Annotated in this window: 50 protein-coding genes (2 of these 50 cut by a window edge); 29 read left to right on the top strand and 21 right to left on the bottom strand. The window is 43.8% G+C overall.

What is annotated here, in order from left to right; all coding sequences use genetic code 11:
- Window positions 1-637, bottom strand: partial view of a DUF4270 family protein gene (locus ACFS6H_RS00505; RefSeq protein ID WP_386093796.1) — the beginning only. The gene continues 698 nt to the left of window position 1, outside the view; the window shows 637 of its 1,335 coding nt (coding positions 1-637); its start codon is at window positions 635-637; its stop codon lies beyond the left edge, outside the window.
- Window positions 638-960: 323 nt separating this feature from the next.
- Here ACFS6H_RS00505 and ACFS6H_RS00500 point away from each other — a divergent pair, with 323 nt between their 5' ends.
- The 4 genes from ACFS6H_RS00500 to ACFS6H_RS00485 are packed head-to-tail and all read left to right on the top strand — an operon-like array spanning window position 961 to window position 4,347.
- A complete protein-coding gene (locus ACFS6H_RS00500) occupies window positions 961-1,995 on the top strand; it encodes a Kelch repeat-containing protein (RefSeq protein ID WP_386093793.1) in 1,035 nt (344 codons plus the stop codon).
- A gap of 15 nt (window positions 1,996-2,010) precedes the next feature.
- Window positions 2,011-2,352, top strand: a complete 342-nt coding sequence (locus ACFS6H_RS00495) for a DUF4907 domain-containing protein (RefSeq protein WP_386093791.1) — start codon at window positions 2,011-2,013, stop codon at window positions 2,350-2,352.
- 4 nt (window positions 2,353-2,356) lie between these two features.
- Window positions 2,357-3,643, top strand: a complete 1,287-nt coding sequence (locus ACFS6H_RS00490) for a sensor histidine kinase (RefSeq protein ID WP_386093788.1) — start codon at window positions 2,357-2,359, stop codon at window positions 3,641-3,643.
- Complete coding sequence (locus ACFS6H_RS00485) at window positions 3,643-4,347, top strand: LytR/AlgR family response regulator transcription factor (protein WP_386093785.1); 705 nt, start codon at window positions 3,643-3,645, stop codon at window positions 4,345-4,347. The genes ACFS6H_RS00490 and ACFS6H_RS00485 overlap by 1 nt, the downstream gene beginning before the upstream one ends.
- Window positions 4,348-4,351: 4 nt before the next feature.
- On the opposite strand, the gene trmD is transcribed toward ACFS6H_RS00485, so the two are convergent.
- Window positions 4,352-5,029 (bottom strand): tRNA (guanosine(37)-N1)-methyltransferase TrmD, encoded by a 678-nt coding sequence (gene trmD, locus ACFS6H_RS00480; RefSeq protein ID WP_386093782.1) that lies wholly within the window; start codon window positions 5,027-5,029, stop codon window positions 4,352-4,354.
- Between the two features lie 226 nt (window positions 5,030-5,255).
- The gene (locus ACFS6H_RS00475) at window positions 5,256-7,031 is read right to left on the bottom strand and encodes a cbb3-type cytochrome c oxidase subunit I (protein ID WP_386093779.1); all 1,776 of its coding nucleotides are present in this window, start codon (window positions 7,029-7,031) and stop codon (window positions 5,256-5,258) included.
- 417 nt (window positions 7,032-7,448) lie between these two features.
- Here ACFS6H_RS00475 and ACFS6H_RS00470 point away from each other — a divergent pair, with 417 nt between their 5' ends.
- Together ACFS6H_RS00470 and ACFS6H_RS00465 are read left to right on the top strand one after the other, a co-directional pair.
- On the top strand, window positions 7,449-8,999 hold the full coding sequence (locus ACFS6H_RS00470; RefSeq protein WP_386093776.1) for a sensor histidine kinase: 1,551 nt from the start codon (window positions 7,449-7,451) through the stop codon (window positions 8,997-8,999).
- 13 nt (window positions 9,000-9,012) lie between these two features.
- The gene (locus ACFS6H_RS00465) at window positions 9,013-10,068 is read left to right on the top strand and encodes a response regulator (protein WP_386093773.1); all 1,056 of its coding nucleotides are present in this window, start codon (window positions 9,013-9,015) and stop codon (window positions 10,066-10,068) included.
- Here ACFS6H_RS00465 and ACFS6H_RS00460 read toward each other — a convergent pair.
- The 5 genes from ACFS6H_RS00460 to pdxA form a co-directional block, all read right to left on the bottom strand.
- On the bottom strand, window positions 10,065-10,442 hold the full coding sequence (locus tag ACFS6H_RS00460) for a hypothetical protein (protein WP_386093770.1): 378 nt from the start codon (window positions 10,440-10,442) through the stop codon (window positions 10,065-10,067). The genes ACFS6H_RS00465 and ACFS6H_RS00460 overlap by 4 nt on opposite strands.
- 96 nt (window positions 10,443-10,538) lie before the next feature.
- Window positions 10,539-11,156 carry a gliding motility lipoprotein GldD gene (gene gldD, locus ACFS6H_RS00455; protein WP_386093767.1) on the bottom strand — a complete coding sequence of 206 codons (618 nt, stop codon included), beginning with the start codon at window positions 11,154-11,156 and terminating at the stop codon, window positions 10,539-10,541.
- 1 nt (window position 11,157) lies between these two features.
- On the bottom strand, window positions 11,158-12,498 hold the full coding sequence (gene gldE / locus ACFS6H_RS00450) for a gliding motility-associated protein GldE (protein ID WP_386093764.1): 1,341 nt from the start codon (window positions 12,496-12,498) through the stop codon (window positions 11,158-11,160).
- 97 nt (window positions 12,499-12,595) lie between these two features.
- The gene (locus ACFS6H_RS00445; protein ID WP_386093761.1) at window positions 12,596-13,024 is read right to left on the bottom strand and encodes a single-stranded DNA-binding protein; all 429 of its coding nucleotides are present in this window, start codon (window positions 13,022-13,024) and stop codon (window positions 12,596-12,598) included.
- Window positions 13,025-13,326: 302 nt separating this feature from the next.
- Window positions 13,327-14,412 (bottom strand): 4-hydroxythreonine-4-phosphate dehydrogenase PdxA, encoded by a 1,086-nt coding sequence (gene pdxA, locus ACFS6H_RS00440; RefSeq protein ID WP_386093758.1) that lies wholly within the window; start codon window positions 14,410-14,412, stop codon window positions 13,327-13,329.
- Window positions 14,413-14,644: 232 nt separating this feature from the next.
- Here pdxA and ACFS6H_RS00435 point away from each other — a divergent pair, with 232 nt between their 5' ends.
- The 6 genes from ACFS6H_RS00435 to ACFS6H_RS00410 all read left to right on the top strand — a co-directional run bounded on the left by ACFS6H_RS00435 (window position 14,645) and on the right by ACFS6H_RS00410 (window position 23,269).
- Complete coding sequence (locus tag ACFS6H_RS00435) at window positions 14,645-17,308, top strand: GEVED domain-containing protein (RefSeq protein ID WP_386093755.1); 2,664 nt, start codon at window positions 14,645-14,647, stop codon at window positions 17,306-17,308.
- A 120-nt stretch (window positions 17,309-17,428) separates the two neighbouring features.
- A complete protein-coding gene (locus ACFS6H_RS00430) occupies window positions 17,429-20,251 on the top strand; it encodes a M14 family zinc carboxypeptidase (RefSeq protein WP_386093752.1) in 2,823 nt (940 codons plus the stop codon).
- A 111-nt stretch (window positions 20,252-20,362) separates the two neighbouring features.
- Complete coding sequence (gene rsmA / locus ACFS6H_RS00425; RefSeq protein ID WP_386093749.1) at window positions 20,363-21,121, top strand: 16S rRNA (adenine(1518)-N(6)/adenine(1519)-N(6))-dimethyltransferase RsmA; 759 nt, start codon at window positions 20,363-20,365, stop codon at window positions 21,119-21,121.
- A 1-nt stretch (window position 21,122) separates the two neighbouring features.
- Window positions 21,123-22,055: an NAD(P)-dependent oxidoreductase gene (locus ACFS6H_RS00420; RefSeq protein WP_386093746.1), complete on the top strand. Its 933-nt coding sequence runs from the start codon at window positions 21,123-21,125 to the stop codon at window positions 22,053-22,055.
- 174 nt (window positions 22,056-22,229) lie between these two features.
- On the top strand, window positions 22,230-22,703 hold the full coding sequence (gene greA, locus ACFS6H_RS00415; protein ID WP_386093743.1) for a transcription elongation factor GreA: 474 nt from the start codon (window positions 22,230-22,232) through the stop codon (window positions 22,701-22,703).
- 176 nt (window positions 22,704-22,879) lie between these two features.
- A complete protein-coding gene (locus tag ACFS6H_RS00410; RefSeq protein WP_386093740.1) occupies window positions 22,880-23,269 on the top strand; it encodes an HIT family protein in 390 nt (129 codons plus the stop codon).
- A gap of 73 nt (window positions 23,270-23,342) precedes the next feature.
- On the opposite strand, the gene leuS is transcribed toward ACFS6H_RS00410, so the two are convergent.
- Window positions 23,343-26,099 carry a leucine--tRNA ligase gene (gene leuS, locus ACFS6H_RS00405; protein WP_386093737.1) on the bottom strand — a complete coding sequence of 919 codons (2,757 nt, stop codon included), beginning with the start codon at window positions 26,097-26,099 and terminating at the stop codon, window positions 23,343-23,345.
- Window positions 26,100-26,609: 510 nt separating this feature from the next.
- Between leuS and ACFS6H_RS00400 the strand changes: the two genes are divergently transcribed.
- From ACFS6H_RS00400 to ACFS6H_RS00360, 9 genes are all read left to right on the top strand, one after another.
- Window positions 26,610-27,482 (top strand): cell division protein FtsX, encoded by an 873-nt coding sequence (locus ACFS6H_RS00400; protein ID WP_386093734.1) that lies wholly within the window; start codon window positions 26,610-26,612, stop codon window positions 27,480-27,482.
- Window positions 27,483-27,572: 90 nt separating this feature from the next.
- A complete protein-coding gene (locus ACFS6H_RS00395) occupies window positions 27,573-27,812 on the top strand; it encodes a DUF3098 domain-containing protein (RefSeq protein ID WP_386093732.1) in 240 nt (79 codons plus the stop codon).
- A gap of 24 nt (window positions 27,813-27,836) precedes the next feature.
- On the top strand, window positions 27,837-28,661 hold the full coding sequence (locus tag ACFS6H_RS00390) for an undecaprenyl-diphosphate phosphatase (protein ID WP_386093729.1): 825 nt from the start codon (window positions 27,837-27,839) through the stop codon (window positions 28,659-28,661).
- A 126-nt stretch (window positions 28,662-28,787) separates the two neighbouring features.
- A complete protein-coding gene (locus ACFS6H_RS00385) occupies window positions 28,788-30,242 on the top strand; it encodes an MFS transporter (protein WP_386093725.1) in 1,455 nt (484 codons plus the stop codon).
- 143 nt (window positions 30,243-30,385) lie between these two features.
- A complete protein-coding gene (locus tag ACFS6H_RS00380) occupies window positions 30,386-31,246 on the top strand; it encodes an MBL fold metallo-hydrolase (protein WP_386093723.1) in 861 nt (286 codons plus the stop codon).
- 208 nt (window positions 31,247-31,454) lie between these two features.
- On the top strand, window positions 31,455-32,468 hold the full coding sequence (locus tag ACFS6H_RS00375; RefSeq protein WP_386093720.1) for a lysylphosphatidylglycerol synthase domain-containing protein: 1,014 nt from the start codon (window positions 31,455-31,457) through the stop codon (window positions 32,466-32,468).
- Window positions 32,455-33,270 carry a DUF3108 domain-containing protein gene (locus ACFS6H_RS00370; protein WP_386093717.1) on the top strand — a complete coding sequence of 272 codons (816 nt, stop codon included), beginning with the start codon at window positions 32,455-32,457 and terminating at the stop codon, window positions 33,268-33,270. Before ACFS6H_RS00375 ends, ACFS6H_RS00370 begins: the two co-directional genes overlap by 14 nt.
- Window positions 33,271-33,439: 169 nt before the next feature.
- Window positions 33,440-34,000 (top strand): crossover junction endodeoxyribonuclease RuvC, encoded by a 561-nt coding sequence (gene ruvC / locus ACFS6H_RS00365; protein ID WP_386093714.1) that lies wholly within the window; start codon window positions 33,440-33,442, stop codon window positions 33,998-34,000.
- Window positions 34,001-34,086: 86 nt separating this feature from the next.
- Window positions 34,087-35,052 (top strand): zinc dependent phospholipase C family protein, encoded by a 966-nt coding sequence (locus ACFS6H_RS00360; RefSeq protein WP_386093712.1) that lies wholly within the window; start codon window positions 34,087-34,089, stop codon window positions 35,050-35,052.
- 49 nt (window positions 35,053-35,101) lie between these two features.
- Here the strand turns inward: ACFS6H_RS00360 and ACFS6H_RS00355 are convergent, their stop codons facing one another.
- From ACFS6H_RS00355 to ACFS6H_RS00340, 4 genes are all read right to left on the bottom strand, one after another.
- Complete coding sequence (locus ACFS6H_RS00355) at window positions 35,102-36,493, bottom strand: DUF5723 family protein (protein ID WP_386093709.1); 1,392 nt, start codon at window positions 36,491-36,493, stop codon at window positions 35,102-35,104.
- A gap of 190 nt (window positions 36,494-36,683) precedes the next feature.
- The gene (locus ACFS6H_RS00350) at window positions 36,684-36,887 is read right to left on the bottom strand and encodes a hypothetical protein (protein WP_386093707.1); all 204 of its coding nucleotides are present in this window, start codon (window positions 36,885-36,887) and stop codon (window positions 36,684-36,686) included.
- A 127-nt stretch (window positions 36,888-37,014) separates the two neighbouring features.
- The gene (gyrB, locus tag ACFS6H_RS00345; RefSeq protein ID WP_386093704.1) at window positions 37,015-38,997 is read right to left on the bottom strand and encodes a DNA topoisomerase (ATP-hydrolyzing) subunit B; all 1,983 of its coding nucleotides are present in this window, start codon (window positions 38,995-38,997) and stop codon (window positions 37,015-37,017) included.
- 582 nt (window positions 38,998-39,579) lie between these two features.
- Complete coding sequence (locus tag ACFS6H_RS00340) at window positions 39,580-40,983, bottom strand: bifunctional UDP-3-O-[3-hydroxymyristoyl] N-acetylglucosamine deacetylase/3-hydroxyacyl-ACP dehydratase (protein ID WP_386093701.1); 1,404 nt, start codon at window positions 40,981-40,983, stop codon at window positions 39,580-39,582.
- Window positions 40,984-41,097: 114 nt separating this feature from the next.
- On the opposite strand from ACFS6H_RS00340, the gene ACFS6H_RS00335 reads away from it, so the two are divergent.
- A complete protein-coding gene (locus ACFS6H_RS00335; RefSeq protein WP_386093698.1) occupies window positions 41,098-42,276 on the top strand; it encodes a DUF1624 domain-containing protein in 1,179 nt (392 codons plus the stop codon).
- Window positions 42,277-42,358: 82 nt separating this feature from the next.
- Complete coding sequence (locus ACFS6H_RS00330) at window positions 42,359-43,423, top strand: hypothetical protein (protein WP_386093695.1); 1,065 nt, start codon at window positions 42,359-42,361, stop codon at window positions 43,421-43,423.
- A gap of 40 nt (window positions 43,424-43,463) precedes the next feature.
- Here the strand turns inward: ACFS6H_RS00330 and lpxD are convergent, their stop codons facing one another.
- The gene (gene lpxD, locus ACFS6H_RS00325; RefSeq protein WP_386093692.1) at window positions 43,464-44,507 is read right to left on the bottom strand and encodes a UDP-3-O-(3-hydroxymyristoyl)glucosamine N-acyltransferase; all 1,044 of its coding nucleotides are present in this window, start codon (window positions 44,505-44,507) and stop codon (window positions 43,464-43,466) included.
- Window positions 44,508-44,552: 45 nt separating this feature from the next.
- Window positions 44,553-45,770 carry an HD domain-containing protein gene (locus ACFS6H_RS00320; protein ID WP_386093689.1) on the bottom strand — a complete coding sequence of 406 codons (1,218 nt, stop codon included), beginning with the start codon at window positions 45,768-45,770 and terminating at the stop codon, window positions 44,553-44,555.
- Between the two features lie 210 nt (window positions 45,771-45,980).
- On the opposite strand from ACFS6H_RS00320, the gene porX reads away from it, so the two are divergent.
- Complete coding sequence (gene porX, locus ACFS6H_RS00315; RefSeq protein WP_386093686.1) at window positions 45,981-47,537, top strand: T9SS response regulator signal transducer PorX; 1,557 nt, start codon at window positions 45,981-45,983, stop codon at window positions 47,535-47,537.
- A gap of 265 nt (window positions 47,538-47,802) precedes the next feature.
- Here porX and ACFS6H_RS00310 read toward each other — a convergent pair whose 3' ends face one another.
- Complete coding sequence (locus ACFS6H_RS00310; protein ID WP_386093683.1) at window positions 47,803-50,268, bottom strand: outer membrane beta-barrel protein; 2,466 nt, start codon at window positions 50,266-50,268, stop codon at window positions 47,803-47,805.
- 210 nt (window positions 50,269-50,478) lie between these two features.
- Between ACFS6H_RS00310 and gcvH the strand changes: the two genes are divergently transcribed.
- Both gcvH and ACFS6H_RS00300 read left to right on the top strand, forming a co-directional pair.
- Window positions 50,479-50,856 (top strand): glycine cleavage system protein GcvH, encoded by a 378-nt coding sequence (gene gcvH / locus ACFS6H_RS00305; protein WP_386093680.1) that lies wholly within the window; start codon window positions 50,479-50,481, stop codon window positions 50,854-50,856.
- Window positions 50,857-51,039: 183 nt separating this feature from the next.
- Entirely contained in the window at window positions 51,040-51,414 is a 375-nt protein-coding gene (locus ACFS6H_RS00300; protein WP_386093677.1) for a VanZ family protein, read from the top strand.
- Window positions 51,415-51,940: 526 nt separating this feature from the next.
- Here ACFS6H_RS00300 and ACFS6H_RS00295 read toward each other — a convergent pair.
- A complete protein-coding gene (locus ACFS6H_RS00295; protein WP_386093675.1) occupies window positions 51,941-52,594 on the bottom strand; it encodes a hypothetical protein in 654 nt (217 codons plus the stop codon).
- A 169-nt stretch (window positions 52,595-52,763) separates the two neighbouring features.
- On the opposite strand from ACFS6H_RS00295, the gene ACFS6H_RS00290 reads away from it, so the two are divergent.
- Together ACFS6H_RS00290 and ACFS6H_RS00285 are read left to right on the top strand one after the other, a co-directional pair.
- Entirely contained in the window at window positions 52,764-54,041 is a 1,278-nt protein-coding gene (locus tag ACFS6H_RS00290; protein ID WP_386093672.1) for a UDP-N-acetylmuramoyl-tripeptide--D-alanyl-D-alanine ligase, read from the top strand.
- Between the two features lie 166 nt (window positions 54,042-54,207).
- Window positions 54,208-54,573, top strand: coding sequence for a DUF983 domain-containing protein (locus ACFS6H_RS00285; protein ID WP_386093669.1), 366 nt, complete (start codon window positions 54,208-54,210; stop codon window positions 54,571-54,573).
- Between the two features lie 5 nt (window positions 54,574-54,578).
- On the opposite strand, the gene ACFS6H_RS00280 is transcribed toward ACFS6H_RS00285, so the two are convergent.
- The 4 genes from ACFS6H_RS00280 to ACFS6H_RS00265 all read right to left on the bottom strand — a co-directional run bounded on the left by ACFS6H_RS00280 (window position 54,579) and on the right by ACFS6H_RS00265 (window position 56,920).
- Complete coding sequence (locus tag ACFS6H_RS00280; protein ID WP_386093666.1) at window positions 54,579-55,382, bottom strand: sulfite exporter TauE/SafE family protein; 804 nt, start codon at window positions 55,380-55,382, stop codon at window positions 54,579-54,581.
- 148 nt (window positions 55,383-55,530) lie between these two features.
- Complete coding sequence (locus tag ACFS6H_RS00275) at window positions 55,531-55,971, bottom strand: OB-fold protein (protein ID WP_386093664.1); 441 nt, start codon at window positions 55,969-55,971, stop codon at window positions 55,531-55,533.
- Window positions 55,895-56,254 (bottom strand): hypothetical protein, encoded by a 360-nt coding sequence (locus tag ACFS6H_RS00270; RefSeq protein WP_386093661.1) that lies wholly within the window; start codon window positions 56,252-56,254, stop codon window positions 55,895-55,897. Before ACFS6H_RS00270 ends, ACFS6H_RS00275 begins: the two co-directional genes overlap by 77 nt.
- A gap of 462 nt (window positions 56,255-56,716) precedes the next feature.
- Window positions 56,717-56,920 (bottom strand): hypothetical protein, encoded by a 204-nt coding sequence (locus ACFS6H_RS00265; protein ID WP_386093658.1) that lies wholly within the window; start codon window positions 56,918-56,920, stop codon window positions 56,717-56,719.
- 250 nt (window positions 56,921-57,170) lie between these two features.
- Here ACFS6H_RS00265 and ACFS6H_RS00260 point away from each other — a divergent pair, with 250 nt between their 5' ends.
- Window positions 57,171-57,671, top strand: the 5' portion of a protein-coding gene (locus ACFS6H_RS00260) for a hypothetical protein (RefSeq protein WP_386093656.1). 297 nt of this gene lie beyond the right edge of the window; 501 of the gene's 798 nt are visible here — the first part of the coding sequence; its start codon is at window positions 57,171-57,173; its stop codon lies off the right edge, out of view.

Below are 57,671 nucleotides of genomic sequence, written 5' to 3'. Positions count from 1 at the left end.
CGGTATTGCCGGTGGTTAAAGTAAGTCCGTAGAAATAATTTAAAAACTCGGTTTCGCTGGTTACTTCGGCAGCTCTTGACCGCAGTTTGTTAAACAGCTCCAGGCCTTTGGCATCATCCAGCTTTATCAGGATGGAATCAAAGATACCGGGATAAATGCGGCCGTTTTTTTCACCCAGTGTGCCGCTCCTGGTGGCAATGGTACTGGTATTGTATAACTTATTATTATAACTATAAGTAATAGGGGTGGCCAACTCCTTTACCTGTATATTAAGGGGTTGGGTAGTGTCTCCATAATAATACCCGTTTAACCTTACGATGAGTGACAGGGAATCAAAAATCGCTGTGGCGGGTATTTCCGCTATACTGCCGGGAACAGTTAACTGGAATGTATTATGGCCGGTAATGGTGCCCAGGTAAGGGTCATCATACTGCCCGAGTAAAAAATTTGTATTACCACTGGTAGGAAACGAATCGGCAAAAACAGTGGCCAGTTTTATTTCCACCGAATCAATATAACTAAGGCGGGTGTACTCATTCTCCGGGGTGGTGCCAAAACTGATATCGTTACGGGTACAGGCAATGGTTACAATGGTTGTTAACCATAAAAAAATACCCGTTGTTTTTCTTTGCATCATAAATAGCTGTTTAAGTATAAGCGATGCAATTTATTGTCACCCTTGCCTCAGGTTTTGTTATAGTATATTAAAAGCCGCTTTTTATCTGCGAAACTATTTTGCAGCACTATAAAAGCTTTTTCCCTGCTAAAATGACCTTATGGTGATTAAAAATACCCGATATAGTTCCTGCCCGAATTGGTCTATACAAACTACTGTTTAGTCTATTTTAAGAATATCTTCCAAAGCCTTGCCTATACTTTTATTGCGTTTAATGCTTACCGGTATGTCAAAAGACTGCTACAAAAACATAAATTTTTAACTATTACATAAAAACTAACGTAATGAAACAGATACATGCGTATTTGATGGGAGCTACAATGATAACGGCATCGGCTATATTCTCGGTGGGTTGTTCCAAGAGTACCGATAGCGATGAAGATCTGATCGGTAATTGGAAAAGAGCAGATGACTTTGAAGGTAATGCAAGGGGCGAAGCCGTTTCTTTTACCATTGGTGATTATGCCTATGTGTCAACAGGCTCTACCATTACCGAGAGGTTTAAAGATCTGTGGGAGTACAACTTAAACAGGCGTTACTGGACACAAATGGCCGAACTGCCCGGCAATGCCCGTAACTCCGCCGTGGCATTTGCCATTGGTACTAAAGGATATGTAGGTACCGGCTATGATGGTGTAAGCCGGTTAAATGATTTCTGGGAGTATGACCAGGTAGCGAATGCCTGGAGCAGGAAAGCCGATTTTGCCGGTACGGCCCGTTATGATGCGGTAGCTTTTTCAGTAGGTGGTAAAGGGTATATTGCCTGCGGGTATGATGGTAACTATTTAAAGGATGTATGGGAGTTTACGCCGGGCGCTTCAGCGGGAGATGCCGGCTCGTGGATCCAAAAAGCCAGTGTGGGTGGCTCCAAACGCAGGGCTGCCCAGGCTTTCGTGGTAAATGGCGTAGCTTATATCTGTTCCGGTAATAACAACGGTGAGCTGCTTACCGATCTGTGGTCCTTTAACCCTACGGCAAATGAATGGACAGAAAAAAATAAAATATACAACTACACTGATGATACATTTGATGATGACTACAGCGGTATAGCCCGGTACAATGGTACCACAGTGGTAATGGGCAATTACGTTTACCTGACTACAGGTTACAGTTCCTCTTTAACCAGTACTACCTGGCGTTACGATCCGGCCAATGACAGGTGGCTGCAGAAGACAGGCTTCGAGGGCGCTGCCCGCGAAGGCGCTGTATCATTTACCTTAAACAACAGGGGCTTTGTATTAACCGGTATTTCCGGCTCCGATGTCAAGGATAATGCCTACGAGTTTTTACCGGATGCGGAACAGGTTGATAACGATTAACAATTGCCGGGACCAATGAACGCAAACAAAAAAAAGAACCTGCTTGTTTTAACCGTATCCTTCATAGTGGCGGTGATCGTATGGTGTATGGTACAGTTATATTACAAGCCCGTTATGCCGGTTGCCTGGAACCGTAAAGTGTACCAGGTAGCCAATGGCTGGGGTTATGATATTTATAAAAAAGGAGAACTGTATATACAGCAAACATTTATACCGGTTAAAACGGGCAGGGAGCCTTTTGCCAGTGAAAAGCAGGCCGCCCGGGCGGCGGACATGGTGGTGGAAAAGTTAAAGAAGGGCCAATTACCGGTACTGAGTAAAGACGAAATAACATTAATTCTTTCTTTTGCGGAATAAATACATGCTGAGTCGTAATAAAATAAATCATTTCTTTTTTACCATATTCGGGTTCAGGCCTGTTAAAAGTAATACCGAACTGCTGGCGGTGGTCGCTTTTCATGTGCTGGCCTGGGTGTTCTTTTTGGGGATCCCGTTATTGTTTTATCCGTCACGGTTCATTGGCGATACTTTCTGGTACAGGGAACTGGCTATCAAAATTTTACCGATTGGCTTTTTTTACCTGAACTATTATTTTTTATTGCCCCGTTTTTTTGAGAAAAGAAAATTGGGCGTTTACTTTTTACTGGTATTATCTGTTGTTATATCCATGGCCGCTACTGATATTGTTATCAGGAAAACCTTGGGGAATAATTTTTTCAGAACTGCTATGGCGGTACGTGGTAACCGGCCGGTTTTATTTTCAGATAACGCCCCGGGCGTTAATATCCGCATAGATAGTACCCCACAATTGATGGATCTGCCTTCTGTAAGGCCCGCCGTGGCTCCTGTAATGTACAGTGATACACGGGCACTGCCAATGCCTGCAGGGCGGAATGGATTTCCGCCGGTAATGGTGCTGGATCATACTTTTATTTTTGGTATGCCCAAGCCTGCGCTGTTAATGTCGCTCAGCAGTACCTTATCCAATTGTTTCTTCATGCTCATTCTCAGTGGTATGTTAAGGCTGGCCTATTCCTTCTTAAAGAGCGAGAACAAGAAAAAGTCATTGGAGAATGCCACACTCAATGCGGAGGTTGACCTGTTAAAGGCGCAGATAAACCCCCATTTCCTGTTCAATACCCTGAATAGTATTTATTCACTGGCGAATGTTAAGTCCGATAAAACCGATGAAGCCATTCTCAAATTATCCGGTTTGCTGCGCTATGCATTGTACGAAACAACCGAAGGTAAGGTGCAACTGCAGCAGGATATAGATTATATCAATAACTATATTGACCTGCAGCGCCTGCGATTGTCCAATAAAGTAAAGGTTGATTATACGGTTACCGGGAATGCTGATAATAAGGTAATAGCTCCTATGTTACTCATAACCTTTATTGAAAACGCATTCAAACATGGCGTTAGTTATATGCAGCAATGCCTTATCAGGATCAATATCCGGATTTTTGATGAAACATTAACGCTTGAAGTAACCAACCCGGTCGTGGAAAATAATAGTTTCGCTTCGGGCGGTATCGGACTGAAAAATGTACAACGAAGACTGGAACTGCTTTACCCTGGTCAGCATCAGCTGCATATCACACATGACGCCCAACAATTTTCTGTCAGCTTAAAAATTTCCATCTAATGGTGAATTGTATTTTAATTGACGATGAGCCCCTGGCATTACAACTGCTGGAAGGGTATATTGCAAAGATCCCTTTCATGAACTTACTGGGTCAGTTCGACTCGCCCATGCAGGCTTTTACCGTACTGGAAAAAGAGCAGGTTGACCTGATCTTCCTGGATATAAAAATGCCCGATATCACCGGTATTGATTTTTACCGTTCCTTAACCAGGAAACCGCAGGTGATATTTACCACGGCTTACAGCGAATATGCCATCAATGGTTTTGAACTAAAGGCCATGGACTATTTATTAAAACCCATTTCTTTTGAAAAATTTATGAATGCCTGTTTACGGGTAAATAGTTTTGTAGAGCTGCAGGCAAAAAAAGAAGCACCCCAGAACGATTTCTTCTTTATCAATGTATCGCACAAGATGCATAAAATATTTATCGATGATATTGTTTACCTCGAAGGGTATAAGGATTATACCAAGCTGCACCTGAAGAGTTCCAATAATCCATTACTGGTATTACACAATCTTAAATACTTTGAAGATATGCTGGACCCGCAGCGTTTTGTACGGGTTCACCGGTCCTATATCATTTCGCTGAACAAGGTAACGGTAGCTTCCCGCAAAGCCGTATCAATTGGGAATGTGGAAGTGCCGGTAAGTGATAACTACCGTGAGCCTTTCATGACCTATATAGCACAATACTTAAGGTGATCTATTAATCCTTCAGTATATCCGGGCGGCGTTCTTTGGTCCGTTGGATGGATTGTTCGTGGCGCCAGTCAGCGATCTTCTTATGGTCACCGCTCATAAGTATATCAGGTACCTTCCAGCCGTTGTAATCAACCGGCCGGGTATACACGGGAGGCGCTAAGAGATCGTCCTGGAAGGAATCAAAAAGGGCAGAGGTTTCATCGTTCAGTACACCTGGTATCAAACGTCCTATCGTATCTACCAATACGGCGGCAGCCAGTTCGCCGCCACTCAGTACGTAATCACCTATCGATATTTCTTTGGTCACATAATGTTCCCTTATCCTGTCATCAATGCCTTTATAATGGCCGCAGATCATTAAAATATTTCCTTTGAGGGAAAGAGTGTTGGCGATCTTCTGGTTTAACCTTTCCCCGTCCGGGGTCAGGTAAATGATCTCGTCATATTTCCTGTCCTTACCCAGCTCTTCAATAGCTTTGGCCAGCGGTTCGCACATGATCACCATACCCGCACCGCCACCATACTGGTAATCGTCTACCATGCCGTACTCATTCACGGCCCATTTACGCAGCTGGTGTACCTGTACTTTCAACAAGCCTTTGTCCTGGGCACGTTTCATGATACTATGCTCAAAAGGGCTTTGCAATAACTCCGGTAATACTGTCAATATATCGATATGCATGGTGCAAAGATAAATGAGAACAGGGGTACCAGTCTCAGTCAATATTTATTTTCTATATGGCGTCTTTCTTGTATTAGCATAAACGAAGGGTTTTGTGGGTAGCAGGATGCGCTCTCTACTATCAACCATTAACTATTAACCATTAACTATTAACCACGAACGGTTGCCATTAAAAAAGACGCCCCTGAAGAATCAGGGGCGGACATTGAAGGGACTCGTCGTACCCTTATCCAGGAAAGGAAGTTTTTTGTGACCTTAGTTTGCGTTGTAAGCCGCTGGCCTGCACACAGAACAGGAGTATTAAAATAAAAACACCTACAGCGGCTAAAAAGCCAAGCAAAAGGCCGGAATCATTTTTAACAGGTGGCGCCGGTTCCTGTACAACCGGCTGAGCGGGCAGTTTGATGGAGCCGTTATCGGAAAATAACATGGCTTGCTCTTCATGGGAACCGGTTCTGCCAATTAAAGGAGGAAGGATGGTGACGGCAATCAATATCCCTGCAATTAGCAGCAAGGGACTTAACCGGTTAAATAAAAAAAATGGTTTTTCAGGATAATAGGATGTTGAAACGGGGATGAAGAGTAAAGATGTTGCGGTTTTCCTGCTGAGCATAGTGCCGGCAAAAACAAGCAGGAACAGGATACCCGCAACCAGTAATATAAGCCCGCCCAATAAGGTAAGTGTATTGGCCTGCAGCCATTCAGTGCGGAAGGATAAGGCATCCGGTTTCAGTGTGTGCTGGCCGGTATAATTATACAGGGGCTGTCCCAGTAAGCCACCCCAGTTAAGCCCAAAAGAAAAAAGCAATATGCCCATCACCCATAAATAAGGGATAGTGACATTTAATTTTGGCCAGCTGATTTTTTTACCGCTCAAATAGCTGTACAGGTATAAGCTCATGCCGCCCATACTTAACATAACCGGTCCGGTAACGGTGATATGAAAACTACCAGTTGTCCAGGTGGTATGATCATTCAATGGAATATGGCTCAGTGCCGAAACAGATCCTGTGGCCAGCAGGGTGAGTGAGCAAAACAGGTAGGCAAACAGGTACCTGCCTTCATCAAAATACGGAAGCCGTTCAGCCCAGCTGAACATATTTCTTTTAGCCCCGTTTTTCCTGCCCGCGTATTCAAGCGAAAGCGTCAGTATAAAAACCGTTATCAAGCCGGTGATAACAATACCGTAATTTAAGATGCCGGGTAAAGAAGGCTGGTTTACCACGGGAATGGATATGATTAACAGGCTGCATAATACCATGCGCCCGGCAAGGCCGGAATATAGTTTTCCGCCTGCAACAACAGGTAAAACAGTCAATAACAGTATATATAGGGGTATTATCCAGCAAAAGGACAGCGCATGATGAAAATATCCCGTTATAGTTGGCAAAACTCCTGTATTCGGTGAAGGCAACAATCCAAGAGAACCTGGCAGCAGGACAAGTAAAATTTCAGCGGTAACCATTAACGAGCAGGCTGTCCATATGATAGCATATACTCCCAGGCCGGAAACAGCTAAAGGTATAACAGTGGCCGGGTTGTTTTTTTTCCATTGCCGGTGTAAACTTAACCAGCCCAGGAGGGAGGTCCATGAGCCAATGATGAATATAACAACCCCGGTGTAAAATAATGGGTGTGGCTCAGGTAATGCTACCGGTTCCGGGCCGGCTACATACCCTGTTGAGAGAAATAACAGCAGGCCGGTCATCATCAATATACAACCTGCCCATGATACCTTTTTATCCGGCTCTTGCCGGTAGTAAAAAGCAATGAGCGCCTGGCCTAAGGCGATAGTGAAAAAACCGGTTAAAGCCAGGGCGTACAACATGCTTTTGCCTGTAAGTGCATATAACGGGTTGGGCAATGATTGCATCTTATCCTGTAAAAAACCGGCCTTGTACATAACCCCGGATAAGCCCTTGTAAACAGCAATAGCCAGCAGCACAACGGGTATGACCAGTTGTAAAAGGACCAGTTGTTTAAAGGATTTACTTACTTGCATATAACGGTATAAGTATACTGTTGTTATCGATTGGCCAGTGGTTTATTATTGTTAATAATTGATGATGAGTTTAAAAACGTACCAGAATAAAAAAGTAGTAAGTACCAGTAACAGGAAAAGCGCAATAGCTCCTTTGGGGGTAAAATTCTCTTCTTTCTTAGCGGGCATCATTGATTTCTTTTTTGTTCGGACAAAACTATTTGCCTCATCCCGGTATAGGAATGAGGTTGGGTGGGCATAAACATGATTATTATCAGTTTCAATATACCGGCGGATATATGGCTGTAAGGATAATGGCTTGTTAACCCGTTACATACGGAATTTGTAGGCTGTCTATATTCCATCTTTAACGGTGCTAAGCCGCGGCTTTATAACAGGTATTAATTACCTTCACCGCTTTAAACCCCTGATAAACGGATGCCACAGATCAGCAGCAGGCAGGCAGCTATATATGCTGTAGCTATACTATTACTCACCTTGCTTTTCAGCTTTGTTTTAAAAACCTACGAGGTAATGGTGGGCGGCCTGCTGATCGCCATCTTTTTCACCACTTTTATCAAGGGCAGAACCAGTACCATCCTGGTAGCTTCATTGGGCATTGCAATCATGACCTTTACTGTACTGTTTTTAAACAAAACCGGTGGGGCTGTTAAGGTCCTGACAGAAAATGTTTTCTCAGTACTGCTCGTAATATTTGCGGTACTCCTTGTTTTTTATTTAAAACAACTGCAACAACACCTGGACTTTGAGCGTATTCACATGACCTCCCTGTTTGAAAATGCAACGGAGGGAATATTTGTAACCAATGCTGCCGGAAATATCATACTGGCTAACCCGGCGGCAGAAAGAATGTTCAATTATAGTAAGGAAGAACTGGAGGGCCGGAATGTGGACATGTTATTGCCGATGCGTAAACAAACCATGCATGCGGGTTTGCGGGCCGACTTTCATAAAAGTCCCTCCAACCGTTCCATGGGGGCGGGGCGAGACCTGCATGCAATGAAGAAAGGTGGTGAGGAATTTCCGGTGGAAGTGAGTTTGAGTTATTACCGCGAAAAAAACGAGACCTATGTCATTGCTTTTATTGTTGATATTACCCTGCGTAAAGTGACCGAACTGAATATCCTGAAACAAAAAGATGAACTGGAACGTATTGGTAAAGAGATCCGCTTGTTGAATACCGAGCTGGAACATAAAGTGGAAGAGCGTACCCTGGTTTTAAAACAGGCCCTGGAACAACTGGAGCAATCGGAAAAGGAATTGCAGGAAGCCCTGGTAAAAGAAAAGGAACTGAGCGAGATGAAAAGCCGCTTTGTATCTATGGCTTCGCATGAATTTAAAACACCCTTGAGTACGGTATTGTCTTCCGCCTCCCTGGCTTCAAAATATACCCAGACCGAAGACCAGGATAAACGCAATAAACACCTGGATAAAATAAAGTCATCCGTAAAACACCTCAATGATATTCTCGAAGACTTCTTATCATTAGGCCGCCTGGATGAGGGGAAGGTGGTTTCCAGCAAAGAGGACTTCTCTTTGCAGCAGTTATTGCAGGAAACGATAGAGGAGATGAACGTGATGATAAAACAAGGGCAGCAGATCATTTTATCTGGGGCGGAGGGTATACAGCTGCATGCGGATAAGCGTTTGCTGAAAAACGTGCTGATCAACCTGCTGAGTAATGCGATCAAGTTTTCGCCGGCAGATAGCCAGGTGAATATACAGGTAACGGCGGAGGGAAATAAATATGCCGTGTCGGTAAGCGATAAGGGTATCGGCATCAGTGAGCACGATCAGCAATACCTCTTCGGTAGTTTTTACCGTGCTGGCAATGCACAAAACATACAGGGTACCGGCCTGGGGCTGCATATTGTGCACCGTTATATGGAGATAATGGGAGGTTCGGTACATTTGCAAAGCCGTTTACATGAAGGCACCACCGTAACAATTATAATACCTAAGAACTAAAAGTTGAAACAGTATGAAATCAATACTGGTTATTGATGATAATGCCGATCTGCGTGATAATACAGCCGAAATTTTAACGCTCGCAGGTTATACAACCTTTGTGGCCGAAGATGGTAAAAAAGGCGTGGACCTGGCTATTAAAGAAAAGCCGGATCTGATCATTTGTGATATTATGATGCCCGTACTGGATGGTTATGGAGTGTTACACCTTATCAGGCGGAATGCCGAAACCTCGCATATTCCGTTCTTATTCCTGACAGCCAAAAGCGAAAGGGCCGATTTCAGGAAGGGAATGGAGATGGGGGCCGATGACTACCTTACCAAACCTTTTGATGATATTGAGTTATTAAACGCCATAGAAGTTCGCCTGAAAAGAGAAGATATCTACCGCTCACGGTATGCACCGAATGGTGAAGGTGTATCGCGTTTTGTAAAAGATGCCAAAGAGAACGGACGTTTTTTATCCTTATCAGAAAAATACAGTTCCGAAACCATCGCCAAAAAACAGGTCATCTACCAGGAGGGCCGTCATCCCCGCTACCTCTACTATATATTAAGCGGTAAAGTAAAATGCAGCAAGATAAACGAGGATGGTAAAGAATATATCACTGATATTTTAGTTACCGGCGACTTTATAGGGTTTACCGCAGTGGTGGAGGAAAAAGCCTATGAGGATACGGCTACGGTGCTGGAAGATGCGGAACTTTTACTGATCCCCCGGGAAGACTTTGTCAGCATGATCAAAGAAGATATGCGGCTGGCTACCAGTTTTATCAGTATGATGTCGCAAAGCATGAAAGAAAAAGAAGAACGGCTGGTTAACCTGGCTTATGGCTCTTTGCGTAAAAGGGTAGCACTGGGACTGGTAGAACTACATAAAAAATACAATACCGGTACTGAGATCAACCCCATTGATATTTCGAGGGATGACCTGGCCCGTTATATAGGTACGGCCACAGAATCACTCATCCGTACCTTAAGCGATTTTAAAAGTGAAGGCCATATCGAGATCAAGCAGGGTAAAGTATATGTATTACATGTAACGGCACTGCAAAATCTAATTGCTTAATTGGTAGAGATCATACGGGTTACTACCGTTTCGTTGGCGGCATTATCGCGGGCCCGCACCTGCACCTGGTAAGTAATGCCGGCATTAGCGGTAAAACTTTCTGCAAGTTTATAACCGGCGCTGTTCGGATACCGGTGAATATCAATTAATAATTTGCCGGTGGTATAGTCCGATATATGTACATGTATCATGTAAATATTCTTATTATCCGTTACGTCGCCGGCAATACTGACCGTGTTCCCGCCCGGCACAACAGCATTATCTGCCGGGGAGCTTAATACGATCACCGGCATTTCTTTATCATCTTCGGCACTGCTCTTCTTACAGCCGGTACTTAATAAAAAAATACTCAATAACAGGAACAGGTATCTCATGTAGTAAAGATACAAAAGCTCAGGAGATGACCGGGAGGAGGATTATTGGTTAATCGTTACAGGTTAATTGGTACGATGAAGGTAAACCTGGACAAATTACCGCCATTTCAGCGTATTGATGAGGTGTTTCAGGTCCTGCTTTAAAAAATTATTTACAATACCCAGGGAGTCCTCGTTCGGAGTAGCATCAAAATATAAGGCGCCGCGTAAAAAATGTTTGGTGCTATCCGTTAAAAAAAACTGGTTGGCAGTGGCCGTATTACCGGCCAGGCTGAAATAAATACCTTCTACACCGTTGGGCGTCGAGATCAGGCTATCAGTAATACCGCTGGATATTTCCGTGTGTTTACGGTAAGCCATTTTAAAACCGTCCTGTATCAGCGAATCAAAATTACTGCCGGTAACAGGCTTATAGCTTACATATATCCGGCTGTTAAACCGGGGAATATCAATATTGATCCACCAATCGCCGGCCTTGGCCTCAAAAAAAGTACTGTCCTTTACAACCGTGGCATAGGTGGGGTATTCAAACGTATAGGGATATCCGGGCTGGTCAAACAGGCGGTAAGTCTTCTCGGGAAAATCTATTTTATAATAACCTTTTTTCTTAAAAGTATAGGGGCTGTTGCAGGCAAGGGCCATTAAATAAACAACTAAACAAACAACGGGTGCCGGCCAGGTTTTAAGGGATATTAACCGGTTTACAGGGGGCATACTAAGCTATTGATCTTTTAATAATTACTTTAACTTGTTTAATACGGTTGGTACTGGTTTCCAGCACCACAAAAATAAAATCGCCAACGGCTATTTCCTCGTTTACTTCGGGAAAAGCGCCTGCTACTTCCAGCACAAGTCCTGCCAGCGATTCACTCTCGCCACGCACCTTATCAAAAGTATGTATGGGTAACTTCATTACCTTACACATATCATGGATCATGGTCTTGCCTTCAAAAATATAGGTGTTGTCATCTACTTTCACGGGGCTGTTTTCCTCGTCATCAAACTCATCACGGATCTCGCCTATCACTTCTTCCATAATATCTTCCATGGTTACAATACCACTGGTGCCGCCAAACTCATCCACCACTACGGCAAAATGAAGTCTTTTATTCTGCAGGTCAATCAAAAGGTCCTCTATCAGTTTGCTCTCCGGTACAAAAAACGGGGTACGTATCACCGGGTGCCAGTCTGCATCATCTGCGGCGTATAAAAAGGGAATAATATCTTTCGTATTCAGTACGCCTACAATATTATCCATACTATCCTTGTACACGGGCAGGCGTGAATAATGGAGCTCTTCAATTCTTTTCAGCAGTTCGGGCAGCGTGGTGTTGTACTCAATACCGTTAATGTCCAGCCTGCTTTTCATGATCTGTTTTACCGATATGGTGCCGAACTTCACAATGCCCTTCATGATATTCTTCTCTTCCTGCGATGCTTCTTCCTCGCTCTTAATATCAATGGCATCGTCCAGTTCCCTGATATTGCTGGCTTCCAGTTTATTGCCTCCCATGCGTTTGCCTACCTGCATGGCAATGCTTACCAGCCAGCGGCTGATGCGGCCTAATAATAAATGAATAATATCCACCACACCTACAGCGCCATAGGCAAAACGCAGGTTGCTCTGGGTGGCCCATACTTTGGGTAGTATCTCGCAGAAAAAAAGGATGACAAAGGAAATGACCAGGACTTTAATTAATACCACTGCAGCGGGGTATAAATGGCTAAAATCAAGGTATTCATTAATAAAAAAATTGGCGATGATAATGATGCAGATATTGGTAAAAGTGCTGGCCAGCAATAAAGAAGCAAACACTTCTTTAGGCTCTTCCAAAAGGGTAATGATCTTCTTGGCGGCATTATGCTGTTTGGTCTTCAGCATATTAATATCCTTATTATTCAGGGAAAACAAAGCCACATCGGCACCTGAAATAACAAAGCTTAACAACAGCAAAACACCCAGTATACTTAATAAAATGGGTGTCTGGGCCTCTATGGCCAGTAAAACAGATAACAACGAGTCAAATGAAAAATTTATAACCGAATGGGTATCCAAGAAAATAGGTTTTGGTACTATAATATTGCGTTTATAACAGCCCGGTAATAGTTATAAAAACAATTCGCCGGCAAAAATAAGCTCTTTCAGGCGCATCCTAAAATTGCAGGTCATCCGGCGGTACATCGGCCGGGGCATCGCTGCCGGTTTCGGGGCCCTGTTCACCCTCTGCATTGCCTGCATTGGGAAAATCGTTGCGTTTGTCCAGCATAATCAGGTTATCACCTACAATCTCGGTGGCAAACTTGCGGTTGCCGTCCTTATCATCCCAGCTGCGGGTACGCAGGCGTCCTTCAATATATACCAGGCTGCTTTTATGCAAATACTTCTGGGCCAGTTCGGCCAGGCCGCGCCACAGTACCACGGTATGCCATTCGGTTTGTGATACCAGCTTACCCGACCGGTCCTTAAAGGTTTCGGTGGTGGCCAAAGGGAACTTGGCTACCGCAATATTTCCTTCCAGTAATTGCACATCCGGATCCTTACCAAGATTGCCAATTAATGTTACTCTGTTTACGCCTCTCATACTATTCAATTTCAAATTAAAGTAAAACCTGTTCCGGCATTCAGGACATCGGGTACTTAAAGTTAAATTCTTTTGATCGGAATAGAAAATTTTTAACCAGCCCGCATATCTTCCTAAACAAGCATCAGGCCAAACAATAAAGATAGTATTATGGCGCCCGGGCGGGCTATCCGCAGTACGCCGCAGCCGCTTTTGGCTTTACACATACCTTCCCTGCCAAAACCGTCTTTGCGGGGTACCTGCTCCTATCCCTGGCGCAAACCCGGGTAAAAACGATGAAAATAATCCGGCGTGATAAAGCCTTATTCCTCTATCTTTTCGTCCTCCATCCTGGCAAACATCTCAGGGTTCAGGCGCTTAATGGGGTTACGGCGCTGTTCGCCGTATTCATTCCTGCGTTTAATAAGGTCAATACATTCAAAAATGGCATTGGTGAAGGAGGCGGCATCTGCCACGCCTTTACCGGCAATATCAAAAGCTACGCCATGGTCGGGCGATGTGCGTATCACCGGCAAGCCTACCGTATAATTAACCCCGTCGCCGGCAGCTAGGGATTTAAACGGTATCAGGCCCTGGTCGTGGTACATGGCCAGTACGGCATCAAACTGGTGATGATGGCCGCGGGCAAAAAATGCATCGGCACTGTATGGACCAACGGCCAGTATACCTTTATTTTTTGCTTCCTTAATAGCCGGTTTAATAATGGTTTCTTCTTCGGTACCAATCAACCCTTCATCACCGGCATGGGGGTTGAGGCCCAAAACCGCAATACGGGGCGTATTAATTAAAAAATCGGTCTTTAAACTTTCGTTCAGTAACAGCAGTTTTTTTACAATGCTCTTCTGGGTAATATGTTTGGCCACTTCGGCAACCGGCACATGTTCGGTTACCAGGGCCACCCTGAACTGCTCGGCATACAGCATCATTACCACATCATCGGCATTAAAGCTGGCTTTTAAAAAAGGAGTATGGCCGGTAAACTTAAAATTATCGTTATAGGTATTCTTCTTATGAATAGGGGCTGTAACCAGCCCGTCAATATGGCCGTCCTTCAAAGCCTGTACAGCGGCCTGTAACGATAAAACGGCATATTTGCCGCCATCATCGGTCAGCTGGCCCGGTGTAACCTGTATATCCTCCTCCCAGCAGTTAAAAATATTTAACTGTTTAGGGTTGATCCTTTCAAACTCTTTAATATGCTGGTAATTCAGGTGCAGCTCCGGGAAAGCCTTTTTGTAAAAATTAAGTACTTTATTTGAGCCAAATACTACCGGGGTGCAATGCTCCAGTATACGGCTGTCGGCAAAAGACTTAATAATTATTTCCAGGCCAATGCCGTTAATATCGCCACAGCTGATCCCAATAACCGGTTTATGTTGACTGTTCATATTGTGTACTTTATAATTTGGTAAAAGTAATCATTTTGTTTTTAGTATGCAGGCGTGGCGATAAGTAAACTTACTATTGCATGTTACGAGTTTTTACTTAAAATCAAAAAAATGATAATATATATGCTTGCAGGGAATCCATTATTGGCATAATCTTACAAATAAAATCAAAATCTAATATCATTACATGATCGGGAAGCCTCCATCACGGTTATGTTAAACCATCTTTTTTATGAAACGCCACCTGACTGCTGTAGTAAAGCTAATGCTTGTTGCATGCTTTTCTATGGTTATTACCACCTATGTAAACGCCCAATGCGGTACGGGTTATACCCGCGCCCAGACCAACTGGGACAACCTCGACTTTTTACCTTCCACCGGTAACCGTTATACAGACTATTACAGCGGTGCGGTTTCGGCTTATAATCAAAATTTTGCACTGGGTACTAATACAGTTAATTTCAACTTTTCCTCTTCTTTTACCCTCGATGGAGAACAGACAGCACATACAGGTGATATTACGGCTAATAGTGTAACCTATGCAGGTGCCGATGTACGCTTTATTCCTACAGCAAATAATAGCAGCTTCACCATCACTTTTGAAAACCTGGTACAGGATGCCCGTTTTGCCCTCTATGATATTGATAACAATGCCTCATACCGGGTAACAGCGGTTAACGGGCTTGGCGTGGCACAAAATATCGACCTGGATTATACCGGTTCACGTCTTACTGTTAGCGGTTCATCAACTTCAAGGGATATAACTGCAAATAGCAGTAAAACAGATAATGCCAACAACCGGGGAACTGTCGTGATCCGTGTGGATGGTCCGGTAAAATCCATTACCATAACGGTATTGGCAATGGGTACCGATGCTCCTGACCGGGAAGTATACTTATCCGATATCTGGGCCTGTGTTACCGGCAGCTTCCCCAATAACTATTATGGTGTGTCCCGACCCTTTACCGGCCAGCCGCAATATGTATTAACGGTGCTTGGAAATACGGTATACCAAACCAACACCGCCAATGGCAATTCCAGGCCCTTATTTACCGATGCCGGGCATACCAATATCAATTCAACAGCTTACGATCCCTATAACCGTATCGTATATTATACCTATAGCTTAATGGCTAATGCCACTGCGGACAGGAACGAACGTGCATTGCGTAAATACGATGTAAAAACAGGGTTGATCAGTGTGGTGGTCAGTGATGTCAGGACTATTGGTATTGCTACTTACGAAGAAGGCGTGATATCAGGGGGTGCTGCTTTTTACAATGGTTCCCTTTACCTGGGTATAGAAGGATATACCGGCACTTCGGGTGGTGGCAGTTATGCGGCCGGCAGGAAATCCTGTGTATGGAAAATCAATTTTGATGCCTCCGGCAATGTGGTAGGCAACGCTTCACAGGTATACGGCGCTCTGGCTGATAATGGCACCAGTTCTTCCAATATACATGACTGGGCCGACTTTGGCATAGTGGATGGTATGCTGTATGACTTTAACGGATCTTCCAGCGGTAGTTATATCCTTCACCACGATCTTATGACGGGCCAGATCCTCAATACTTACGGACCTATTTCCAGTGCCGGCGCATCAGGTTGGATACCTGGCCAGGTATCAGTAGGCTGGGACGGTAAAGTATATCAAACATTTGCTCAGTCAAGCGCTTCTATTGTTCCCTATATAGCAGAGTATAATATGAATGGTACTATTGGTACAAAGTATAATATGACTGCCGCCTCGCCCTTCATCCCGGCTATACCTAGTTTAGGCGATGCTGCCGAAGCCTTTCGTCCTTACATGGACTTTGGTGATGCGCCGCTGTCCTATGAAGGAGCCGACCCGGTATGGGCGCCTGCCGTGCATGATACCGGCACCAGCAGGGGAGCTTTGAAGCTGGGGCCCGATGTAAATGTGGAATGGCTGAAAAGAGGACTTACCACCTATGACGATGATTATGATGACGGCCTGCCTTATGGTGTACCCATTCTGTCACCGGGTAATCCCAACTATGCTTTTGAGGTGAACGTAATGAATAATACCGGCAGCGATGCCACCCTGGTAGCCTGGGTCGATTTTAATAATAATGGTGTATTTGATCCGTCTGAGGGACGTACACTTACCTTCCCTTCTTCACCCACCTTACAGGCGCAATGGATATACTGGTTAGGTATCACCATCCATCCAGGCCTGGTTCCGGGAACCTATACCTACCTGCGTTTAAGGTTAACATCGGCCAGTAACGGCATAACAGTAAACAACCCTACCGGTTATTACAGTAACGGTGAAGTGGAAGATTACCGGGTAGTAGTGGACAATGCTCCTTTACCTACCTACTTACTATCTTTTAATGCAAAAAAACAATCGGGTAATGCGGTGAAACTGGACTGGACGGCCATCGGAGAAAACGACCTGCAGTTTTTCGGGTATACCATTGAAAGAAGCGCTGAAGGTACTAAATGGGAAAGTATAGCCTATGTACCCGGCAAAAAAACAAATAACCAAACGGCTTACGAATTTATCGATCATAGTCCTGCAGGTGGTACCAACCGGTACCGTATCGTTATCGGCCAGTCAAACGGCCGCAACAAAACCAGCGATATAAGAACCGTGGAATTCCCGCAAACAGGTAAATGGCTTACCGTAGCGCCAAACCCCGTGGTTGACAGGATAAAAATAACCTGTGATAATAATACCCAACGTGGATCCATTGACGTACGTATACTTTCTACCGCCGGTGTTACCTTGCTGAAGGAGGTTAAAAAGATCAATGCCGGTAAAAACCAGCTGGAAGTGGCGGTGCCTGCAACCTGGAATAACGGCACCTACTTTGTGCAGGTAACGGATGGGGTGAATACCGAAACACATAAGATCATTATTAAACGATAACAACATATTTAAATAAACACCCGTAACAATGCGGGTAACCAATATCCTTTAACAACTTGTACGGCACTCCGGTAAGTGCTGTACAAATCAATTGCCCTGTATAATCGAAAAACCAAAATTATGAACACGCTCAGGCTGGCTTTATTATGTGTATTACTCAGTACAATTTTATCTGGTGACCTTATGGCTCAAAGAGCCAAAACAAGTACCGTTAAAGTATTTGTTTCCGAAAATGAAATCATCCGCGGGCAGGCAATTGCCATGCTCGAGATCGATCACTTTACTACATCTGCGGACGGCGCTATCATTTCACAGATCGGTCAGCGGGAAATGCAGGTGCTCAGGCAATCCGGTTTAAAATATGAAGTGCTGGTGGATGATGTGGCCGAGGATCTTGTGAAAAAAAATAATGACTATGAACTAAAAAGAGCTTCCGGGCGCCTGGCTTTCGAACAGCCTAAATCAACCATCGATGCCATCATTCCTACTCCTGCTGCCTTCCAGGTTAAAACCGGCTTTGGCGGGTATTACCGTTATGCCGAAATGATAGCAGCGGTGGATGCGCTGGTAGCCGCTTATCCTACGTTGGCCAGTAAAATAAACCTTACACCTACAACTGCCAAACAGACTAGCGGCGGCCGGGACATATGGGCTGTAAAAATATCTGATAACGTAACGGTGGATGAGACCGGTGAGCCCGAGGTTTTGTATATAGGCTTACAGCATGCCCGTGAAGCTATCGGAGGAGCGAGTATGATATTTTTTATGCAGTACCTCTGCGAAAACTATGCAACGGATGCCCGTGTAAAAAACCTGGTCGATAACCGGCAGATCTATATCATACCCTGCATGAACCCGGATGGATGGGAATATAACTATACATTAAATAATAATGGTGGCGGGGACTGGCGTAAGAACAGGAATGGCAACGGGGTAGACCTGAACCGTAACTGGGGGGTGAATTGGGGTAACTGTTCTGCACCAATCCAGGGTAATGCCAGTTCCTGTGGTAGCAGCAATAGTACTTCCGGCACTTATTATGGTACTTCGGCTTTCTCGGAAAAAGAAACGCAGGCCATACGTGACTTCACCTACCAGCGTCGTTTTGTGGCCATGATCGATCAGCATGCATATGGCCCTTACTATTCGCTGCCCTTTGGTCGCCCAAGCATTACTACCAATGTAATGGACCCCTACGATAAGAAATTTTATACCCACGTTTCTTCGGCAATGGGTATTTATAATGGCATGCGTGCCGGTGATAGTTACGAAGCGTTGAAATACGAAGTAGCCGGCGGGGTGAAAGACTGGATGCTGAAGGGTAATATTGGCACCAATGGTAAAACAAAAATATTCGGCATGACCGGTGAAGGCGGTGCCGGTGGTGGTGCCTCCGGTACTATTGCCAGCTTCTGGCCACCGAAAGAACAAATTGTCAATCTTTGTAAAGGCATGGTGTTCCAGAACCTGCAGTTGCTCATTATGTCGGGTACCTTTGCCCGTTTACAGGATAAATCCAATATGGTAGTAAGTACCAAAACAGGCAGTTTTGCTTTTGATGCTGCCCGCTATGGTATAGGTAATGGCGATATTACCGTATCACTGGTGCCTATTCAGAATATTGCTTCGGTGGGTACACCTGTTACTATTGCAGCCGGTACTTTAGCCAATTACGGCGATATGTTTAATGGAAGTGTTACGTACACTTTACCGGCTTCTTTAAGCAGCGGTCAGCAAATAAAATTTGCCTGGAAAGTGGAAAGCCAGGGTGTTACCATACTCGATACCATTGTAAAATATTATCATACTACCCCGGCTTCCATGGTACTTTTTGAAGATGATATGGAAGGTACTTTCTCCAACAACTGGATTAGTGCCTCTACCTATCGTAACGGTTCAAATGTGAATGTGGCCGATGAAAACTGGGCCTATACCACCAACGATAAATTTGCCGGCTCCAGGTCGTTAACCGAATCTCCTGCCGGTAACTACAGGGCCAATACCACACGTATACTGGTGTACAAAGGCCGTTTGGATCTTTCCAATGCCACGGCTGCACATATCAGTTTTTGGGTGAAACACAAGGCCGAAAATTTTCATGATAAATTGCAGGTCCAGGTATCTACCGATAGCGTTACCTGGGTGCCTATTGCCGGTAAATACACTATACAGGAGCCCGGAACCGTTGATGGCAGTACTATAGACGGGCAGCCTGCCCTTACGGGTATCCGGGAAGACTGGACAAAAGAAATGTTCGATCTTACGGATTACCTGGGACAATCACAGTTAAGGGTCCGCCTGGTATTTACCTCCGATAACACGCCTAGCGATACCTTCACCTTTAAGGAAGATGATGGCTTTTATATCGACAATTTTGTAATACTGAAATCTACGGTACCTTTAAGAACATTACCGGTGGAGTTTTTAAGTGTGGCTGCCACTTTATTAGCCAACCAGACGGTAGAAGTGAAATGGGAAGCGATCGTAGATAACAAGCACAGCTACTTTGAAGTGGAGAAATCGGTTGACGGCTTAACCTACACGCCAATCGGTACAGTAAAAAATAATCCTTTTGTTTTCATCGATCCCTCACCGGTAACCGGCATCAATATTTACCGCATCAAACAATACGATATTGACGGTAAATTCAGTTACAGTAAAAACGTATCGGTGAACAAAGCGCCTACCGGCTTTAGGATCAGCACATTCCCTAACCCCGTTCACGATATGCTCAATATCAGGGTTATTACACCGGTGCCGGAAAAGCTCCTGCTGCAGGTAACCGATATCAGCGGTAAAATGGTCTATGTAAAAACCGATGTGGCGGCCAATAATGGTACTATCTCCTTCAATATAAAAGAACTACCGGCCAATATATACGTATTACGCCTGGTAAATAAGGATAATAAAATTGTAGCTACTGAAAAGTTTGTGAAACAATAATGGGCTCATGCCCGGTAGCTGCATTGTTACCTTCACTATTTTAACCGTACCTGTTTAAATTGCAAAAAAGGTCGCTCTGTTGGGCGACCTTTTTCGTACTATCTTTGCCCCATGTACACACTCAAAAAGTCTTTGGGCCAGCACTTTTTAAAGGACGAAAATATCTGCCGTAAGATCATTGATGCTTTGCAGCAAAAAAAGTTCACGCAGCTATTGGAAGTAGGTCCGGGTGGTGGCGCTATTACCAAATACTTAATTCAGTTGCCGGGCATCGATTTTAAGGCGGTAGAACTGGACGAAGAAAAAGTAACTTACCTGCAGGCAACTTATCCTGAGCTGAAAGACAGGATCATCAACCAGAGCTTCCTGGATATTGAGGCACCGTTTACCGGCAGCTTTGCCGTGATCGGTAACTTTCCCTACAATATCAGCACACAGATACTCTTTAAAGTTTTGGACTGGCGGCAGCAGGTACCCTGGCTGGTGGGCATGTTCCAGAAGGAAGTGGCACAAAGGGTAGCGGCGAAAGAAGGTTCAAAAGTTTATGGTGTGATCAGTGTATTGATACAGGCTTTTTATAAAGTGGATTATCTGTTCGATGTAAGTGAGAACAGTTTTAACCCGCCGCCTAAAGTTAAGAGTGGTGTTATCAGTCTTACATTGCGTGATGATGTCCCGGCCATGCTGAGCGAAAAACATTTTTTCACACTGGTAAAAGCAGCGTTTAACCAGCGTCGTAAAACATTGCGCAATGCTACGCGTTCCTTATTTAGCGATACCGCTTTGCAGGATGATATTTTTAATAAACGGGCCGAACAGTTAAGTATAGATGATTTTGCCCGCCTTACCTTTAACATGAAAACCAACTAACTTGAAACAAAAGGTGATTATTACGGGCAATGCACACGAATACTTGTCCACGGCTTTAACAAATGAAGGATACGATGTGGCATACCTGCCGCAGATCACATACGATGAACTGTATGCGCAAATAGTTACACTAACGGGCCTCGTGCTCACTACCCGTATTTTAGTAGATAAACATTTACTGGATGCTGCCACTAACCTGAAATGGATCGGCAGGTTGGGCAGCGGCATGGAAAATATTGATGTAGCCTATGCGGCTACCAAAAATATTGTTTGTGTCAACAGCCCCGAAGGTAACCGTACCGCCGTGGCCGAACAGGCACTGGGTATGTTACTACAACTCATCAACAACCTGGCAAGGGCCACTGCTGAAGTAAAACAGGGTATCTGGTTGCGGGACGAGAACCGAGGTATTGAACTTACCGGTAAAACCGTTGGTATTATAGGCTATGGAAATACGGGAGAAGCTTTGGCAAAACTCCTGCAGCCTTTTGATGTTACTATTCTTGCTTACGATAAATACCGTGCAGGCTTTGGTGGCGGTTATATTAAAGAAGCTAATCTTGAACAGATAGCAAGGTATGCACAGGTCATCAGTTTTCATTTACCATTAACGGCTGAAACAAATCATATGGCCAATGCAAAATTCTTTAACGCGTTGGAGCAAAAGCCATATATCATTAATACTTCCCGCGGTAAGGTAATTGATACAGCAGCCCTGTTACAAGCCCTGGAGTATGAACAGATAGCCGGTGCTGCACTGGATGTGCTGGAAAACGAGAATTTAAAAACCTATACCCCTGCAGAAAATAAACAATTACAACAATTGCTGAGTTATCAGCATGTAATGGTAACCCCGCATATAGCAGGCTATACCCATGAAGCACATTATAAAATGAGTGAAATTTTGTATAAGAAGATCAGGGCCATTCAATAACAGGCGTTTAGCCATGAGTTTGTCATTAATTGGCAAGCTTATGTTAAAACCCAAGATTATTTGGTAAACCCGATTACTTTAGTAACTTTGTATAAATACAAACCAATAGTGCAACGCTTCGGTGAACCACCGAGGCGTTGTTATTTTTTTATTTTTTATTAAAGGAGGTTTTTTATGAGTGGCATACAATATGTTACCAAAGAGACGCTAGAGGTAATGAAAGAGGAGTTACATAAGCTCCGTACCGTAGACAGGCCTGCGGCCAGCCGTGCTATTGCTGAAGCCAGGGAAAAAGGGGATTTAAAGGAAAATGCGGAGTACGATGCAGCCAAAGAGGCCCAGGGTTTGCTGGAAGCTAAAATTGCACAACTGGAAGGTGCGCTTGCCAACGTACGTATCATTGACGAAACGTCTATTGATACCAGTAAAGTATCTATTCTTACCAAGGTGACCATGACCAACCTGAAAACCAAAAAACAGGTGACTTACCAGCTGGTAAGCGAAAACGAAGCCGACCTGAAACTGGGTAAAATATCTGTTAGCTCTCCGATAGGTAAAGGTGTATTGGGTAAACAAGTGGGAGAGACCGCCGAGGTAAATGCACCGGCAGGAGTAATCAAATTCAAGATTGAAGATATTACGATATAATAAACCGCAACAAACGATCAGAGGCCGGTTAATACCGGCCTTTTTTTATATGCGTTATATCGTAGCGGCACCGTTATGGCCTGTTCGGTAACGGTGAAATTGTTGTGCACATACAGTAAAGCTATACGGTGCAGCTAAACAATTTGCCCTAACTTTACCCGCATTAAATATTTTGTATGAGCGTATTTACTAAAATCATTACCGGCGAAATCCCGTCCTATAAAATAACGGAGAATGATAAATTCATTGCATTCCTGGATGTATTTCCATTGCGTGCAGGACATGTACTGGTAGTGCCTAAAATTGAAGTGGATAAACTCTTCGATCTGCCGGCAGATTATTTAGCAGAGATACTGCAGTTTGCCCAACCTATTGCCAGGGCTATTGAGAAATCATTCGACTGCAAACGTTGCGGCATCAGTGTAGTGGGTATTGAAGTGCCACACGCACATGTGCACCTTATACCCATTAACAATGCCAACGACCTGAACTTTACACAGGCTAAAATGAGTTTCAGCGAAACAGAAATGAAAGCTTTTCAGGAAAAGATCATTGGCAATTTATAAAGGAACGATCCTTTGCGGTAAAATATAAAAAAGGCGGTTCATTTGAACCGCCTTTACTTTTTATAGTCATGGTTTATATCACCACGTTGATCATCTTACCTTTTACAAATATTATCTTCTTCGGTGCTTTTCCTTCAAGCCATTTTTGCACTACCTCGTTCTCCAGTACCAGGGCCTCTACATCGGCTTGTGCCGCATCTAAAGCAATCACCATGGTGGTACGTAACTTACCGTTAATGGAGATAGGGTACTCTTTTGAACTTTCCGTAACATACTTTTGTTCAAACACCGGGTAGGGTGCATCTAATACCGAACTGGCATTGCCTAACAGGCTCCACAACTCCGCTGCAATATGCGGTGCATATGGTGCTAATAAAACAAGTATGGGTTCCAGTATCTCACGCTTATGACATTTCAGCTCCGATAATTCATTTACCGCGATCATAAAGCCACTCACACCGGTATTAAAACTAAAACGTTCTGTAACGTCCTCTATCTGTTTAATAGCTTTGTGTAATACTTTTAATTCCGCTTCTGTTGCTTTCTCTTCATTCCATTGTTTGCCTTTCAGTTCGTCAAAAAACAAACGCCATAGTTTTTTCAAAAAGCGGTGAACACCCTCAATGCCCTTGGTATCCCAGGGTTTGCTCATCTCTACCGGCCCAAGGAACATCTCGTACATACGGAAAGTATCGGCTCCGTATTTATGTACAAGATCATCCGGGTTAACGGTATTATACAGGCGTTTACTCATCTTCTCAGTAAGTGTACCGCAGATATATTTGTCATCCTCCAGTATAAACTCGGCATTGTTGTATTCTTCTCTCCAGCTTCTGAAAGCATCCAGGTCAAGTTCCACACCGTCCACAAAATTCACATCCACATGTATTTCATCGGTTTCATACTTATCTTTTAAACCCTGCGATACAAACTTATTGGTAGCACGCACCCTGTATACAAAACGGCTGCTGCCCTGTATCATGCCCTGGTTTACCAGCCGTTTAAACGGCTCATCAAAGCCTATATAACCTAAATCATACAAGGCTTTGGTCCACATACGGCTGTATAACAAATGGCCTACCGCATGTTCCGTACCGCCAATATATAAATCAACCTGGCCCCAGTAATCCGATATGCTGCGGTCGCAAAAAGCATTTTCGTTATGCGGGTCCATATAACGTAAAAAATACCAGGACGATCCGGCGTAACCGGGCATGGTATTGGTTTCCAGCTCACGGCTTACCCATTCAGGAATATTGGCCAGCGGGCCTTCTCCTTCCGGTCCGGGTTTATAGGTCTCTACCTGTGGAAGTTCCAACGGTAATTCGCTCTCCGGTAAGGCGCGGGCCACACCATTATTCCAGGTAATAGGGAAGGGCTCACCCCAGTAACGCTGACGGCTGAAAGCCGCGTCACGCATCTTGTAATTTCTTTTACGGGTACCAATACCGTCGGCTTCAATACGCGTAATGGCAGCTTCCATGGCCTCACGCATCACCATGCCGGTTAAGAACCCGGAATTTTCCAGTACGGCATCCTTGGTAGCATTCGCTTCCTCGCCATTAAAATGGCTGCCGATAATATTGGTCACCGGTATATGAAAATGTTGTGCAAATTTAAAATCACGTTCATCACCGCAGGGCACGGCCATAATAGCGCCGGTACCATAACCGGCCAGTACATATTCACTGATCCAAACCGGTATCTGGCGGCCGTCAAAAGGGTTCAGGGCATAAGCGCCGGTAAACACACCGCTGATCTTCTTCTCGGCCATCCGCTCTCTTTCGCTGCGGCTGTTCACATAATCCAGGTATATATCAACCGCAGATTGTTGCTCCACCGTAACGATCTTACGCACAATATCATGCTCGGGCGCTATCACCATAAAGTCCACGCCAAAAATGGTATCGGGACGGGTAGTGTATACTTTCAGCTTTTCGGCACTGTCCTTAACGGCAAACTCAATCTCTGCACCGGACGATTTACCGATCCAGTTGCTCTGCATCTCCTTCATAGCATCGCTGAAATCAACGGTTTGTAAGCCTTCCAGTAAACGGTCGGCATACTCCGTTATACGCAGGTACCACTGGCGTAATTTCTTTTTTACTACCGGGTAACCGCCGCGTTCGCTTACGCCATTAATTACTTCATCATTTGCCAGTACCGTACCCAGTGCTTCGCACCAGTTCACTTCGCCATAACCGCAAAAAGCCAGGCGGTACTGCATTAAAATATCCTGCTGTGTTTTGGTATCAAAACCTTTCCAGTCTTCAGCGGTAAAACTGCCGGGCGTAAAGCCGCTGCCGGGCATTACATGGCTGGCATTACCTTCAGCTTCAAAAGCTTTTACCAGGCTGTCAATACGTTCAGCTTTATTGGTAAGCCGGTTAAAAAAGCTGTTGAACAATTGTAAAAAGATCCACTGTGTCCATTTATAATACTGCGGATCGCTGGTACGTACTTCACGGTCCCAGTCAAAACAAAAACCGATATTGTCCAGCTGCGATCGGAAATTAATAATATTGGCATGGGTTGATACGGCAGGGTGCACACCATGGTCTATGGCATACTGTTCGGCAGGCAGGCCAAAGGCATCATAACCCATCGGGTGTAATACATTAAAGCCTTTCAGTCTTTTATAACGGGCATAAATATCCGAGGCAATATAACCCAGCGGGTGTCCCACATGTAACCCTGCACCACTGGGGTAAGGAAACATGTCCAATACATAATACTTTGGTTTTTCACTTTTGTTCGGCACGCGGTATGCATGTGTATCACGCCAGTCCTGTTGCCATTTCTTCTCAATTTCTCTAAAATTATATTCCATAAAAGCCTCCCGGTATCCCTCCTAAAGGGTTTAACTGCCGGCCATGAAACCGGCCGTATTTTATTCTTATTTTTTTGTTGTCATCGTTCCCGCCCTGGTCAGGCTCCTGTTGCGTCGCACACTTGTACTGCATCAATGCTATTGGCCAAAAATGCAGTACTCCGTATTTTAATCGGAGTGCATCAATGCTATTGGCCAAAAATGCAGTACTCCGTATTTTAATTAGAGTGCACTAATGCTAGAGACCAGATAACGGCTTCCCGCTTTATCAGCAATCTTCATTACCAAATTTTCAAATTACCTAATTATCAAATTGTTCTCATTAGCACATCAGCACATGATCAAATTAGCTAATTAACCTCCATCCTTAAACTTCTTTTAACAGTTTACACGCAGCATTTTACAATAAGCCGCCTGTATGCGGCGTTAAAATGGCAGCAAAAATACTGATTGTAGCGCTTTATCCGCTAAATTTGCGACAACCCATTCATTTTAAAAGATTATTCACTTATGTCAAGCCCTAACAAAGCTTCCATTAAGCGTGGCAAACCTTCTTACTTTATGTCCATATTAGGGGTAACCCTAGTATTATTCGTACTGGGCCTGGTTGGTTGGCTGGTAATTAATGCAAACAAACTTGGTAATTACTTCAAGGAAAGTGTGGAAGTGCGTACCTACCTGCGTGGTGACCTGAACCCCAAGGACAGTGTGGCGTTGATGGAATATATCTCTGCCAAGCCCTATGTAAAAACGATCAAATATGTGAACAAGGAAGAGGGCAAGAAAATATTTATTGCCGACGGTAATACCAGTTGGGATAAAATATTAGACTATAACCCCCTGCCTAACGCTATATTCTTCAAGGTTAAAAACAGTTATTTACAAACCGACTCTCTGGCTACTATTAAAGCCGATTTAAAAGAGCAGACCTATGTAAGCGATGTGGAATATCCCGAGATACTGGTGGGTAAAATGAACTATAATATCCGGGTGATCAGTATCTGGATGATCGTTTTTGCCATTATCCTGGCTGTAGTGGTGATCATCCTGATCGATAATACCATCAAACTGGCCATGTTCAGTAACCGTTTTCTTATCAAAACCATGCAAATGGTGGGTGCAACCCGTAGTTTCATTGCACGCCCTATGAATATCAGGGCTATCATTAACGGTGCTATTGGCGGGGTAATTGCCTCCGTGGCCGTTTATTTGCTGGTGATCCTGGCCGAAAGCCAGATCCCCGATTTCAAAACCATCCGCGATAACGGTATGCTGGCCATGTTATTTGGCATATTGATCCTGCTGGGTATTCTCATCAGCCTGTTCAGTACCAATCGCAGCGTTACTAAATACCTGAAAATGAAGCTGGACGATCTATATTAGTCCTTACCAAATTATAAATCAGGACGGGGCAAAGGATTCACCTCTTTTAGCCCCGTTTTTATTATATTGCAACCCTAAAAACAAACAAATATGTCAGAAGGTAATGCTAAAGAGGCCATGTTTACCAAGGATAACTATATCTGGATGCTGATTGGCATTGTGGTGATCGCCATTGGTATGTTTTTAATGAGCGGTGGCGCCAGTACCGATCCTGCTGTATTTAACAAGGAGGAAGTGTACAGCAAAACCCGTATCACGGTAGCGCCTCTCGTTATCTTGCTGGGCCTGGCTATTGAAGTGTTCGCTATTTTTAAAACAGCAAAAAAATAAGCGAACGCCCTTTCATTCCCCATTATGAGCATTATCGATGCTATTATTATAGCTATAATTGAAGGGTTAACAGAATTCTTACCGGTATCTTCTACCGGCCATATGATCATTGCCAGCTCTTTTTTAGGTATTCATAAGGAAGAATTCACCAAACTGTTCGAGGTGGCCATACAACTGGGAGCCATACTGGCCGTGGTATTGGTGTACTGGCGTAAATTTTTCAAATTCAACGAATGGCAGTTCTATGCCAAACTGATAGTGGGTGTACTGCCCGCATTACTATTAGGTTATTTTTTCTCCGACCAGATTGATGCTTTACTGGAAAGTCCTGTTGTTGTAGCTGTGTCTTTACTCCTGGGCGGTATCATTTTACTATTTGTTGACAGGGCATTCAATCATCCACGCATACACCGTGATGAGCAGATCTCTTATGGTAATGCATTCATGACCGGCTTATGGCAATGCCTGGCCATGATACCCGGAGTAAGCCGCAGTGCTTCTTCCATCATCGGCGGTATGCAGCAAAAAATGACCCGCAATGTAGCGGCCGAATTTTCTTTCTTCCTGGCCGTGCCTACCATGTGTGCCGCATCGGGGTATTCACTGTTCCTTAAAAACTGGGGAACGGATGATGCACCGGTAAAAGGATTTGATATCATCCTGTCATCGCAGGAAAATATCGTGGCTTTTATTACCGGTAATATCGTGGCTTTTGTAGTAGCTATCCTGGCCATCAAATTCTTTATCAGCTTCCTGAAAAAATATGGCTTTAAAGTATTTGGCTGGTACCGTATCATTGCCGGCATTATACTTTTGGCATTGTTTGCGTTCAATATTATTGAACACTGATCCATTCATCATTCAACATTCATAATTCATCATTCCAATTCCCGGCCGATCATTCATTACGCAGAACTAATGACCACTTAGAGGCATTTTCTCATTAATTCCCTATTTTTACCTAAAGCATACACCATGCAGACAGCTTCAAAAAAAGTTGTGAACGGTTGGGCCATGTACGATTGGGCCAACTCTGTTTACAACCTGGTTATCACCACCACTTTTTTCCCTTTATACTTTTTAGCCGTTACCAAGGGTAATACGGACGAACATAAAGTACAGTTCCTGGGCCGGAGTTTTGTTAACTCATCCCTGTACGATTATACCCTGGCAGCTTCCTACTTATTTATAGCCTTATTATATCCCATACTTACCTCTATTGCCGATACCCGGGGCAGTAAGAAAAACTTCATGCAATTCTTTTGTTACATGGGCGCATTGGGTTGTTCCATGTTATTCTTTTTTAAATCGGATACACTGGGGCTGGGCATTATTGCTTTTATGATGGCGGCCATGGGTTATGTGGGCAGCCTGGTATTTTACAATGCTTACTTACCGGAAATAGCCGCACCGAAAGACAGGGACCGGATCAGCGCCCGTGGTTTTTCCTTTGGTTATGTGGGTAGCGTACTGATGCAGCTCATTGGTTTTGGGCTGGTGCTTACTTTAAGTGATGCAGGCCTTGCCAGCCGGATCACTTTCTTACTGGTAGGCTTCTGGTGGGTGGGTTTTGCACAGATCACTTTTGCCCGTTTACCACAAACAACCATTAAGCCGGCAAAAAAAGGGAATGTATTAAAAGATGGTTTCATCGAAATAAAAAAAGTATACCACCAGGTAGTTAAACTGCCCGTGTTAAAACGTTTCCTGCGTGGCTTTTTCTTTTACAGCATGGGCGTGCAAACGGTTATGCTGGCGGCTACCATCTTTGGTAGTAAAGTGTTAAACCTGCCTTCCACTAAATTAATATTAACTGTTGTATTAATTCAGCTGGTAGCGGTACTGGGTGCCTGGGGCATGTCAAAACTTTCAGCCGTATATGGTAACTTAAAAGTATTAATGGGCGTAGTAGCTTTCTGGGTTATTATTTGCCTTGCGGCTTTTTATACCGCTAATATGGCGGCTCCTTTAAATCCATACCACGATAAAGTGCACGAGATGGAAAAAGAGCGGGATGTGCTGGATAAAACATCGGCCGCATTCACCGCTAAACAACAGGAAATTGATGCCTACTCGGCCAGCTTTCAGCATATGCAGGCGCCGGTGGAATATTGTTTCTATGCGCTGGCTATTGGCGTAGGCCTGGTGATGGGGGGTATTCAATCCCTGAGCCGCTCCACCTATGCCAAGCTAATGCCCGAAACAAAAGATACGGCCTCTTTCTTCAGTTACTATGATGTAACGGAAAAAATAGCCATCGTGATCGGTATATTCAGTTTTGGTTATATAGATGAGCTGACGGGCAATATGAAATACTCGGTACTGTCTTTGATCGTATTCTTTGCTATTGGTTTTTTCTGGCTCTACCTGGCCTGGATCAAACAGAAAAAAGAATCATTGTTGGGGCAATTGAACCCGGTGCAGGAATGAAAATAAAATGTTTAACCCGGCATAGCCGGAAAATATTCGTCATATGAAATGACCATAAAAATTTTCGAGCAAATTCATACCCAAAGCGATGAAAATTTTTATGCAAAATTCCATGTGCCCAAAAGGCAATAAAAAATATACACATGAAACTTACGGTTATTAATGCAGGTTACTTTAAACTGGATGGTGGTGCTATGTTTGGTGTAGTACCCAAAAGTATCTGGAGCAAATTAAACCCGCCCGATGAAAATAATATGTGCAGCTGGGCCTTACGTTGTTTATTGATAGAAGAGGGCGACCGGAAAATATTAATTGATACAGGCATGGGGAATAAACAGGATGCAAAATTCTTCGGCCATTACTATATGCACGGCGATGACAGCCTGGAGAAATCTTTGCAACAGGCCGGCCTTACAACTGATGATATTACCGATGTTTTTTTAACCCACCTGCATTTTGATCATTGCGGCGGCGCCATTAAAAAAGAAGGCGACAACCTGGTGCCCGCTTTTAAAAATGCCGTTTACTGGAGTAATGAACTGCACTGGCAGTGGGCAGTAGAACCCAATGCAAGGGAGAAAGCTTCTTTCCTGCGGGAAAATATTATACCCATCCAGGCTTCAGAAAAATTAAAATTCGTAGCTACCCCCACAGACCTGACAACCGGCTTAGGCGAAGTGATCTTTTCTGAAAACATCAGTATCCGTTTCGCCAACGGCCACACCAGTGCCATGATGTTGCCGCAAATTACATACAAGGGCAAAACCCTGGTGTACATGGCCGATCTGTTACCCTCAACAGGACATATTCCCCTGCCTTATGTAATGGCCTACGATATGTACCCGCTGACCACCCTGGATGAAAAAAAATCTTTTCTGCAGGAAGCGGCGGACAACAATTATATCCTTTTCCTGGAGCATGATCCGGTGAATGAATGTTGTACCGTTCACCAGACGGACAAGGGTATCAGGCTGAAAGAAACTTTTAAACTCGCCGATATATAAGGCTGGGGTTCATGTCTCACGAACCTCTCAGATACGCTCATTACCTTTACCATGGTTCGTGTCTCACGAACCTTTTAGATGCTCTCATTACCTATCTCAATAACGTATGATCGTCGCAAACCATAAAGAGATTTTACGCAAAGGCAAAAGCTAATGTACAAACGGTTTTCAATTATGGTCAATAACCAGTTTCTTTGTACTCATAACCATGCAAATAACCGGGCAATACAAACGATACATCAATCTATTCATCAGGTACTTTTTAGGTCCCCTGTTATTCTGCTGGCTTATCTGGTTTATTTACACACAAATTTCCCGTCAGCCTGATATTGAACTGGCCTGGCAACAGATACTGGACTCCTTTAACAGTAAAAAAATATGGCTGGTCATTGGTGCGGTGGCGCTGATGCTCCTTAACTGGGGTATAGAAGCGGTTAAATGGCGTATATCGGTAAAGCCGGTGCAGGAAGTGAGTTTTCAAACGGCTTTCAAAGCTATTTTATCCGGGGTTTCCGTATCTATCAGTACGCCTTACAGGGTGGGCGAATACCTGGGCCGTATCCTGTATATGAACGAGGGCAATAAGCTCAAAGCTGTATCCCTGACAGTGGTGGGCAGTATCAGCCAGGTAATGGTCACCCTGCTAATGGGCCTGGTGGGTTTATTATTCATGGCCGATGTGCTGGCACAGCAGCATATTCTGTCACCACTGTGGATCAAAATGATTGCCAGCGGGGTATGTATGGTACTGGTAATTTTAACTTTATTTTATTTCAGGCTGTCGTGGCTGGTGAAGCGGATAGACCAGATACCCGCCATTAAAAAATTTACCTGGCTTATCAATGCCCTGGAAAACTTTAATGCAACTATACTGTTTAGCTTACTGTCATTATCTGTAATACGGTTTTTAGTATTTATATTACAGTACTATTTACTGTTCCGGTTCTTCGGGGTAACCATCGGGTTTCACGAGGCCTGGATAAGTGTAAGTCTCATGTTCCTGGTAATGGCCGTGGTACCTACTATTGCCTTGTTTACCGACCTGGGCCTAAAAGGGGAGATCAGCCTTAAACTGATAGGAATTTTCAGCGCCAATGGCCTGGGAATAACCCTCACAACCATAAGTATTTGGTTAATTAACCTGGTTATCCCGGCATTGGCAGGCAGTTTGCTGATATTAAGTGTAAAAAAAGTGTTTAATAATAGAAATGAAAAAAACTAAATTTTTTGCTGCTCCGTTTTTATTACTCATGGTACTGGGCATTGCTTCGGACGAGGGTAAAACCTATACCAACGATGCCTGTACAATTAAAAATGTAGCATTCAAGGCCGGTGAAAAAGTTTCGTTTACCGTTTACTACAATGTAGCCGGGGTATATGTAAACGCAGGCATTGCCACTTTTACCAATACGCTGGAAACCTTAAATGGTAAACCGGTGTACCATATTGTGGGTGAGGGTAAAACCAATGACTCCTACGACTGGATATTTAAAGTGCGTGATAAATACGAAACCTATATTGATACCACCACCATGCAGGCCATGAAATTTGTGCGCAATGTGCATGAGGGTAATCATAAAAAATACCAGCTGGTAACTTTTAATAAAACAGCCAATACGGCTATCACCAATGATGGGGTGTTTAAAGTACCGGCCTGTGTGCAGGATGTGGTAAGTTCGGTTTTCTATGCCCGGAATATTGATTTCTCCATTCTGCGTCCCAACGATAAAATTGCCTTCTCCATGTTCCTGGATAACGAAGTGTACAATATGTATATCCGTTATTTAGGCAAGGAAACAGTGACCACCCGTTACGGTAAATTCAAAGCCATTAAATTCAAGCCTATGCTTATTAAAGGCACCATCTTTGAAGGCGGCGAGAACATGACCGTATGGGTAACTGACGATGCCAACCACGTACCAGTGCGTATTGAAAGCCCTATTGTGGTGGGTAAGGTAAAAATAGATATGATGAGTTTTGAAAACCTGCGACATCCCTTAACCTCCCTGATTAAAAAGAAATAATTTGATAACGGTGAGATTTTTTCTCACCGTTTTTGTTCTGTAAAGAGAAGGTACGTTTCGGCAACCGCATTGTTATTATCATCGCTTGTTTTTCATTAGCACACCGGCATATTATCCCATCAGCATATTCTCAATTTATCTGACTACTTTTGACCCTTAATTATAGTCATTGCGTACACCTGCAACCATCATATTAGGCGTTGACCCCGGCACACTGTTAATGGGTTATAGTATCATTGAAATCAAAGGCGGCAAAATAAAGCCCCTGGAAATGCATGCACTGAAACTGAGTGCTAAAAAAGATAATTACGAACGCCTGCACCTGATCCATAATAAAATTGAAGAACTGATCAATAATTTCAAGCCTACAGAATTTGCGATCGAAGCCCCCTTCTTTGGGAAGAACGTACAGAGTATGTTGAAACTGGGCCGTGCCCAGGGAGTGGCCATTGCAGCAGCCATGCGTGCAGGACTGGCCGTAACCGAATACTCACCCCGTAAAGTAAAACAGGCCATCACCGGCAATGGTAATGCCGATAAGGAACAGGTATGGAAAATGCTGCAACAACTGTTAGCCATTAAAGAACAGCCGCAATACTTCGATGCTACGGATGCTCTGGCCGTAGCCATGTGTCATCACTACCAGTTAAACTCAGTAGTCGGGCAGCTAAAAAAAGGCTTCGGTGGCTGGGAGGATTTTATCAAAAAAAATCCCGGGCGTATTAAATAAGTTTATCATTTATTGAGGATAACAGGAGTATAGCACAATCACCGGTATTTTGTAAATTACGGTAATAACCTAAACACCTCCTGCTTATGAAAAAGATCATCCTCTTATGGGGCTTATGTTGTTATTACAACCAGGTCCATAGCTGGGGCTTTTTTGGCCACCGGCTCATTAACGAATATGCCGTTTTCCTGCTGCCGGCCGATATGCTGGTATTATTTAAGCCCCAGATCTCATTTTTAAAGGAACATGCGGTGGACCCGGACAAACGCCGCTATGCTATTACTGCCGAAGCGCCCCGGCACTATATCGATATTGATCATTATGGTGTATACCCTTACGACTCACTGCCACGTGGCTGGCAACAGGCCGTTCAAAAATACGGGGAGGATAGCCTGCAGCAATACGGCATTGTACCCTGGTGGGTACAAACCATGCTGGGCAGGCTTACACAGGCTTTTAAAGATAAAAATCAAGCCAGGGTATTGAAATATGCCGCCGAGTTAGGCCACTATATTGCCGATGCACATGTGCCCCTGCATGCCACCAAAAATCATAACGGCCAGTATACCGGTCAGAAAGGTATTCATGGTTTCTGGGAAAGCTGCGTGCCTGAACTGTTTGCCGAAAAAAACTGGGATTTTTTTATCGGTAAAGCCGATTATATTCATAACCCCGGTCAGTTTATCTGGGCCAGGGTGTTGGAAAGCGCCGCAGCGGTAGATACGGTACTGCGTTTTGAAAAAGAGCTTTCCCTTGAATTTCCCGCTGATCAGAAATATGCATTTGAGGAAAGAAATGGTGTGGTTATCAAACAATATTCCACGGCCTATACAACTGCTTACGATGCCTGTATGAAAGGTATGGTGGAACGGCGCATGCGGCAAAGTATTTATGCTGTGGCCAGCTTCTGGTACACGGCCTGGGTAAATGCAGGACAGCCCGATTTAAAAGCACTTACCAATAAAACCTTTACAGCGGATGACCTGGCAGCTTTTGAAGCATTGAACAATGCCTGGCTTAACAGATCGGTTACGCCCAGGGAACATGAATAAAAAAAGCGGCTACTCAAAAGAGCAGCCGCTTTATCAATAAAAAGATCAGTTATCTTAAGCCGCCAAAACGGACACCTAAAAATACATCGGCTTGTTTGGATGAATTAAACAATGCTGTCAACACGCTGCCCGATCCCAGGTAAACCGGCCCTAAACGAAAAGCCACACCGGCATTAAAACTGGTCAGTGCGCTGTAATTAAGGGGTAAAAATACACCCAGTTTCCTTGTTTCATAACGGGGTGTTACGGAAAAGGAGTTATAATAATTTGTATTAAAAAACTTCTTATCGGTAGCTACCAGGTTAATATGTGCTGCTGCATTTACATACAGGTTTTCAAGAATAAGGTAGTCCACGTCCAGGTTCAGCATAGTGGGCAGGCTTACTTTATAATTACTGCCGGTGCTGGACAGGGGTGTAAAAAACTGTGGTTTACTGTCTAAATAATCCTTGATATCATCAATAGGCTGTTCGCCCAGTTCATTCAGGTTCAGGGCTTCCACGCCGCTGATATCAATGGTATAACCGCCTGAATTGGCCATGTCTTTTTTATACTTAATACTGCCGATATCCTGTACAGATACGCCAACGCGTAGTTTATATTTATTGCCGGCAGTTTCAGTACCCGCTTCATAACCCGGTCTCCACTCGTATACCAGGCCCAGGTCGGCGCCAAAGCCACTGCTTTTAAATGAGGTTAATGCTGCCACGTCAAAATCGTCAAGGGAAATGCCGCCTGTACCTATCTCCAGGCCTCCGCTGGCATTGGATAAATACACTTCATCCGTTACCGGGTTCTGGGTGAGGGTGCCTTGTAAACGGTTCACGTTTACATAAGCATTGGCTACACCTGCCAGGTACTTGGCCGTTACACCGGCTTTAATAAAATGATCGCCCTTATCCAGCAATACACGCCCATAGGTTAATCCTATTTCCGACCAGGCATTGGCCGTAACCCGCATATTTTTATCAGAGTTAATGGTATACGGAAACGTGATACCATCGCCGGAATTGCCGTCAATAATTTGTTTGCCTAAGGTGCCGTCCAGGTCGGTGGCATTCAGTAACATACGTCCGCGGGTGGTTAAGGCCAGGCCGCTTTTTTTATCCAGCCCTATCAATACTGACAGTGCTTTTATATCAACCCCAAGTAAGGCGTTGGTCGATCTGCCCCTGGTGCCGATGAACTGGTTCATCAGCGAATCATCTTTTACCAGCTCACCGATATTCTTTAAGCCGAAAGATGCATTATTATTACCCACACCTACGCCAATACCAAACAGGTTAACATCCCATTTATAATTATTCTGGGCTGCATTGGCAGGGTTGCTGAAAATACCGGTTACACCGTTATAATTACTGGTTCTGAAACCCGGCAGGTCCTGTGCCGATACGCTGAGGCCGCTGCAAGCCAGTGCAGCAATGAAGAGGTGACGCTTCATGTAATGTTGATGTTTAATGATTAAAATTTTTCGGCGCAAATATATATCGGGGAAACCCGGAAAACGACTAAAGTGGAAGTTAATATCCGGAAGAGGGCAATAAAATAATTCCCGGGAGTAGTTATAAGCCGTACTATTACTAAAAAAGCAGCCCTGGGGCTGCTTTCATAAAAAATATGTAGTAAAAAAATTACCAACCTTGTTTGGCAATACCGGCTTTAATGGCGGCAAGTGCTTTTTCTTCACCCAATAACGTGGTAAGCTTATTACCTTTTCCGTCATGACCCTGCGCCATATATGCACCCCTGGCAGTTTTAGTGATCACTGCCTCCTGGATAGGTACTCCTTTCTCTTTGGTTTTTACGTTATACGCTGTTAATGTTACTTCTGCCATGACTCAAATTTTTAAATTATTTAATTGAAGTTACAAAAATTCAGGGTTTTGGCCACCCAAAAGTTTTGTACATATTAGTGAACGAATAAAACCTTGCTTAAAGTGTTTAAAAACAAAGTTTTATATATTAAATGTCAAGTTTAGCGTACTTGGCGTGACTTTCAATAAACTCCCTGCGGGGGCCTACTTCGTCGCCCATCAGCATGCTGAATATCCTGTCGGCCTCGGCAGCGCTTTCAATGGTCACTTGTTTCAGGGTTCTTTTTTCAGGGTCCATGGTCGTATCCCAAAGCTGTTCGGCGTTCATCTCACCTAAACCTTTATAACGCTGTATGGTTACTGAATCTTCTTTACCGCCACCCAGTTTTTCAATCAAAGCTTTACGCTGCTCTTCGTTATAGGCATAAGCCTGTTCCTTTCCTTTTTTAACCAGGTACAAAGGCGGCTGGGCCAGGTATACATAACCCTGTTCTACCAGGGCCTTCATGTAACGGAAAATAAAGGTGAGTATCAAGGTGGCAATGTGGCTACCGTCCACGTCGGCATCGGTCATAATGATCAGCTTATGATAACGCAGTTTGGCCAGGTTCAGCTCTTTGGGGTCTTCGGGTGTTCCTACCGTTACACCTAGGGCGGTATACATATTCCTGATCTCCTCGTTCTCATATATCTTATGCTCCATGGCTTTCTCCACGTTCAATATCTTACCACGCAAGGGTAAAATAGCCTGGAAACTACGGTCGCGGCCCTGCTTGGCAGTACCACCGGCCGAGTCACCTTCCACCAGGTATAACTCGCATCTTTCAGGGTCACGGTCCGAGCAGTCAGCCAGCTTACCGGGTAAGCCGCCGCCCGTCAGTACCGATTTACGTTGTACCAGCTCCCTGGCCTTACGTGCCGCTGCACGGGCCTGGGCCGCTAATATTACTTTGGCAACAATATTCTTTGCTTCCTTGGGGTTCTCTTCCAAAAAGGCGTCCAGTACCTTACTCACCGTACTGTCTACCACACCCATTACCTCGCTGTTACCCAGCTTGGTCTTGGTCTGTCCTTCAAACTGTGGCTCCGGTACTTTTACCGAAATAATGGCGCTCAATCCTTCACGGAAGTCATCGCCCTCAATCTCTACTTTGGCTTTTTCAAACAAGCCGTTCTTATCGCCGTAGCTTTTAAACACACGGGTTAAAGCTCTTCTGAAGCCCGATACGTGTGTACCACCTTCAATGGTGTTGATATTGTTTACGTACGAGTAAATATGTTCGTTATAGCTGTCGTTATAGGTCAGGGCTACTTCTACGGCCACATTGGTGTTCTCATCACGGCCTTCCACCGAAATAATATTGGGGATCAGCGCCTGCCTGCCTGCATTTTTATCCAGCAGTTCCACAAACTCGGTAATACCGCCTTCGCTGTAAAAAGTAACGCTGTAATCGGTGCCGTCTTCGTTCTTCTCACGTACGTCATTCAGTATAATACGTACACCACGGTTCAAAAAGGCCAACTCACGTAAACGGCCTTCCAGGATCTCTTTGTTATAGGTGGTAGAGGTAAAAATGCTGCCATCGGGCCAGAAATGTACCCGGGTACCGGTTTTCTCGCTGGTGCCAATTTCACGTACATCATACTGGGGAATACCAATCTTATATTCCTGTTCAAATATCTTTCCTTCACGTTGTACGGTTACATGCAGCAGGGTACTCAGTGCGTTTACGCAACTCACACCCACACCGTGCAAACCGCCCGATACCTTGTAAGTGTCTTTATCAAACTTACCACCGGCATGTAATACGGTCATTACAATTTCCAGTGCCGATTTTTTTTCTTTGCTGTTAATACCGGTAGGAATACCACGGCCATCATCCTGAACCGAGATGGAATTATCCTCGTGAATGGTTACTTCAATATTTTTACAATAACCGGCCAGGGCTTCGTCAATCGAGTTGTCAACCACCTCATATACCAGGTGGTGTAAACCTTTAACGCCAATATCGCCAATATACATGGCCGGACGTTTCCTTACAGCCTCCAATCCTTCCAATACCTGAATACTATCTGCGCCATAACCGCCGCTTGGCGCCGGGATGTTTTTTTCAGTCGTTTCTGTGCTCATAAATGAAGTGATCCTTCGTTTTAAATCCGGAAAAAATAAATACTTACAAATTTACGAAAATACCCGCGGTTACAGGGTTTTCTCCAAACCTTTTTTACCCACGTTATCCAGCTTTTTAAGGGGATAAAATGCCGTTTTTGTACTTGTTTTAGGGGCTCCCGGCAGCAGGAACAACAATCAGCAGCAGTCCCCGCTTTTCGTTACAAGTCCTCGCCCTCCTGCGTCAGGCTCCGGGCTTTTCACTGCAATCGGGCAGCCTTTGAACTTCACCACTAAAATAGCCCGGAGAAATTTAGTATTGCCCATTTTTATTTTGTGACCTCTGTATAATCCCTCATTATGTCTTTGTGGTAAGCCCTGGTTTGTGTCTCACGAACCAGGGCTTTATCTACACAGCGTTAAAGGAATCAGAACTCGAAAAGGGGGATAGGTATCGTATTACTCCGCGTACCTCTGTGAAACAGCTCTGTGTACCGCTGTGGCTTAAAATGGTTCGTGAGACACGAACCCTGGCTTGAGCTGAAATAAGGGCATCAAAAAACCGCCGAAGCGGTTTAATATCTGTTCTGAAATTAGCTGTTATTATCTTTTTACAATCTGCGCTACCAGGTCGGCTTCGGTAGCCACCTTGCCGCCTACATATACCGTACCTTTCATTTCACAAATACCGCGGCGTATAGGCGCCATCAGTTCCATTTTTAACAACATGGTATCACCGGGTTTTACCATCTGTTTAAACTTACAGTTGTCAATTTTCAGGAAATAAGTGTCGTACTGTCCGTCGCCGCTTAAATTAATGGCTAAAATACCGCCGCATTGCGCCAGCGCTTCAATCTGTAATACGCCGGGCATTACCGGGTTATCAGGAAAATGGCCCGGGAAAAACCATTCATTAAAAGTTACATTCTTTACGCCTATGATCTTGGTATCCGTTAATTCAATTACCTTATCCACCAGCGCAAAAGGGTAGCGGTGCGGTAAGGTTTTGGCAATATACTGGTGATCGTAAATAGGCGGCTGGTTAGGGTCGTACACCGGTACGTCCTTGGTATGCCTGTTCTTCTTAATATGCTGTTTTATCTTTTTGGCAAAAGCAACATTACTGCTGTGGCCGGGCCTGTTGGCAATAATGCGTCCTTTAACCGGGTAGCCTATCAGGGCCAGGTCGCCAACAATATCTAACAGTTTATGACGGGCGGGCTCGTTGGGGAAACGTAATTCCAGGTTATTCAGGTAGCCTTCGCTTTTTACTTCGATATTATCTTTCTTAAAGGTCTGGCGCAGGCGCTCCATCTCTTCTTCACCTACTGCCTTATCTACAATAACAATGGCATTATTTACATCACCGCCTTTTATCAGGTTATGCTGTAATAACATCTCCAGCTCATGTAAAAACACAAAAGTGCGGCTGTGCGATATCTCGTCCTTAAAATCCTTCATGGTCTTCAGTTGCGCATGCTGTGTACCCAGTACCGGCGAGTTAAAATCAATCAGGGTAGTTATCTGGTATTCCACGGCGGGCATAATTACCATCTCTACTCTTTTATTCTCGTCGGTATGAAAAATATTCTCATCAATAGTATACCATATTTTAGCGGCATCCTGTTCCAGTACACCGGCTTCTTCAATCAGTTCCACAAAAGGCCAGGAGCTGCCGTCCATAATAGGCATTTCCGGTCCGTTCACCTCAATTAAACAGTTATCCACACCCATGCCTACCAGTGCGGCCAGTACATGTTCCACAGTGCTTACTTTGGCGCCGTTGGCTTCCAGGGTGGTGCCACGGCTGGTATCAGTTACCAGGTCGCAATCAGCTTTTATAATGGGCTGATTAGGAAGGTCTATACGCTGGAACTGGAACCCAAAACCGGGACTGGCGGGGTTCAGGGTAAGGTCCACCAGGATGCCGGTATGTAAACCGGTACCTGAAATACTTACTGCTGACTTTAAAGTATGCTGCTTATCTGGATTAAATCGTACACTCATGTTTATATTATTAGCCGGGCAAAGATAAGGTTTAGCGTTAAAGTAGGCGAAGGTTAGTACCGGCTAATACGCAATGGTTTAATTATTTAAGGGTAAATTGCTGAAAAACGGCTTATGCCTGTAACTACTAAAAGGTTTGCGGCTATTGATATATTGCGGGGGCTTATCATGGTCATTATGGCGCTGGACCATGTACGGGATTATTTCCACATTGATGCGCTTACCGGTAATCCTGTTGATTTAGCCACCACTACACCGGCATTGTTCTTTACCCGCTGGATCACGCATTTCTGTGCACCTATATTCGTTTTTCTCTCAGGCTTATCGGCCTTTATCAGCAGCCGTAATAAGACCAAAACACAAATGAGCGCTTTTTTAATAAAACGTGGTCTTTGGTTAATTATCGTGGAGATAGTGGTCATGTCTTTTATACTTACGTTCAACCTTTCCTATAATATTATCTTCCTGCTGGTATTGTGGGCCATCGGCTGGAGTATGATCGTTTTGGGACTTCTGATCAGGCTATCGTATAAATGGATACTGGGCATTGGATTAGTACTGTTTTTTGGTCATAATATTTTTGACCACCTGCCGGCATTCACCGGTACAGCCGGTTTTATTGTGGAAGCCCTGGTCACCGGCTCAAGAACCATATTACCCATTGGCAGTTCACACCTGGCAGTGAGCAGTTATGCTGTATTACCCTGGACGGGCATCATGTTGCTGGGATATGCGATGGGTTATCTTTACAGGACAGAAGTGACTGCTTTGCAGCGGGAAAGATTTTTAATAGCTACTGGTTTTGGTCTTTTGCTTCTTTTTGTATTGTTAAGGGTTATAAATGTATATGGCGATCCGTCTCCGTGGGAGCCACAAAAAAACGGCGTGTATACGCTGCTCTCTTTTTTAAATGTAACCAAGTACCCGGTTTCTCTACAATTCAGTTGCCTGACACTGGGTATAGGTTTGTTGGTGCTTGCCTTTTTTGAAACAAAGGAAAACAGGTTTACCCGTTATGTTACCGTTTACGGGCGGGTACCTTTCTTTTACTACGTGTTCCACTTTTTGTTGATCCATATAGTATGTATGCTGTTATTTTTTATCCTTACACCTGGCGCACCGGTTGCGGACCCCAACAGCCCCTTCCTGTTCAGGCCGGTAAATTTCGGCTTTTCATTACCGGTAGTGTATCTTATATGGATTGGGATTGTTGTGGCTATGTACTATCCTTGCTATCGTTACGACCGGTATAAACAAGCCAATAAACAAAAATGGTGGCTGAGTTATTTATAATTAATCCTTGCTTGTAAACAACTTCATAAATATATTGTGCAGCTATTCAACGTTCAGAACCAACCTTAATAATAATACCTAGATGAGAAAAAAAATACTGCTTTGCGCTTTAGTAATTATCAGTACCCTTAATACGTATGCACAAATTGGCAAAAAACAATTGCCGGCTCTGAAAAATTCTATAGTAAAGTATTACCAAACCGATAAAAACACCGGCGACCCGGTGAATGAATTTATGATGACTTTTGAACTATTTTTTAATAAAAGTAATCAACAACTGGGTGATGCAATTAAAGAGGAGGAATTAAGAACAAAGCTATCCTATAGAAAAATCGCCGGCGTTTTTTATGATAGTTTATATTACTATGTTATAAATGTTTTACTGCCAGAAGAAGTTAATGCGGCTGAACAAAATGTAAGAAAATATGCTGCATTAACTACACAATACTATTGCGACTGTTTTAAACAACATGGTACCGACGGAATAAAGGAACAAGAGTTTAGTGAGCTGGTTCAGAAATGCACGAATACAATGGCAAATGATAATACTTTTATGCAAAAAGTGGCCCAGTCAGTTTCTCTTAATATGCTTGCCGATAAAAATATACTCATGAAGATTAGTGGAATCACTCTTCTTGCTGATTGTAAGTCGATTACTGATTATTTCTATAGAAGTATTAAAGATATCTATGCAGAGAGTTACATTATAGAGGGAGAAAATGCTGTTTTTGACATATTGGACCGTTTGAATGCTTCGTCACTTGAGGAAAAAAAGAGATTATCCGGAATTTTCCCCACACATAAAAAATTTGCCAGTGATATAACAAAAATAAATAAGCTTATTAATACTGAAAAAGTTGAAAGAGAAACTAATTCGAAAAATAATGAAGACGGAACTGTTACTATTGTAAAAACATTTTATCAAAAAAATAAAAAGCAAATATTGCTTTTGGGCCAGGCTGAATATGTCTTAAACAAAAGATCTCCCTCTGCCATAGTATTATCCGCTAAATATGTAACATCGGAAAAAATAAAGGATGCAAAAAGTATCATTAAAACTATACAAGACAACGATTTTATTTTACCACCTCCTCCAATGGGAGAACTCCGGGAGATTAAGATTGACACAAAAAAAGAGGGTAATTAGTGTTTACCCTCTCTTCCAACATATTTAACCTACCGGCATATTATACTTTCTCGGCCAATGCTTGTTTCAATAAGGTTTCCAGCTCTTTAATCTTTTTCTCCAGGTCGGGTAAACGGCGGTTAACTGCCTGGCTGCGTAATGCCGATGTATAGTCATAAGCCGGTGAACCTGTTACGGCTTTACCTGCTTCTACCGATTTACTTACACCGCTCTGGGCATTTACTTTAGCGCCATCGCCCAAATGAATATGACCTACAATCCCTGCCTGGCCGCCGATCATTACCCCGTTGCCTAATTTGGTACTGCCGCTTACACCGGCCTGTGCCGCAATAACGGTGCTGTGGCCTACTTCCACATTATGGGCAATCTGTATCAGGTTATCCAGCTTGGCGCCCGATTTAATTAAAGTAGAACCGATGGTTGCCCGGTCAATAGTGGCATTGGCACCCACTTCCACATAATCCTGTATCACCACATTACCCAGCTGGGGTACTTTTTTAAAACTGCCGTCTGCCTGGGGCGCAAAGCCAAAACCATCGCTGCCTATTACGGTGCCGGCATGAATGGAAACATGGTTGCCGATCACGCAGTCGTTATAAATTTTTACACCAGGGTGTATTACTGTGTTATCACCAATGGTTACATTATTGCCGATATAACTGCCGGGATATATTTTGGTATTGTTACCGATCTTCGATTTTTCACCGATATAGGCAAAGGCGCCGATATATACATTTTCGCCGTAGGTAGACGATTTTGCAATAAAACTGGGCTCCTCAATACCATTCAGTTGCTGCTGCATCATTTCCTGGTACTTGGTCAGTAAAGCAGCAAAAGCGGTATAGGCATCCGGAACACGGATCAGGGTGGGGCTAACCACCTGTTTTAATACCAGTGATTCATTGATAATGATGATGCTTGCCTTGGTATCGTAAATATAATCTTCGTACTTGGGGTTGGCTAAAAAGCTTAACTGGCCGGCAGTAGCTTCCTCAATTTTACCAAATGAACTTACAGCGGCATTATTGTCGCCTTCTACTTTACCGTTTATGATCGCAGCAATTTGCGCAGCGTTAAATGTCATGTTTTTCTTAATTAAGATAGAGCATGGTCAAACCGGTTTAAAGGTTTAGTGTCTCCAATAGCAAATGTAATATTTTTTGATCGTGCTTTCTATATTCCTGCTTATAAGTGCATTATCCACCTGCGAAATATCCTTTACCGCCCCGTTTTTAAATAAAATATTGATCCGTTCGTCATCCACATTATAGGTGGTAATGCTGGCTTCGCCGGTAAATACAAAATACCCTGTTTCTTGCGCTGTCAGCCCTAATGATGTGGCCAGGGACAGGGTTTTTTCGGCCACCGTAGCATGGGAAAACGGCTCGTTCTGCAGGGTGGTTTTGTACAGCTTACGTTCAGTGATAGAACGGCAAAGCAGCGATAATATTTTGTCCGGATGGGCCATCCAGTTCTTTACACTGGTCATAATATCGTGATCGTCCAGCTGGCAGAAGGTATCCAGCTGGTCAGGCGTGAAAATGCTGCCCGGCGGCTGGTGTAAAAAAAAGTTAAAAGCGGGTGAGGCGGCCATTAGGGTTACTCCGCCTGCAATGAGTTCCTTTGCCCGGCGGATCACTTTGATCAGCATCATCTCGGCACCGATCACCGTTTTGTGCAGGTATACCTGGACATACATCAGGCGGCGGGATACCAGGAATTTCTCTATGGAGTAAATGCCTTTTTCTTCCACCATCAGCTGGTTATCTTTAACCGTCAGCATTTTAATAATGCGGTCATAACCCACCACGCCTTCGGCCACCCCCGTAAAAAAGCTGTCCCTGATCAGGTAATCCAGCCGGTCCATATCCAGCTGCCCCGAAATAAGCTGGTGCAGGAAGTATTTGGGGTGTTTATTGGTGAAAATAGCAATGGCGGTATCCAGGGCCCCGTTAAACTCCTGGTTCAACCGCTCCATGAACAGGAGCGACAGGGTTTCATGGTGTACACCCGCAATTACCTCGCTTTCCAGCGCATGTGAAAAAGGGCCATGGCCAATATCATGCAATAAAATAGCCAGTTTGGCGCCCAGTTCCTCTTCGGGGGTTATTTCAATGCCCTTGCCTTTTATCTCGGCCAGTGCCGTACACATTAGATGGTAGGCACCCAGCGAATGGTGTAAACGGGAGTGTACCGCCCCGGGGTATACCAGGTAGGCAAAAGCCATCTGGTGAATATTGCGCAGGCGCTGGTAATAAGGGTGTGATATGATCTGCAGGATCAGCGGATGGTCAATGGTGATAAAACCATAAACCGGGTCGTTGATTATTTTTCGTACTGTGTTCATGAATGGGATAGTTAGTACAGGCATTAATTAGGCCTGTATTGCGTTGCAAAGATTATACTTTTAAACATAAGGCGGTACAATTATGTACCACCGGCAAAATAATAGCGGCCGCGGAACCCTCCGGTTCAGGGCCTACTTAACATTTCTTTCAAATTATACCTGTTCATAATGCTTACCTTTAGTACTTAGGTTTTAAAATAATGTATCAATATGGCTTTAGCTAAAATAATTTGGGTAGATGACGAAATAGAAAGTCTGCAGTCGCAAAAAATGTTCCTTGAAAATAAAGGCTACGAGGTAAAAACCTTTACCAATGGTTTTGATGCCATTGATTATGTAAAGGAGAATGCCATTGATGTGGTATTGATTGATGAAAGCATGCCCGGCATTACCGGCCTGGAAACCCTGGCCAAGATCAAGGAAATACGGCAATCACTACCGGTGGTATTGATCACCAAGAATGAGACCGAGAACCTGATGGATGAGGCCATCGGCTCACAGATAACCGATTACCTGATTAAGCCGGTGAACCCCAACCAGGTTTGGCTGAGCCTGAAAAAAATTATTGACAACCGCAGGCTGGTGGCTGAAAAAACCACCACCGCCTACCAGCAGGAGTTCCGTAATTTATTTATGGCCCTGAACAGCAGCCCCGATTATAACGAGTGGATGGAAGTGTATAAAAAGCTGGTGTACTGGGAACTGGAGATGCAGAAGAGCGATAGCCCCGAAATGCAGGAAGTATTACAGAGCCAGAAAAGCGAGGCCAATACCGAGTTTTTTAAGTTTATTTCAAAAAATTATGCCGGGTGGATCGGCAATAAAACCGGTCATGCGCCGGTAATGAGCCATAGCCTGCTGCAGTTTAAAGTATTGCCCCACCTGGAGCCGGGCAAACCCCTGTTTTTTGTATTGATAGATAACCTGCGCTTTGACCAGTGGCGGGCCATACAACCCATATTTGCCGAGAGTTTCAGGATACTGGAGGAGGATACTTTTTACAGCATATTGCCTACAGCCACACAGTATGCCCGTAATGCCATATTTGCCGGCATGTTACCCATGGAGATAGAAAAGAAGTTTCCCCAATACTGGAAGAATGATGATGACGAAGGTGGAAAGAACCTGCACGAGGAGGATCTGCTAAGGGCCCATTTAAAAAGGCTGGGTAAGGGCGATTTAAAAGTTTCCTATACCAAGGTATTGAATAACCAGGCAGGGCTTGACCTGGTGAATAATATGCATAACCTGCTGACGAACGACCTGAACGTGATCGTGTATAATTTTGTGGACATGTTGAGCCATGCCCGTACCGAGATGGAAGTATTGAAAGAACTGGCAGGGGATGAAATGAGCTACCGCAGTTTAACGGCCAGCTGGTTTGAACATTCACCATTGCACCAGGCTTTGAAAAAAATAGCGGAGAAGAATGTAAGGGTAGTAGTGGGTACCGATCATGGCAGTGTAAGGGTGAAAACACCCTACAAGGTGATTGGCGATAAACAAACTACTACCAACCTGCGCTACAAACACGGACGTAACCTGAACTACGAACCCAAAGAAGTACTGGCTTTCCGCGACCCCAAAGAAGCCGGTTTGCCTGTACCGAATATTAACTCCTCCTATATTTTTGCCAAGGAAGACAGTTTTTTATGTTATCCCAATAATTACAATCACTATGTAAATTATTACCGTAATACTTTTCAGCACGGCGGTGTTAGCCTGGAGGAGATGATTGTACCGGTAATAAAAATGGAGAGCAAGTAATAAAGCCGGGTTTTGTACTACTGCTGAGCATAGCCCCGATTGCAGCGGAAACCTGTAGGGAGGGGGTAAGGTATAAGGCATTGGGTGAAAGGTTTTAGGTAGAAGGATGGAAGGTTGAAGGTGTTTGTATCAGGCGGCGGGGCCGGTTGCAGCGGAAAGCGGGATGCTGCAGCTGAGTGTTGTACTATAGCTGATGCTTTAATTAATAAATAAAAAAGCGGACTACATTTTGCAGTCCGCTTTTTTTATGCCTGTAAAGTATTTATTATTGTTTAGCAGGAGTAGAACCTCCGCCTCCGTCAGCGGCACGTTTGCTTTCTTCCTCTAAACCTGTTTTACGTTGTCTGGCCGCTTTAACCTGTGTATTACCAAAACGGTAAGTAAAGTTCAGTTTCAACTGGCGGCTTTCCCAACGTCCGCTGGCAATACCATACACACCGGTGAAATTGCTGCTGCCTGCCCAACGCATGGTTTTGAAAATATCGCTTACTGTTAAACGTAAAGTACCTTTACCTTTTAACACCTGCTGCTGTAAGCCGGCATCAATACCCCACATTTCCCTGCTTTTAAATATACCCTGCCAGATAGCGGGTGATGAATAGAAGCCGCTTAATTCGGCCGTTAAGGTTTTATTGATCTTAAAGGTGTTTTGCATGTAATAAGTCAAGGCAAATACATCCTGGTTCACTTTACGGTCGCCACCACCAAAATCGGCTTTGTATAAGGAGTAGTAAGCATTCAGGTTGGCAAAGAAACTATAGAATTTGTACTGGAAAGGATAGCTTACGTTTAAGGCAACAATATCCTGTGTAGCAAGGTTCTGCTTGGTCATAAATGCTTTTGACTTTTCAGTTGTATCAGCCAGCTGTGCAAAAATGTCTTTTACATGGCTATAGTTGATAGAAGTGTTCAGCATGTATTTGTAAGTATGCGTAATGCCAATGCTGTTGGTGTACTGGGGCCTTAATTGTGTATTCCCTTTCTGGAAAGTATAGTCATCCAGCCTGAATTCAAAAGGATTCAGATCCTGGTAAGCCGGGCGGTCAATACGACGGCTGAAGGTTACGCCAAACTGGCTCATCGGGTTTTTGTTGAAGGTCAGGGCCGCACTTGGGAAAAAGTCGGTATAGTTACGGTGCAGGGTAGAGTCGTAGGGTACATACGAGGAGGAGTTGCTGTTATACTTCAAACCTGTAGATGTACCTTTTGAATCTGTATTCTCCATACGTAAACCCACCTGGAACATAAAGCCGGTGAAAGCGCGGTTATAGTTCACATACAGGGCATTTACATTTTCCTTGTAGGCAAAACGGTTGCTCAGGTCTTTGTTATATACATCACCGCTGCCTGTTACATCGTAACGCTGGAAATCGTTGTCCGTTTCTACAAAGCCTACTTTACCACCTACGCCCAGCTTGCCTTTTTTGAAATTGGTTTCATAATCTACTTTGGCAGAGTATAAAGTAATATCAGTAGGCGCTATCATACGGTAGATATTGCTGTATTTTTCCGTAACACCATCAGGCTCGTAATAAAAGTTAGGCTGGTACTGGTTGCTGCGCAGGTTAAAGATACCGTAGTCAGCATCTACGTTTAATTCTGCACCACCCGTTACGGCATAACGGTAGTTCAGGTTAAAGTTCAGGTTGGTACGGTTCATATCGTTGGTGGTACGGCTGTTCAGTAACCTGTCCGTTACATTGGTCGATTGTTTGGTAATAGAGGTATTGCCATTTAATCTCAGGTCAATATCGGCAATATTACCGTTCACAATGGCGCCAATGGTGCTTTTGGGAGAAAGGAAGTAGTCGATACCGGTTTTGAAGTTGTGTGTATTGTAATAAAACTTCATGGTACTGTTCTGGTTAAACACCGTATCGGCCTGCTCACGGTACATGTTTTGCCAGTTACCATTTAAGCCCTGGCTATAGTTGTAGTTACCAAAAACGTTGATATTTTTATTGCGGTGGTTTAAGCTGATGCCGCCGTTGTATTTGGCATAAGTACCAATATTATAACCGGCATTTACCGAACCGTTGGTACCAAAGGTTTTGTTTTTCTTCAGTTTAATATTAATGATACCTGCATTACCTGCCGCCTCGTATTTGGCCGAAGGGTTGGTAATTAATTCAATAGCTTCAACCTGTGAAGATTGTAGGGTTTTTAAATAATTAGCCAGGTCTGTACCGCTTAAAGGGCTGGGTTTACCATCAATAAACACCTGCACCCCGTTTTTACCGGCCATGGTCAGGTTGTCATCTTTATCAACCATTACACCTGGTGCTTTACGCAATAATTCCAGCGCATCGTTACCAGTGGCGTTAATAGTGCCTTCCACGTTTAAAATGGTTTTGTCGGCTTTCACCTCTACCATCGGTTTACGGGCAGTTACGGTTACGCCTTCCATAGTAGCTTCGGCCTTTAATAACTTAATAACCGGAACGGCTACAGGAGCGCCGTTTACTTCAAAAGCACTGCTCATATAGGGCTGGTAGCCCACATTGGTCACACTTACAAAGTATTTACCGGCGGCAACACCATCAAAACTATAGTTACCGCTATTATCAGTGGTAGAAAGCTTGGCAAGGGTAGAGTCAGTTGCTTTTAATAAGGAAACAGTTGTGCTGGCAATGGCTTTGTTCTGTTCGTCCTGAACGGAACCGGTTACTTTTTGTGCTTTTGCACTGAATACCGAGAGGCCAAATGCAGTTAGAAAAAGGAAAAATTTCATTTTTTAGGTTTTATTCTGAGGCAAAGATATTTTGCGGGTATGCTCGGGAAAAACGATTGCCGATGAATGGCGTGAAAACTATGTTAAACGGCAGGATTTATCGGGCTAACTGATGCAAACGGTTTAAAAAGGCGGGTGAATGACGGTAAACAAAATAATCTTTGCACTCCAAGCGGTTTTACTCATATTTGCGAAATAAAATTTTCTATCATGAGTTTTCCTGCCAACTTAAAGTACACAAAAGATCACGAATGGATCAAGCTGGATGGCAATGTAGCCACCATTGGTATTACCGAATTTGCTCAGAAAGAGCTGGGCGACATAGTTTTTGTAGAAGTGGAAACCATCGGACAAACCCTGAATGAAGGTGATGTTTTTGGTACAGTGGAGGCAGTAAAAACTGTTTCTGACCTGTTTTTACCGGTAGCCGGCACCATTGATGAATTAAACCCTGCCCTGGCCAATGAGCCTGAACTGGTAAACAGCGATCCTTATGGCGAAGGCTGGATGATCAAAATGACGGTTACTGACGCAGCGGCAGTAGAAGGTTTGTTGGACGCAGCCGCTTACGAAGCACTGGTTTCTTAAGTAACCAGGTTTAATTCAGGCAATATATAATATTACGGTTGAATAAATAGTTTATACCCCTGTAACAGGTAATGTTACGGGACGATCAAAAACTATTGCGCAACAAATTAATCATACAACGCTGTACAGGAATGTACAGCGTTTTTTTTATCTTACCGCCCTAAACATTATTCCCGCTCCTGCATGAAGTATTTACTCCCCGCCATAGCCTGGTTGATATTGTCGGTTATATTATTAACCTTGCCGGGCTCTCAGTTTCCTTCTTCCAATTGGTTAAGCGCTATTGCATTTGATAAATGGGTACATATTGGCATGTTTGCCATGATGGTGTTTTTATGGTGCTGGGGTATTACCAGGTTTTCGGCCAGGCCAAAACAAAAGCTGAAACAAATTTTTGTCTGGGTCTTTATTTTAAGTTGTGCTTACGGAATAGGAATGGAGTATGTACAGGAAAACCTGGTGATCCATCGTTCTTTTGATGTGGGAGATATTATTGCAGATATAGTTGGCGCACTGTGCGGCCTGGGCTACGCGTGGTACAGGTTTATAAAAAAATAGACCCCTGTGGAAACAGGGGTCGCAACCAAAACTAACTGCTTATGAGAAAATATGTAAAATCTTTTTTTAAAGATTTGTGTGCTTTATTATATAACGCAAATTTACTGCTAAAGGATGCATATATGCTGTTAATAAAAGTTTAAAAGAATGATTTCTGTGTTAATTTTCTGAAAAACCGCTCATCTTCTTATCTTACCGTTCATCCCAACTAACATCATTTTTTAACTGTTGTACTGTGATTATCAACAACATCAAAGATCTTCAGGTAGCTATTTGCTGCTTGTACTTAGGATATTGCATAATTCATACCAAAAATTAAACGAAGAGGATGAATTAGCAATTTTTTTGCGTATTAACATTTCTTTTAATACTTCTGTTAACCGCCTGTTTCTAAGAACTGATTCTATATAAATAACAAGTGCTTCGTGCAATGGTTTGCACAAAACAAAACATTAACATTTTGGGTATTTACCATAAAAAAGGAGAACCGCGGGTTCTCCTTTTATTCATTTCTTCGTTAAACGGTTTATTTAAAGAAGCCTTTAATTAAGTCAGTAATACCGCCAATACCGCCTGCATTACTGGCAGGTTGTCCCTTTTCTTCTACAGCGCCCTGGGTTACCTGGTTAATGAGGTCCTGGATATTAATACCATTGCCGCCATTGGCGTTGGTAAACTGGTCCAGTAATCCCTGGAAGTTAAAGCCATTGCTGCCGGCATTTTCTGAAGTAGCTACTTTGCCGCCCGTTAATGAACCGATCAGGTCGTTCAGGTCAAAAGAATCATTCTCCGGTGCCTGGCTGGTGGTACGGTTTACCAGTGATTCCAGTACATTCGGAATTAAATTGTTGGCAACGCTGCTGGCCTGTGCAGGGGCCATGTTGAATTTGGTGGTCAGCTTGCTGATAAAGTGCCCGATCATCATACTTACAATGGGGTTCTTTAATAAACCGGCTATACCGCTGCCACCATTGTTTTGCTGACCGTTATTACCACCACCGGTAAACATGTCTAAAATGTTTTGTAAACCACCGCCGGCTAAAATGTTTTGTAAGCCCGATGAAACGGTTTTGGTTGCCTCTGCAAGTATGGCATTGTTTTCTTCATTGGGAATGGCCTGGTTTTCTACTACAGTTTCCTTACCATATTCCTTTACTAATTGCGCAATTTGATCTAACATGGTGTTGATGTTTAAAAAATGTAATGATTTGTTTTGGCAGAGAGGGGGTATAAAAGTAGATAAATTATCTATCCTTCCATAAAATCTTTCTGTTATTAATTGACAACAGGAGCTGTTTTTTTAGCTGCTAAGGATAACTTGCTATATTCCTTTTAGTTAGCTTTGTTGCATGACAATAGCGGCATTATACAACCTGTTCCTGCAACACCCTTCGGTACAGACCGATACCCGTAAACTGCAGCCCGGCGATATTTATTTTGCATTGAAAGGCGATAATTTCGACGGCAACCTTTTTGCCGGCCAGGCCCTGGAAAAAGGTGCGGCCTATGCCGTTATTGATAATGCAGCGTATAAGATCAATGACCAGATGATCCTGGTGGAGGATGTACTGACCACTTTACAGCAACTGGCTAAATACCACCGCCAGCAATTCAATATACCTTTTATTGCCATTACCGGCAGTAACGGTAAAACCACTTCAAAGGAGTTGGTACATGCGGTATTAAGCACCACGTACAAAACCTATACTACAGAAGGTAACCTGAACAATCATATCGGTATTCCTTTAACCATCCTGAAAATAAAAGCCGATGCGGAGATCGCCGTGATTGAAATGGGAGCCAACCACCAGCAGGAGATAGCGGGTTATTGTAAGTATGCTTTGCCCACTCATGGTGTAATAACCAATGCCGGGAAGGCCCACCTGGAAGGCTTTGGGGGAGAAGCAGGCGTGAAAAAAGGAAAAGGCGAATTGTTCGATTATATACGGGAGCATAAAGGCTCTGTATTTATTATGAACGATTACGACTACCTGCAGGAAATGAGTAAGGGAATCAGTGAGGTTATAACCTATGGTACGCATGATGCCATGGTAGTGGGTACTGTGGTAAGCAGCGATACCTTTTTACAGGTGAATATGCTGAGTGGTAATTATACCGGTTTATTGCAAACCAAACTGGTAGGCGATTATAACCTGCCTAACGTATTATTAGCCGCTACAGTAGGACAATACTTTAAGGTAACAGCAGAAAATATTAAAGCGGCACTGGAGGGATATACACCTTCCAATAGCCGCTCACAACTGATGGTAAAAGGCGCTACGCATATTATTATGGATGCCTACAATGCCAACCCCAGCAGTATGAAACTGGCCATAGAAAACTTTTCCCGTCAGCCGGAAACCAAAAAAGTATTGATGCTGGGGGCTATGGCCGAACTGGGTGCGGAAAGCCTGCAGGAACACCAGGCTATTATTGATACCATCAGTAAGTATAACTGGCAACAGGTAGTGCTGGTAGGCGGTGATTTTTTAAAGCTCAGCCATCCCTATTTACAATTTAACAATGCGGCCGAAGCAAAGGAATGGTATACGGGCCAGGATATGGATAATACCAGTATTCTTATAAAAGGCAGCCGGAGTATGCAGATGGAGAAGATCATTGGCTAGTTCATCCGGCGGCCACTTGCGTCTCTTGATTGTATTGCTTACCTTTGCATCCTTTCATCAAAGTTCATATAACATGAGTGATACCAGGGCCGCCAGGGGGTATTTAGCATCAACATTGGGTTGCCGTTGTCCCCGGTGCAGGGAGGGCAAACTTTTTAAAAACCCGTTGAGCATAAAATTAAAACGGAACCTGGCCATGCATAAAACCTGTGTGGTATGCGGACAGCCCACCGAACTGGAAGTTGGTTTTTATTATGGGACCAGTTATGTAAGTTATGCTTTAACCGTGGCCCTGAGCGTGGCCAGTTTAATTGCCTGGTGGATATTCATTGGCCTCTCTATATATGATAACCGTTTTATTTACTGGCTTATTTTTAATGCTGTTTTCCTGTTTTGTTTACAACCCATCTTAATGCGTTTAAGCCGCAGCCTGTGGATTTCCTGGTTTGTAAAGTATGACCCGGACTGGCAGAACTCGGCTCCTGAAGATGTATCGGAAAGGGTGAATACCAACCAGGGGGAAGATATTTAAGGGGCCTAGTTCTTAAATAGTAATTCCTTTACCAATATAAAAACACCCATCACCAGTACAAATACACCAAAGCTTTTCTTCAGGGTTTGCGCCGGTATCTTCTCTGTAAAATGACTCCCGATAAAAATGCCGATAATGGCCAGCAGGCTAAAGCCGATCAGCAGCACCCAATCGTACGTAAATTGTTTAAGGGTAAATAAAAAGCCGAAGAGGGAATTAATACCAATAATCAATAGGGAAGTGCCTACAGCGGTTTTCATAGGCACATGTAATAATAATACAAGGGTAGGGATAATAATAAAACCTCCGCCGGCCCCCAGTATACCCGTTAACATACCAATAAACAAACCCAGCAATACCATCAGTACAGGCTTGTTTATCTTACGGCCTTCCTGTTCCACATTCTTCTCCACTGTTTTATTGAACAACATGCTTAAGGATGTTGCTAACATTAACAGGGCAAATAATACCATTAAGAATATCTCTTTACTCACCGTAGTATTACCAATGGTAAACAAGGTATCGGGAAAAGCCGGTAACAGGTAGTGGCGGGTAATAAAGATGGAAAAGATGGAGGGTATACCAAATTCGGTAACCGCCCTGAAGTCCACCATCTTACGGGTATAGGCGCGTATACCACCGGTAAAGCTGGTAACACCTACAATGAAGAGTGAACAGGTAGTGGCCAGCAGTGGATTGATGCCCAACAGGTAAACCAATATGGGAACGGTTAAGATTGATCCGCCGCCGCCCATTAGGCCTAATAAAATGCCCACTACCAAAGCCGATAAGTAACCCAGGATTTCCATGCCTGCGAAGTTAGGATAACCGGTTGGTAGGGTATATAAAAAAGAAGGAGATTATAACCGCTTGTATAAAATTGCGGGGTAGAAGTATATTATGAGCATCTGCCCCGCAATTATGTATGATGGTTAATGTGTATGTGTTTCAGCCAACTCAGGGTACCAGGCTGCAGCCCCGCAGGATAACATTCATTACCAGGCCATCACCCAACCCCTTTACGGTAACCCGTTGTCCTTTTTTAAGACTGGATGCCGCATTCACATGATCATCGGAAAAATAACACTGTATGTCTGCAATAGAAAAATCACGGTCATCCCCTTCCAGGATAACATATATTTTATCGGTAAAATCCTTGCTGATGGATTGAACGGTGCCGGTTACAATCAGAACGGCATCTTTATATTGCTGGTCGGCCCCTACCTCGTTGTCGTGATAGGCTTTTGATAATGCAGCAGCGGTTATTGCGATGGCTGGTTTCTCAGCCTCCGCTTTGGCTACTTTTTTCTCGGTAGCTTTTTCATCTGAGCTGGCGATGGCCGCTGTAAAAAATACGATCACGACGAGGATGGAAAGAAAATGGTTTGTTTTTTTCATAAATAAAAATTGAGATGATAGAAGATAAAAAATAGCAAAGGATATCTAACAGGTCAAAAGTGCCGGGCACGATATGAACCTGTTGCAATACTTCAAAAAGAATGAATACCATGGCCAGTACACATAGCCATGTTTTGTGTATACCGCCCCAGATAGTAAGTAATGAAAAGGTGAAAGCATAGGCCCAGAGGGCATCGGGCCCGTAATTGCGGAGTGGCCCTTCAAAGCTGTAGAGCAGGCTACCTGCAATGATCGGTATGGTTATGTTCAGGATATGGAACACGGGAATGATATTGGTTTAGTTGTATATCAATGATTACATAAACTAAAGTAGGATGAAGCGGACAAGGAGAAAAACGGTTTCCCGTAATGGGGAGCTTTTTTTGTTAATGTGTTGGAAATGGGTATAGGTTGGGCGGGAGGTGAGTTAAAGCAATAGCTTTATTTTGATGTAAAGCTGATTGTTTGTTTTTTAATACCCGGGATGCCCGGCTAAAAAAGAAAAAACGCTGCAAATCAATGATTTTGCAGCGTTTTAACTTGTTTTGTATTACTACTTGCAGAGAGGAAGGGATTTGTACTACCCTTTACTATCCTTTAGTATCAACCCTTTCGGATGTTTATGTTTCTTTACTCACCTAATAACTCACCAGCTTTCCTAATAGCTTTGGTGCAAATCGGTAGCTTAAAGTTACTGAAATTGCGCTTCTTATACAAGTAAACTTGTCTGTTTTTTGTACTTCTTTCAACTAATCAGAAAGCTGATAACGTCCTCTTTTTTGAAGCCGGTGTATTGGCAAAACTCTTCTACAGTGATAAACTGGTGCCCTTCTTTTGAAAAGTATTGCCGGATTTTCTGTAGCAACATTCGCCCGTAACGCTCGCTTTTACCGGTGATGCGCTGAATGTCATTGGGGTAAATACATAGCCTTGTCTGCTGTGTTTTCATGCTTTATCCTTGCCTTTAACTGAGCGGTGTTATTAAGGTTCCGTATTTTCTCTGTGTAGCGGCATGATGCAAAAATACAAATAGGTATACTTAGTTGCTTACAGCAATATGTACTGTTTCCGGCAATATAAGTCTGTACCGGAAAGGGCTTGATGAGTTTATTACCCAAATTTTGTACCGGTGATGTCACGATGGCTTTAATGAAGTGTGCCTGAACATTTCTTTTGTAAACTCTTTAAATCCTGATATAATGGCAAAACAAAAGGGTATTATTAAACTGGAGGGTACTATCGGTGATATTACTTTCTATAAAAGCCAGGATGGCTACCTGGCCCGGGAAAAGGGCGGTGTGGATGCTGCACGTATTGCTAATGACCCGGCGTTTCAACGTACGCGGGAAAATGGCAGTGAGTTTGGCCGGGCAGGCAATGCCGGTAAGGTGTTGCGCACTTCGCTGCGAGGCTTGCTGCAACATGCAAGCGACAGCCGGATGGTGAGCCGGTTGACTCAGAAAATGGTGGAGGTGATACAGGCGGATAGTACTAATGTACGGGGCCTGCGTAATGTGATTGACGGGGAGGCGGAACTGCTTGAAGGCTTTGAATTTAATATCCAGGGCAAGTTGCGCACTACGCTGTATGCACCTTTTACGCTCACTATTGACCGGGCAGCGGGAGCGTTGTCTGTAATGATTCTAGGGTTTATTCCTGCTCAGATGATTACGGCTCCGGGCGGTACTACGCATTTTAAG

It is taken from the genome of Terrimonas rubra, from assembly GCF_042686025.1.
GTDB lineage: Bacteria > Bacteroidota > Bacteroidia > Chitinophagales > Chitinophagaceae > Terrimonas > Terrimonas rubra.
The sequence above is the reverse complement of the archived record's forward strand: the minus strand, read 5'-3'. Positions and strand labels throughout refer to the sequence as shown.

What these genes read in the sequence shown, in the direction of transcription:
- ACFS6H_RS00435 (WP_386093755.1), top strand. Translation starts at nt 14,645, where the DNA reads ATGAAACGCCACCTGACTGCTGTAGTAAAGCTAATGCTTGTTGCATGC.
- ACFS6H_RS00490 (WP_386093788.1), top strand. Translation starts at nt 2,357, where the DNA reads ATGCTGAGTCGTAATAAAATAAATCATTTCTTTTTTACCATATTCGGG.
- ACFS6H_RS00340 (WP_386093701.1), bottom strand. Translation starts at nt 40,983, where the DNA reads ATGAGTGTACGATTTAATCCAGATAAGCAGCATACTTTAAAGTCAGCA.
- ACFS6H_RS00475 (WP_386093779.1), bottom strand. Translation starts at nt 7,031, where the DNA reads ATGCAAGTAAGTAAATCCTTTAAACAACTGGTCCTTTTACAACTGGTC.
- ACFS6H_RS00300 (WP_386093677.1), top strand. Translation starts at nt 51,040, where the DNA reads ATGAAGTATTTACTCCCCGCCATAGCCTGGTTGATATTGTCGGTTATA.
- ACFS6H_RS00380 (WP_386093723.1), top strand. Translation starts at nt 30,386, where the DNA reads ATGAAACTTACGGTTATTAATGCAGGTTACTTTAAACTGGATGGTGGT.
- ACFS6H_RS00280 (WP_386093666.1), bottom strand. Translation starts at nt 55,382, where the DNA reads ATGGAAATCCTGGGTTACTTATCGGCTTTGGTAGTGGGCATTTTATTA.
- gldD (WP_386093767.1), bottom strand. Translation starts at nt 11,156, where the DNA reads ATGCCCCCTGTAAACCGGTTAATATCCCTTAAAACCTGGCCGGCACCC.
- ACFS6H_RS00355 (WP_386093709.1), bottom strand. Translation starts at nt 36,493, where the DNA reads ATGAAGCGTCACCTCTTCATTGCTGCACTGGCTTGCAGCGGCCTCAGC.
- ACFS6H_RS00430 (WP_386093752.1), top strand. Translation starts at nt 17,429, where the DNA reads ATGAACACGCTCAGGCTGGCTTTATTATGTGTATTACTCAGTACAATT.
- ACFS6H_RS00460 (WP_386093770.1), bottom strand. Translation starts at nt 10,442, where the DNA reads ATGAGATACCTGTTCCTGTTATTGAGTATTTTTTTATTAAGTACCGGC.
- ACFS6H_RS00320 (WP_386093689.1), bottom strand. Translation starts at nt 45,770, where the DNA reads ATGAACACAGTACGAAAAATAATCAACGACCCGGTTTATGGTTTTATC.
- ACFS6H_RS00385 (WP_386093725.1), top strand. Translation starts at nt 28,788, where the DNA reads ATGCAGACAGCTTCAAAAAAAGTTGTGAACGGTTGGGCCATGTACGAT.
- ACFS6H_RS00470 (WP_386093776.1), top strand. Translation starts at nt 7,449, where the DNA reads ATGCCACAGATCAGCAGCAGGCAGGCAGCTATATATGCTGTAGCTATA.
- greA (WP_386093743.1), top strand. Translation starts at nt 22,230, where the DNA reads ATGAGTGGCATACAATATGTTACCAAAGAGACGCTAGAGGTAATGAAA.
- trmD (WP_386093782.1), bottom strand. Translation starts at nt 5,029, where the DNA reads ATGCATATCGATATATTGACAGTATTACCGGAGTTATTGCAAAGCCCT.
- rsmA (WP_386093749.1), top strand. Translation starts at nt 20,363, where the DNA reads ATGTACACACTCAAAAAGTCTTTGGGCCAGCACTTTTTAAAGGACGAA.
- ACFS6H_RS00495 (WP_386093791.1), top strand. Translation starts at nt 2,011, where the DNA reads ATGAACGCAAACAAAAAAAAGAACCTGCTTGTTTTAACCGTATCCTTC.
- ACFS6H_RS00375 (WP_386093720.1), top strand. Translation starts at nt 31,455, where the DNA reads ATGCAAATAACCGGGCAATACAAACGATACATCAATCTATTCATCAGG.
- ACFS6H_RS00275 (WP_386093664.1), bottom strand. Translation starts at nt 55,971, where the DNA reads ATGAAAAAAACAAACCATTTTCTTTCCATCCTCGTCGTGATCGTATTT.
- ACFS6H_RS00485 (WP_386093785.1), top strand. Translation starts at nt 3,643, where the DNA reads ATGGTGAATTGTATTTTAATTGACGATGAGCCCCTGGCATTACAACTG.
- gyrB (WP_386093704.1), bottom strand. Translation starts at nt 38,997, where the DNA reads ATGAGCACAGAAACGACTGAAAAAAACATCCCGGCGCCAAGCGGCGGT.
- ACFS6H_RS00295 (WP_386093675.1), bottom strand. Translation starts at nt 52,594, where the DNA reads ATGTTAGATCAAATTGCGCAATTAGTAAAGGAATATGGTAAGGAAACT.
- leuS (WP_386093737.1), bottom strand. Translation starts at nt 26,099, where the DNA reads ATGGAATATAATTTTAGAGAAATTGAGAAGAAATGGCAACAGGACTGG.
- ACFS6H_RS00445 (WP_386093761.1), bottom strand. Translation starts at nt 13,024, where the DNA reads ATGAGAGGCGTAAACAGAGTAACATTAATTGGCAATCTTGGTAAGGAT.
- ACFS6H_RS00310 (WP_386093683.1), bottom strand. Translation starts at nt 50,268, where the DNA reads ATGAAATTTTTCCTTTTTCTAACTGCATTTGGCCTCTCGGTATTCAGT.
- ACFS6H_RS00395 (WP_386093732.1), top strand. Translation starts at nt 27,573, where the DNA reads ATGTCAGAAGGTAATGCTAAAGAGGCCATGTTTACCAAGGATAACTAT.
- ACFS6H_RS00370 (WP_386093717.1), top strand. Translation starts at nt 32,455, where the DNA reads ATGAAAAAAACTAAATTTTTTGCTGCTCCGTTTTTATTACTCATGGTA.
- lpxD (WP_386093692.1), bottom strand. Translation starts at nt 44,507, where the DNA reads ATGACATTTAACGCTGCGCAAATTGCTGCGATCATAAACGGTAAAGTA.
- ACFS6H_RS00400 (WP_386093734.1), top strand. Translation starts at nt 26,610, where the DNA reads ATGTCAAGCCCTAACAAAGCTTCCATTAAGCGTGGCAAACCTTCTTAC.
- ACFS6H_RS00350 (WP_386093707.1), bottom strand. Translation starts at nt 36,887, where the DNA reads ATGGCAGAAGTAACATTAACAGCGTATAACGTAAAAACCAAAGAGAAA.
- ACFS6H_RS00265 (WP_386093658.1), bottom strand. Translation starts at nt 56,920, where the DNA reads ATGAAAACACAGCAGACAAGGCTATGTATTTACCCCAATGACATTCAG.
- ACFS6H_RS00390 (WP_386093729.1), top strand. Translation starts at nt 27,837, where the DNA reads ATGAGCATTATCGATGCTATTATTATAGCTATAATTGAAGGGTTAACA.
- ACFS6H_RS00410 (WP_386093740.1), top strand. Translation starts at nt 22,880, where the DNA reads ATGAGCGTATTTACTAAAATCATTACCGGCGAAATCCCGTCCTATAAA.
- pdxA (WP_386093758.1), bottom strand. Translation starts at nt 14,412, where the DNA reads ATGAACAGTCAACATAAACCGGTTATTGGGATCAGCTGTGGCGATATT.
- ACFS6H_RS00360 (WP_386093712.1), top strand. Translation starts at nt 34,087, where the DNA reads ATGAAAAAGATCATCCTCTTATGGGGCTTATGTTGTTATTACAACCAG.
- ACFS6H_RS00465 (WP_386093773.1), top strand. Translation starts at nt 9,013, where the DNA reads ATGAAATCAATACTGGTTATTGATGATAATGCCGATCTGCGTGATAAT.
- gcvH (WP_386093680.1), top strand. Translation starts at nt 50,479, where the DNA reads ATGAGTTTTCCTGCCAACTTAAAGTACACAAAAGATCACGAATGGATC.
- ACFS6H_RS00290 (WP_386093672.1), top strand. Translation starts at nt 52,764, where the DNA reads ATGACAATAGCGGCATTATACAACCTGTTCCTGCAACACCCTTCGGTA.
- ACFS6H_RS00500 (WP_386093793.1), top strand. Translation starts at nt 961, where the DNA reads ATGAAACAGATACATGCGTATTTGATGGGAGCTACAATGATAACGGCA.
- ACFS6H_RS00330 (WP_386093695.1), top strand. Translation starts at nt 42,359, where the DNA reads ATGAGAAAAAAAATACTGCTTTGCGCTTTAGTAATTATCAGTACCCTT.
- ACFS6H_RS00335 (WP_386093698.1), top strand. Translation starts at nt 41,098, where the DNA reads ATGCCTGTAACTACTAAAAGGTTTGCGGCTATTGATATATTGCGGGGG.
- porX (WP_386093686.1), top strand. Translation starts at nt 45,981, where the DNA reads ATGGCTTTAGCTAAAATAATTTGGGTAGATGACGAAATAGAAAGTCTG.